This is a genomic window from Mumia zhuanghuii (assembly GCF_042681565.1).
In the GTDB taxonomy this organism is placed as follows: domain Bacteria; phylum Actinomycetota; class Actinomycetes; order Propionibacteriales; family Nocardioidaceae; genus Mumia.
In genome coordinates this window covers 559,584-616,321 of the sequence record NZ_JBHUFT010000001.1, presented here as the reverse complement: position 1 = coordinate 616,321, position 56,738 = coordinate 559,584, and the positions used below count along the sequence as shown (strand labels likewise).

The window sequence follows — 56,738 nt, the reverse complement described above, 5'->3', positions numbered from 1 at the left end:
GCGCGCTCACGCCCGAACATCCACGACGTCGCCGCCCCGGTCCTCGACGCGCTCGCGACCGAGCTTGACGCCACCGCGAGCCTGATCGAGGCGATCGGCGACGCTGCGGTGACGACCGTGGTCGCGGAGCCGCCGACGGACGGGCCGCGCTTCTCGTACCGGCTGGGCAACCGCGACCCCCTCGACCGCGGCGCCGGAGGGCTGGCGGTGCTCGCCTCCGGCCCGGCGACACCGGACGAGCCCGCACGCGTCGCCTCCGTACGCACGGACGGCGTCATCACGACGTTCGCCGAGCTCAACCCCGGCGCGTACGGCATCGCCGCGCCGGTCCACGGACTGCGGGGCACCCGTGCGGCGGTCGCCGTGATCACGAGCCGCGAGGACGTCGCCGATCGCGCTGCCCCGCGCGTCGCTGCCGCCGCCGCCGAGATCGCCGCGCGCCTGGGGCGGCCCGTCAGCGAAGACTGAGGGGCGACGGAGACGGGTTCGATGTCCTCGCGGAAGGCGGGTCCACCTCGCGACCGCAGCTACGGTCGGCGGGCCACAGCCGCGGTTTGCCGCTCGACGGGCCGGGTACCGCTCGCCCATGTCGATTCCCACCACAGACCCCGAGGACCCTGACACGATCGAGCCGGACGTCGTCCCGAGCCTCGATCCCGAACCCGGCGACGTCCCCCCGCACGACGAGCCGCCGGAGACCGAACCTCGCATCCCCGAGTAAGGACGACCCCTCCGGGGTTACGGTCGGAGTGTCCCCCGACGGTCTCGGATCAGCGAGGGAGACACGTATGTTCATCCAGGTCATCCAGGGTCCGTGCAGCCGCCAGGACGAGATGCGCGCGGCCATGGAGCAGTGGCGTACGGAGCGTGCCGACGAGGTCGTCGGCTGGCTCGGCGGCACATACGGGTTCACCGACGACGGCACGTTCGTGGCGGTCGTTCGGTTCGACTCCGAGGAGTCCGCGCGATCCAACTCCGGCAGCCGCGAGCAGAGCGCGTGGTGGGAGCGGACGCGGATGCTGTTCGACGGCGAGCCGATGTTCCACGACTGCACCGATGTGACGGTCGCGCTCGATGGCGGGTCGGACGAGGCCGGGTTCGTGCAGGTCATCCAGGGTCGCGTCTCCGACGCCGACCGGCTCAAGGCGATGATGACCGACACCGACCAGCTCCACGAGGCCCGCCCGGACATCATCGGCGCCTCGCTCGCGATCTCCGACGACGGCACGTTCACCGAGACCGTCGCGTTCACCGACGAGGAGTCGGCGCGGCGTGGGGAGCAGCAGGACATGCCGGCCGAGATCCGTGCCGACATGGAGTCCGCGATGGCCGACGCGTCCTACCTCGACCTCCACGAGCCGTGGTTCGCCTCGCGCCGGGGATGACGCCCACCGGGCGGGACCGGCGGTGACCCTAGTCCTACGCAACCCCGTCGCGTAGGACCGTACTCACCGCCAGCGCCCGGCCGGACGGCTCACTCGTACGTGTGGAAGCCGCGCCCCGTCTTGCGGCCGAGCAGACCCGCGTCGACCATGCGGTTGAGCAGCGGCGGCGACGCATAGAGGGGCTCCTTGAACTCCTCGTACAGCGACTCGGCGACCGCCTTGGTCGTGTCGAGACCGATGAGGTCGGCGAGGGCGAGCGGGCCCTGCGGGTGCGCGGCACCGCGGACGAGGCCCTCGTCGATGTCCTCGGCCGTCGCGAAGCCGGACTCGAGCATCCGGATCGCCGACAGGACGAACGGGATGAGCAGCGCGTTGACGACGAACCCGGCGCGGTCCTGACTGACGATCGCGTGCTTGCCGAGCTGGGACTCGACGAACGCCCGCGCCTGCAGGGAGGTCTTCTCGCTGGTCAGCAGGCTCGGCACCAGCTCGACGAGCGAGAGCACCGGGACCGGGTTGAAGAAGTGGATGCCGAGCACCTTGTCGGGCCGGCTGGTCACGACCGCGAGCTTCATGATCGGGATCGACGACGTGTTGGACGCGAGGATGGCGTCCGGCGACTCGACGAGCGCATCGAGCTGCTTGAAGAGCGCGACCTTCGTAGCCTCGTCCTCGACGATCGCCTCGATGACCAGCTCGCGGTCGCGCAGCGCGTTGATGTCCTCGACGATGCTGATGCGCTCGAGGACGGCGGCCGCGCTCTCGATCCGGCCGCGCGACTCAGCACGCTCGAGCGACTTCGTGATCCGGGCCAGCCCCGCCTCCACGCGCTCAGGAGACGACTCCACCGCGATCACATGGGCGCCCGACCTCGCACACACCTCCACGATGCCCGCACCCATCAGGCCGCAGCCGACCACACCGATCTTGTCCATGGCACTCCCTCATGACGAAGGACACGCACCTCGCGCGCCCCACCCTCGACCGTACGGAATACCTGCGAGTAACCCCAAGTCCGTTCCGAAGTACGGAATGCCGGACCGTCTACAGAAATCCGGCACACCGCCCGGGCGAGGCGACACCTCGAGGTCATCCCCGACGCGTCACACCACGGCCTGGCCTGTCCACCCCGCCGGCGAGCTCACCGCCGTCCTGACAGAGGCCCTCGTCCCCAGGACGTGAGTGACGCCGAGTCCCCGCTCAGCACTTCCGCCACGGCTGCATGCCCACTAATGTCAGGCGTCAGCCGAGGATTTGTTAATGGGGGTTCACATCATGACCGTGACACCGCACGCTGTTCGAGACCGGTGGGACGCACTGCGCGCCCACGACGGCCCGGTCGACACCGAGGCGCTCGACGCACTCTGGGCCGCCCTCGCGACCGTCGACGCCGGCGAGATCCTGGGGAGCTGGACGGGCTTCGCCTTCTCCACCGGCCACCCGATCGAGCGCAGGCTCACCAAGACCCGTTGGCACGGCAAGCGCTTCGCCTCGGTGCACGAGGCCCAACCGCTGATCTGCGCCGACGACGACGGCAACCTGTTCTCCGACGTCACGTCCGGCAACGGCGAGGCGAGTCTGTGGAACGTCGAGTTCCGCGGCGAGGTCACCGCGACCATGGTGTACGACGGGATGCCGGTCTTCGACCACTTCAAGCGTGTCGACGACAGCACGCTGATGGGCATCATGAACGGCAAGCCGGCGCTCGTGCTAGCCGACGGCGCACACTTCTACTTCGGCCTGGAGCGGGAGTGAGGACGAGCGTCCTGCTGCACCGAGGCGACGACGCGGCCTCGCTCGTCGCCGCCGAGCTCGACGACCCGGGCGCCGACGAGGTGCTCGTACGGATCGAGGCGACCGGGCTGTGCCACACCGACCTCGTGACGCTGGCCGGGCTCCGGGGTGCCCCCGCCGTGCTCGGCCACGAGGGGTGCGGGACCGTCGAACGCGTCGGCGACAGCGTGACCACCCTCGCGCCCGGCGACCGCGTCGTGATCTCCTTCCGGTTCTGCGGCCAGTGCCCGCAGTGCGTCGCCGGCCACCCCGCGTACTGCCTGCAGGCGCCTCACCTCAACAGCTCTGGCCGCCGTCCGGATGGCTCGGCGACCCTCACTGTCGGCGGCCGACCGGTCTTCGCCTCGTTCTTCGGACAGTCGTCCTTCGCGTCCCACGCGATCGCCCCGGCGCAGTCGTGCGTCCGGATCGACCCCGACGTGCCCGCGCACCTCGCTGCGCCCTTGGGGTGCGGCTTCCTCACCGGCGCCGGCGCGGTCCTCAACACCCTGGCCCCGCAGACCGGCGACCGCCTCCTGGTCGTCGGCGCGGGCGGCGTGGGCGCTGCGGCGGCGGCGACCGCGACCGCCGTCGGCGTAGAGACCGTCGTCGTGGACCCGCTGGAGCCCCGGCGTGCCCTCGCGCGGTCCCTGGGCGCCACGGCGTACGCGAGCCTCGACGATCTCCCGCCCGTCACCCACGCCCTCGACACGACGGGCCGGGCCGACGTGATCGCCCAGATGCTCACGACGTTGTCGCCGCGCGGCATCGCGGCCCTGGTCGGTCTGGGCAAGGCGCTCGGCGAGATCGACCTGCGCGACGTGATGCTGCGCGGCCTTCAGATACGAGGCTGCGTCGAGGGAGACGCGGTGCCCGGCGAGCTCATCCCGAGGCTGCTCGCGCTCTACCGGGACGGGCTGCTCCCCCTGGAGCGGCTCGTCACCACCTTCGGGCTCGAAGAGTTCGACGCGGCGGTCAAGGCGCAGCGGGACGGGGTGGCGGCCAAGGTCGTGCTCCTGCCGCCCGCCACCCCGCACCGTCACGCATAAACGACATCGTGGTCTGCGCCCGCTGCGTAGACCGTCGGCCGGTACGGGGGCGCGCTCCTCGACGTGCCCGTCCAGACCCTCGGCGCGACGGTCGTCCAATCGCTGCTCGAGACCACCGGGCTCGGGCGTTTGGTCGCACTCGACGCCGGGCTGCCGGTCACCGTCCCCGGGATGTAGATCGACCGTCGGTGCGGCTCAGGCTCCAGGCGGTCGTGCTGACGTCCGCACTCGTCACCGCCGGGCTCGCGAGGCCGGTGTGCTTGCCAGCCACCGGTCGAGACTACTACGGTGCGAGTCACCAGTCGGTCTGACCAAACCGCTAGATGGATCGTCGTACCGGCCGGGCGCTCGCAGCTCGCGGGCGGACGGGGAGGGACCCGTCGGACCGACAAGGAGAAACTAGGATGCGCAAACCTCTGATGAAGAGGCGGACTGCGGCGGTGCTCGGGACGGTGCTCACGGTGACGCTGGCTGCCTCCCCGGCCGCCGGCCTCGTGATCGCTTCCGAACGCAGCTCACCACCCGGCCTGACCGGCGTCGAACCAGCCGGGGCGGACATGCCCACCGTCGGCGGGAACCTGGGCAACCAGCACTACTCGAGCTTGACGCAGATCAACAAGCACAATCTCGACACGCTCGGCCCCGCATGGCGTACGAACGTCTCCGCGGTCGCGCCGGCCTCCGACGACGTCGGGCAGCAGACGACGCCCATCGTGGTCGATGGCGTGATCTACACCGACACTCCCAGCGGCGGTGTGATCGCGATCGACGGCAAGTCGGGTGACTCTCGGTGGAAGTGGGAGCCGACCGGCTTCCCGGCAGCCGGCACACGCCGTGGCGTCTCGGCCGGCGACGGCAAGATCTTCACGCTCGGCAGCGAGCGGGTCGTCGCCCTCGACCAGAAGACCGGCGAGCAGGCCTGGGTCGTCGAGCCCAAGGGGCCGAACGGCGAGGATCTCGGCAACATCGACCGCGTCGCGACCGTCTACCACGACGGCATCGTCTATGCGCACGCAGCCAACGGCGATCGCGCCGCCGTTGTCGCGCTCGACGCCAGCGACGGCACCTACCTGTGGCACTTCTTCGGCGGTCCGGACCGCGGCGCCGTCTTCACCGACGTCAACGGGAACTCCGTCGTCGCTGGAGACACATGGGGTCCGGGGCTGCCCGACGGCACCGACTGTTCACTCGAGGGCGGTTCGACGCCCTGGATGCATGGAGCCGTCGACCCCGAGCTCGGCATGTACTACATGACCTTCGGCAACGCGCGGAGCTGCAACAGCTCACAGGACGGTTCGAACCGGCCGGGCGACAACCTGTTCTCCAGCACGATGGTGGCCGTCGACATGACGACCGGGGCGTACAAGTGGCACTACCAGTCGATCCGTCACGACGTCTGGGACATGGACAACGTCCATCCGCCGACGCTCGCCGACATCAAGGTCGCCGGGAAGAAGCGGAAGGTCGTCTTCTACGGCAGCAAGTCCGGACACCAGTTCGTCCTGGACCGCACCAACGGCAAGCCGGTGCTCCCCGTCGTCGAGAAGCCGATGATCACCGACTCCCGCCAGAACCACGCGGCGACGCAACCCTTCCCCAAGGAGAACCTGCTGCCCGAGTGCGTCGTATGGCAGAAGCTCGAACCGAAGAACATCCCCGGCGACCCGTGGCGAGGCGTGCCGAACTACAACGGCTACCAGCCCAACGAGGATGGTCGCCTCGTCTTCAACCCGGACAGCTACGTCAAGGCAGACGAGCCGTTCCTGACGTACCCGAAGGGGCAGGATCACCGCGAAGGCTGCATGTATGACCCCCAGTGGGACCTGCCGATCCTGTCGACCACCAGCCCGAACGGCGGCGGCGACTGGTCGAACCACTCGTACAGCCACCGGACGAACCTCGTGTACTTCCCGTACGGGACCAACCCGGTCGCGCACTGGAACGGGGCCAGCTCTAACGGCCAGAGGGCGATCGGCCAGTACCAGACCGGCGGCATACTGGCGTACGACGCGTCGAGCGGCAAGGTGAGGTGGAAGAACCACCTCGGCACGGACATGGCCCACGGCCAGGGTCCGCTGACCACGGCGAGCAACCTCCTGTTCGTCGGACAGGCCAGCGGCAACCTCCTTGCGATGGACGCCACCAACGGGAAGGCGCTCTGGGACTTCCAGACCGGCTCGGGCATCGCAGCCGCCCCGATCACCTACGAGATCGACGGTGAGCAGTATGTCGCCGTGCTCGCCGCAGGCTCGACCAACCCGTACGGAGGCTCGGTCACCCAGGGCGACTCCCTCTGGGCGTTCAAGCTCGGCGGCAAGTACACGACCGAGTCCGGCAGCCAGGAGGGCCCCGACACCGCTCCGCTGACGATCCGCCGGCCCGTGCAGGGCAACCCGGTCGAGGGCGACACGGTGGACAACACCGTGCTGCTCGGTCGTGTGGACCGCACCACGGACACCGCCGCTGCGCAGGACAGCACCTCTCAGCGCGGGATGGCGCCGACGCACCTGCGCGTCCCTGTCGGGACGACCGTCACGTTCCGCAACCCGGGCGCGGAGACCTTCCCGAACTTCCCGAACAAGCTGGAGCACTGCGCAACGCAGTACTTCGAGGGAGAGTTCAACCCGCGGCTCAAGCCGGGCGAGACGTACAAGCACACCTTCGACCGGGCGGGCGAGTACTTCTTCAACGACTGCACCGATCCGCGCCCAGCGGGCAAGATCGAGGTCTACCTCGAGCCCCAGGACCGACCGGGTGCACTGACGTTCGTGCCGAGCTCGCTGCGCCTCGGGTCGGCGACGGGGGTCTTCACCGGCGTGCGCGGCACGGTCACCGCCGTGCTCGACGTGCCGCGCGGCTACGTCTACGACGGTGACGCCGTTCTGCTGACGCCTCTCTCGAAGACCCCGGTCAAGGCGACGAAGGTGCGCACGGTCGCGAGCGCCTGGCCGTGGAAGGGCACGTCAGGAGGGACGAGGCTGGTCGTCCAGTTCGACAAGGCCGATCTCGACAACAACGTGCCGGAAGGTCGCGACGTGCCGCTGACGCTGGTGGCGAACTTCCTCAGTAAGGGGGTACAGAAGCAGCTGGCCTCCACGACGGCCGCACTGGTCGTCAAGTAGCGAACCGCAATGGGTTGCCGGTCATGCCTAGCGCATGTCCGGCAACCCATTGCCGTCTAGTGGATCTACCGATCCACTTCGTGAATTAGGTCACGGCAAACCCTTGCGGGGAGTCAAAGCTCGCCGCTAACCTCAGGTCCATGCAGTGGACCTTTTAAACCATCTAATGGAACGGAGTCCCTCATCATGAGAGGCAAACTCACCGCCGCCCTGTCGGCCGTCACGAGCGCGGCGGCCACCGTCGCAGCCGTCGCGGCCTTCAGCCCGGCCGGTCACGGTCACGGAGGCGGCTCGACAAACGCCGAGGCGATATACACCGACGCGATCACCGACTACGGCGTCTGCCGCGGGGTCGACCCGGAGTGCTACAACGACTGGGGCAACGGCTACACCGAGGGCGAGACGAAGCGGATCCTCATCTACAGTCGGACCGCAGGCCCCCGCCACGCCCACCTCGGGACACCTCTCGCCCCCGGACTCAATCCGCCCCTGGGCGAAGACAACGTTGCGCAGCGCGGCCTCAAGGCGTGGGCCGAGGAGCAGGGCATCACGGTCGACTGGACCGAGGACGTCAGCCGCTTCTCGGGCCTCAGCAAGTACCAGGCCGTCGTGTTCTTGAGCTCCAACCGTGACACGCTCGACGACACTGCCCAGACGAACCTGCGTCAGTACGTCCGCGGCGGCGGCGGGTTCGTCGGCATCCACAACGCGTTCGGCGCCGAGTACAACTGGCCCTGGTACGAGGGCCTCCTCGGCGGGACGAACTTCTACGATCACAGACCGAACCGGCCGGGCACGGTACAGACCCTGGACAGGAAGGACGTCTCCACCAAGAACCTCCCACGCACGTGGGCGTTCACCGACGAGTGGTACAACCTCGAGCCGGTCCCCAGCTTCGTACGCGAGCTCGCCAAGGTCGACGCCAAGACGAGCTCGACACCCGAGCGCGCGTCCGGCCACCCCGGCCACGGCGACAAGCACCTCGTGAGCTGGTGCCAGTACTACGACGGCGGAAAATCCTGGCTCACCACGCTCGGTCACGACGTCGCCGCCTGGACCGACGCGCCGCTGGAGGGCGACGCGTACTTCAAGGACCACGTCGTCCACGGTCTGCTGAGCGCGATGGGGGTGGAGCCCTTCTGCAAGTAAGGGCGGTCGGTCATCCGGTGAAGGCCGGGCGCCTTGTCCAGGCGCCCGGCCTTCGACGTGTCGACATCACGAGCCGACCCGCTCTACCGACGTTCGTCGAGGGTGAGCCCCGCGCAGGGGCAACGACCGCGGCTGCACGACTCCCATGCCGAAGCCGAGTCTGAACGCGGAACGGAACATGAGGTCGGTGTCGTGCCGCACCGAAGAGCCGCCAGGCCACGATGAGCAACCCGGGCCGAGGGCCCGCCCGAGCGAGGCCCTGAACGTGTACCACCCCAAACGGGAGTCCAGCGCCGACGCACCGGTTGGCGACGAGCGTCTGTTGACTCCGACAGCATGAAGACGCCGGTCGATCCCGCCACCACAGCCGCCCCGACGAGGGGCGCGAGCGCGAACGTCCCACCGACCACACTCGAGCCCGTACGCCGAGACCGTCAGAGGCCGAGGTAGATCCGACGCACGGACGGGTCGTGCCTCAGCTCGTCCGCGCGCCCTTCCATCTGCACGGCACCGTTCTCCATGACGAGGCAGCGCGAGGTCGCCTCGAAGGTGAGCCAGGCGTTCTGCTCGATCAGAAGGAGACTGATGCCGCTCTCGCGCAGACGTTGCAGCACCGCGAGCACTTCGCCCACCAGCTTCGGCGACAACCCCATCGACGGCTCGTCGAGCAGCAGGATGCTCGGCGACGACATCATCGCGCGCCCGATCGCCAGCATCTGCTGCTGGCCACCGGAGAGCGAGCCTGCAAGCCGCGTCCTCATGTCCGCGAGGACGGGGAAGAGGTCGTAGACCTGCCGCAGCACGTCCGCGGTCCCGCTGTCGCCCCGCTTACGCGAGAACGCGCCGAGCTCGAGGTTCGCCTCCACGCTGAGCCCACCGAAGACGTGCCTGCCTTCGGGGACGTAGCCGACACCGTGCCGTACGACGTTGCGCGCCTTGACCTTGGCGAGGTCGACGTCCCCGAGACGCAGACTGCGTGCCGAGCGTGGCGCGAGCCCCATGAGCGCACGCAGCGTCGAGGTCTTGCCGGCACCGTTCGCGCCGATGATGCCGACGCACTCGCCGGGAGCGACGGCGAACGACAGGTCGTCGACCGCGACGACCCCGCCGTACCTGACGGTGAGGCCGTCGACGACCAGCTCGGCGGGACTCAGCGCGTCGGCACGCGAGCGGAAATCCAAGTCCGTCATCGTGACAGCTCCTCGTGCTCCTCGGGCGCGTGCTCTGCGCTCTCGATGTCGGCTTTGTCGGGCACCAGATCGGCGAGCTGCGAGACATCGCCCAGGTACGCCTCGATCACTTCGGGGTTGGTGACGACCTCGGAGGGAGGGCCGTCCGCGATCACCTTGCCGCTCGCCAGGACCGTCACCTCGTCGCAGAGCGACATCACCAGGCCCATGTTGTGCTCGACCAGGATCACGGTCACGCCGCCGTCACGGATGGCGTGGACGATCTCACGCAGTTGCCCGACCTCCTGCCCGTTGAGACCGGCCGCCGGCTCGTCGAGGAGGACGACCCGCGGATCGGTCGCCATCGCCCGTGCCAGCTCCACGCGCCGCTGGATCCCGTACGGCAACGACGTCGGCGTCTCGTCCGCATACTCGGAGATGCCGAACTCCTCGAGGAGCTGATCGGCCCTCTGTCGCAGCCGCTTGTCGGTGCGTGCGACGCCCAACGGCCAGAAGACGTAGCCCACCATCGAGGCCAGCGTGCTGCGGTCTGCCGCGACCATGACGTTCTCCCGCACGGTCAGCGCGCTGAACAGGCGAAGGTTCTGGAACGTCCGTGCGATCCCCCGACGGGACAGGGTTGCGGCCCCCAATGACGTGACGTCGTCACTGTCGACGAAGAACTGCCCCGCGGTAGGCGTGTAGAGCCCGCTGATGACGTTGAGGAGCGTGGTCTTGCCCGAGCCGTTGGGGCCGACGATGCCCCGGATCTGACCCGCGTCGGCGGTCAGGGACACATCCTGCAGCGCCTTCACGCCCTTGAAGTGCTTGCTGACTCCATCGATCCGCACGACGGCAGGCGGGCGCTCCCGCGCCGCAGCCTGCGCCTCGGGGTCGACCCGGAACGGCTTGATCGTCGCGCGGTCGGCAGGCTTGCCTCGCCGCAGCGCCCTCACTCGGTCGGGGATGCCGGCAAGCCCGGTGGGAGCGAAGACAACCGCCAGGACGACCACGGTCCCGTACCCGAGCTGGGCGTAGGTGGAGAAGTCGATGAGCCACTCACGGGCGAACGAGAGGACGACCGCACCGATAACACAGCCGATGATGCTCTGACGGCCACCGATGATGACCATGGCGAGGAGGAGGAACATCGTCGCGAGGTTGAACGACTCGGGGGCCACGTAGCGGATGAGCCCGGCATACAGCACCCCGGCGACGCCGCCGTACACGCTGGCGATGCCGAACGCGACGATCCGTAGCAGCGGCACGTTCGCACCGAGCGCACTCGCGGCGATGGAGTCGTCCCTCATCGCCTTCATGCGGCGGCCGAGGCGGGTGTGCGAGACGAAGAGGGCGAACGCCAGCGCGAGGACGAAGACGACGACCTCGAGGTAGTAGTACAGGTACTCGCTGCTGAGGTCGATCCCGAGCATCGGCGGCACCGGGATCCCTGAGATCCCGTTCGCGCCCTGTGTGACCGACGCGTTCGTCACCCAGCTGGTGAAGGCGAGGGCCAGGCCGAGGGTGACGATGCCGAGGTAGTGGGACTGGACGCGGAGCGCGGGGATGCCGACGACGAGTCCGGCGAGCAGGCTCGCCAGCACGCCGAGGACCGCGGCCGTCCAGAACCCCCAGCCCTGAACCGTCGTGAGGATGGCGACCGTATAGGCACCCACGCCGAAGAAGGCCACCTGCGCCAGGTTGATCTGGCCACCGAGCCCGAGGGCAACGCCGAGCCCGATCGCGAGGAGAGCGAAGATGATCGTGACGTCGACCACGTGAATCTGGTATGGCCCGACGGTGTAGGGCAGCAGGTACAGCAGCACGGCCACGACCGCCAGGGCCGGGATCTTGATCTTGATACTCATGCTCGGTTCACCGTCCGCTCTCCGAAGATGCCCGTGGGCCGGATCATGATCAGCATCGTGAACACGACGAACACGACGAGCTCGGAGTAGCCCTCGAACTCGCCGGCGGCGAAGGCGTCGAGGATCCCGATCAGCAGGCCACCGACGATGGCGCCCTGGATGTTGCCGAACCCGCCGAGGATCGCGGCCGCGAAGCCCTTGATGCCGAGCGTGCCGCCGAGCGACGCGTTCACGTACAGGAGGGGTCCCGCGAGGCTGCCCGCGATCGCGGCGAGACCTGCACCGATCGCGAACGCGATCGCGTTGCTGCGACCGACGTGGATGCCGACAGACGTCGCGGCGTCAGGGTCCATCGCCACCGCCTGCATGGCGGTGCCCATCTTCGTGCGGTGGAGGAATGTGACGAGCGCCAGCGTCGCCAGCGCGGCCACGACCAGGACGACGATGCTGTAGGTACGGATCTTGATCCCCGCGACGTCGAGCGGGGCCGCGTCGATCGGAGTCGGCACAGCGCGCCCCGTGGCACCCCAGATGATGACGGCGAGCGCCTCGAGCACGATGCCGAAGCCGATCGTCCCGATCAGCATCAGGTCGAAGTCCCTACCCTCGAGGGGGCGCAGAACCCTCTCGATCACGAGACCGAGCAACGCCGTGATGACGACGGCGATCGCAACGGCGAGCGGGAAGGGGAGGTTGGCGGTCATGTAGAAGGTCGACGCGGTGAAGGCACCCACCATGACCACCTGCCCGTGCGCGAAGTTGACGAGCCCCATCGTGCGGTAGACCAGCGAGAAGCCGAGCGCCACGAGCGCGTAGAGCGCTCCCAGCGTCAGTCCACCCATCAGGGTCTGGAGTGCGACTTGCATGCCGATCCTTTCGGGGTACAGCCGTTCGGCGTCGGGCTTGGGCGGTGACGTGCCGTGCTGCGGGTCGGTCGTGAGACCGCCCCGCAGCGCCGGGCTCTTGTCACTGCACTGCCGTCAGCGTTCCTCCGTGGATGGTGCCGACCTTCGTCTCGTGGATCCCCACGCCCGACTCGTCGAACTCGAAGGTGCCGAGCAGGCCGTCGTACGAGATCGAGCGGATCTCGTCAGCGAGCTCCTTGCCGCCCTTCCCCCCGGTCGCCTCGAGCGCCGTGAAGAAGATGTTCGCACCGTCGTACGCCTTGGCTCCGTGCATCTCGGCTGCCTCGCCGTACTCCTCCTCGTACGCCGCAGCAAACTTCTTCGACGCGTCGTTCTCGTCGTTGCTCAGGTACGGGGTGCTGACGATCGTGCCCTCGGCGTTGTCCTTGCCAGCCGTCTCGACGTACACGTTCGTCGCGAGCGGCGCCGCGCCCGCGAACACCGCCTCGATACCGAGCTCGCGGGCCTGCTTCGCGACCAGGCCGGCCTGAACCTCTTCGGCACCGATGAAGAGGACGTCGGGCTTCTTCGACCGGATGTCGGTGAGGATCGAGCTGAAGTCCTTCTGCTCCGCGGTGACCACCTTGTCGTGGGTCGGCTCGATGTCCCGCGACGCGAGCGCAGCCTTGAAGGCGTCGTGCTCGCCGGTGCCGTAGCCGCCGTTGTTGGTGACCATGGCGAAGGATTTGTATCCCTTGTCCTCGACGAGGTACCGAACCAGTGTCTCGTCGTACGTCACGCTGGTCGGGCCGTTGAGGAACTGGAATGGGCTCCCCAGCTCCGAGATGGCCGGAGACTGGCCCGAGGTGATGCTCGGGATCTCCGCCTGGCGCAGGATCGGGTTCATCGCCTGCGTCACGGCGCTCTCCGCCGTGCCGAACATGACGACGTAGTCACCGCTCGTGATCTTGCGCGCGATCGACGTACCGGTGGTCGGGTCGCCCTGGGAGTCGTACACGGTCAGCTTGAGCTTGCGCCCGTCGATTCCGCCGTTCTTGTTCCACTCGTCGACGGCGAGCTCCACCCCTTTCAGCTCCCAGGCGCCGAGCGCGCTGAGCTGGCCGCTCTGCGCATCGGCGAGGGCAATCTTGATGTCGCCGGTCGTCGAGGCGTTCGAGTCGTCCTCGCCTGGGGTGCCGCAGGCAGCCGTCGTGGTCAGCAGGATGCCGGCCGCGGCGGCCACCATCAGCATTCGGGTTGGGGTCATGGGTGTCCTCACTTCTTCGTGTAGGCAGCCGGATCAGGCGAAACGGCCGTGGTAGACGTCCTTGATGTTCCAGTGGCCCGGCGTCGGCACCGGCTCGTTGACCATCGCGATATCGATGACGGCGGGCCTGCGGTTCGTGACCGCCTGAGCAAGCGCCTCGGAGAAGGCACCCGCCGACTCCGGGCGGTAGCCGTCGGCGCCGCACGCCTGCGCGATCACCGAGAAGTCTGGGCTGTAGGGGTTGCCGTCCGGGTCTTGAAACTCACAACCGAACGATGCGCCGAAGTTCGACGCCTGCAGGTCGGCGATCGTGCCGTGCGCACGGTTGTTCATCACGACGAAGACCACCGGTAGCCCCTGCTCCACTGCCATCGGGAGTGCCGGGAGCTGCGCGCTCATCCCCCCGTCGCCGATCAGGGCGACGACGACCTTGTCGGGTGCGGCAACCTGGACGCCCACGGCGGCCGCCGGACCGAATCCCATCGTCGAGAGTCCTCCGGGGGTGATGAAGCGGCCCCGTGGCGGCAGGTCGTAGCACTGGGCGACACCATTCTTGTTCCACCCCACGTCGGTGACGAGGATGGCGTCGTCCGGCAGACCGTCACGCAGGTCGCGAAGGATCCGCTCGGGGCGGAGCGGGAACGCGTCGGAGGCACCACGGTCGCGGCTGTCCTCGAACAGCCGGGTCCGTGTCGACTCGATCGCCTCGCGCAGCCCTGCACGGGGACGCCGCTCGGGACAGGACTGCCTCAACTGCGCCAGAACGGCCTCGACGGTCTGGGACGCGTCGGCCACGATACCGACCTCGACCGGGTAGTTGCGCCCGATCTCGGCAGGATCGAGATCGACCTGGACGAGCTTTCCGGGCGGGAGCCCCCACGTGTAGCGGTCGTCCCACGAGCTCGAGTCGGTCTCGGCGAACCGGGTCCCGAAGGCCAGCACCACGTCGGCCTCACGGGTGTAGTCGTTGGTGAGCTCCAACCCCCAGAAGCCCGTCATACCCATAAGGAGCGGGTGCCTGTCCGGCACCGTCCCCTTGGCCATCAACGAGTGTGCGATCGGGATGTCGAGGTGTTCAGCAAGGGCGATCAGTGCCTCTCGCCCACGCTCGGTCCGTAGCCCTCCGCCGACGTAGACGAGCGGCCGCTCCGCCGAGACGAGAAGGTCCGCGACCCGCTTCGCCTCCGCCTCGCCGACTCCGGGCGTCGTCGACACCGCCACGACCGGGTACGCGTCGGCCGTCTCGAGGGCGAGGGGCCGGGAGAACATGTCCATCGGCACGTTCAGGAGGACGGCACCGGGCCGTCCTGAGGTGGCAGTCCAGAACGCCCGCTCAGTGAACCTAGGGAGGTCCTCGACCCGCGTGACATTCCAGACCCGCTTGGTGAACGGCCGGTAGATCGCCCCCTGGTCGCCGTCCTGGTGCAGGTTGACCTCCTGGTGCGGGTGACGACCGAGGTAGTACGACGGCACGTCGCCGCTGATCGCGATCAGCGGGACGGAGTCGAACGCGGCCGTGGCGACGCCGGTGACGCCGTTCATCATCCCCGGGCCCACGTGCATGAGCACCACGCCGGGCTTGCCACTGATGCGGGCGTAGCCGTCGGCGGCGTGGGCGGCGGCCTGCTCGTGACGGGCGATCACGAACGTGATCGAGCTGCGGCCGATCGCGTCGAGCAGGGCGATGTTGCTGTGACCGCACGTGCCGAAGATGTACTCGACGCCGTAGCCCTCGAGCTGTCGGACAAGGACGTCCGACGCTGTCACGACCGGCCCACCCGCGTCGTCCTGGGCGGTGCCGGCTGATGTCGTCGTGGTGGTCATCGATGCCTTTCGGAGGGGTCGCGTGTGGGGATCGAGATGGTCATCGCTCTTCTCCCCAGATCGTGTGGTCGCGGATGATGAGGGTCTTGACCGACGTGTAGTCGTCGATCATGTGAGCGGGAGACTCGCGTCCGAAGCCGGAGTCCTTGACGCCGCCGAAGGGAATGTGGTCGAGGCGGAAGTTCGAGGAACCGTTGACGATCAGGCCACCGACCTGCAGCTCGCGCCACGTGAGGAGGATGCGGTCCATCCGCTCGGTGAAGAGCCCCGCCTGGAGGCCGTACCGGCTGTCGTTGCACTGGTCGATGACCTCCTCGAGGTCGTCGAACGCCATGACGGCGATGACCGCTCCGAAGGCCTCGCTGGTGACGAGAGTCGCGTCGGCGGCCGGCCTGGCGACGACGGTCGGCGCGAGGGTGGCACCGTCGCGAGTGCCACCGCACACCAGCTCGGCACCCCCGTCGACTGCGTCAGCGACCCAGCGCTCAACCCGCGCAGCGGCTGCGTCGTCGACCATCGACCCCACGTCGGTGCGCGGATCGGCCGGATCGCCCACGACCAGCTGCGCGACCTCTTTCCGCAGCCCGTGGAGGAACGCGTCGAGGACCGACGAGTGAACGTAGATCCGCTGGACCGAGATGCAGCTCTGGCCGGAGTTGGAGAATCCCGTACGGGCGCAGATCCGTGCCGCCCGATCGACGTCCGCGTCGTCACAGACGATGGTGGCCGCGTTACCGCCGAGCTCGAGGACGAGCGGCTTCGCCCCGGCAGCGCGGGCGACGGCGTTGCCGGTCGCGACACTGCCTGTGAAGCTGATGACGGCGACCTCCGGCGCGGCGCACAGGGTCGCGCCGAGCATGCCGTCGCCATGGAGGAGCTGCACGGCCTCGGGCGGCATGCCTGCCTCGAGGAGCAGCGCGACAACGCAGGCCGTGGTCGCCGGCGCCTGCGGCGGGGACTTCACGATGGTCGTGTTGCCCGCGGCGTACGAGGCACCGAGCTTGTGCGCGAGGAGGTTGGCCGGCGCGTTGAACGGGGTGATCGCCAGCGCGACACCCAGGGGCGCACGGAAGGTCATCGCCGTATTGCCGACTCCGTTGTCGTAACCAGCGACAGGAAGGACCTCTCCTCCTATGCGTCGCGTCTCGTCCGCGCACACGGCTAGCGTGTCGGCGACCCGGTCCAGCTCGCGTCCGCCGTCGGAGACAGGCTTGCCGAGCTCACGGGCTATCACCGTGGCGATCGCGTCGCGGTGCACTCGTGCGAGCTCGCTCGCACGGTGCAAGACACGGGCCCGGTGCGCCGGTGAGTAACGAGCCGCCGCGCGCGCACCGGCTGGGCCATTCGCCAGCGCCCGCTCGACGATCTCCGGCGTCGGCTTCCACGCGACCGTCACCGTCTCCCGCAACCACGGCCCGGATCGTTCACATGCCTCCCCGTCCTTCGTCCAGGCTCCGCCCACGTACGACGGCGCATCCATGACACGTCCCTCTGCCGCGGCGCTGAGAATCTGATCGAGCACGCCATCCCCTTCATGGACCACTAGTCGGACCTTCTGGACCGCTGTGCGGTCTTGGGGTAACGTAAGCCGTGAGGCAGGCCACTGGCAAGCGATCGACCACAATTGGATTCGATCGACCCCGTCGGATGAGACTGTGAGCGAAAAATCAGCGGCACAAGCCCACGTCTCCCGACACGAGAGGACGAATGACGATGCCTGAGGCGGCAAGCGGTAAGAGTTCTGGCGACCACGGAGGGGTGCGAAGCGTTCAGCGTGCAGTCGAGATCTTGGCACTGCTCAGCGAGGACCGTCCCGTGGTCACGGTCGGGGAGATCGTCAAGGAGACCGGTCTCGCCAAGACCACAGTCGTCCGCATGCTCGCCACGCTGGGAAAGAACGGACTCGTGTGGACCACGAGCGCCGGCGTCACGGCCGGACCCGGGCTGTGGCGCTGGGCCTACCTCGCCCGTCGGAGCTGGGAGCTCCCCGCGGAGATCCGTCACCTGATGCGCGAGACCGGCCAGAAGACGCGCGAGACCATCAACCTCTATGTCACTCGGGACCTGCAGCGTGTGTGCATCGCGCAGCAGCAGGGCACTCAGACGCTTCGCCACGTCGTCCAGGTGGGCGACCAGCTGCCGCTCTGGGCAGGCGCCTCCTCGAAGGTGCTGCTCTCCGACGCACCAACATCCACCCTCGAGCGGGTGGCCGCCATGTCCCCCCAAGGGGCCGAGCGCCTTCCGGACCTCCGCGAGGCAGTGGGGCGAGCCCGCGAGGACGGATTCGCCGTGAGCCACGGCGAGCGTGAGATCGGGGTGTCGGCCGTCGCCGTACCGGTCATCGCGCCGTCCGGCCGCGTCGGTGCGGCGTTGTCCCTCAGCGGTCCGACCGCGCGGTTCACCGACGAACGTGTGGCTGTCTTCGTCGACGAGCTCATCTCCGCCTCGGCACAGATGACCGCCCGAGGGTTCACGCACCCCTTCGAGGCGTAGCGACAGACCCGACCCAACAAGACACGTGGCCGAGCGGCCACAGGAAGAGGCACGAGTGGAAGACCTACCGTTGAGCGGCATCCGCGTACTCGATCTCACGAACGTGCTGGCGGGTCCCTACTGCAGCTTTCAACTGAGCCTCATGGGTGCTGAGGTCGTCAAGGTGGAGAAGCCCGGCTCCGGCGACCTGGCCCGCCACCTCGGTCCCGACCCGGCACTCAACGACGTCGGCCTGGGTGCCTCCTTCCTCGCGCAGAATGCCGGCAAGAAGTCGGTCGAGCTCGACCTCAAGGATGCCGAGGGCAAGGCGGCATTCGAGGACCTCGTACGTGGCGCAGACGTACTTCTCGAGAACTACCGGGCCGGCGTGCTCACCCGCCTGGGCTATGACTGGGACACGCTCGAGGCGCTGAACCCGGCACTGGTCTACTGCGCGATCAGCGGGTTTGGCCAGACCGGACCGGACAGCCAGGCGCCGGCGTACGACCAAATCGTGCAAGGGCTCTCCGGAATGATGAGCATCACCGGGAGTGCCGACACCGCGCCCCTGCGGATCGGCTTTCCGGTTTCCGACAGCGTCGGCGGACTCATGGCGGCCTTCGCGATCAGCAGTGCGCTCGCGGGGCGCGCACGCACGGGTCGTGGAGCCCATCTCGACCTGTCGATGCTCGAGGCGTCGGTGTCCGCGATGGGATGGGCGGTCTCCAACTACCTGATCAGCGGGATCGAGACCGTCCCCATGGGCGATCAGAACGCGACCGCCGCACCCTCCGGGACCTTCCACGCTGACGACGGCCCCCTCAATATCGCTGCGAACCGTCAGGCCCAGTTCGTCACGCTCTGCACGGTTATCGGCCGCGTCGACCTCCTCGACGACCCACGCTTCGCCACCCGAGACCTCCGCAAGATCCATCGCGAGAAGCTGAACGACGAGATCGACGCCGCGCTCGCCGACCGGTCGGCTGGCGAGTGGGCGAGCAAGCTGTCCGCCGCCGGAGTTCCCGCAGCCCCCATCCTCACCGTCGCCCAGGCGGTGGAGTCGGAGCAACTGGCGTACCGGGAGTTCTTCCACGATGTGCCGTTCCCCGGCCGCCCGGACCGAGTCGTGAGGACCAGCAGCAACGGCATTCATCTCGACGGCCGCCCGCTGCGCCCCCAGGGTCCGCCGCCCTTGCTCGGAGAGCACAACGGCGAGCTCGACGAGCTTCGCCGGTCCGGACGCGAACACGACTCCATCCGCGCCGGAGCGGGATCGTGACGGTCGACCGCTATCCCGAGCCCACCGTCCAGGCCGTGGCGGACTGGTGGGAGACCGCGATCACCCGCATCGCCCCCGGCGAGGTCGAGCACCGCGGCACCCCCGTCCAGCACATGATCGGGGCCGACGACCTCGTCACCTCTGCATGGTTCCTGGTGCGGGGCGACCGCCCCTCCCCGGCCCAGGCCGCGCTCCTCCAGGCCGCCATGGTCGCGTCCATGGACCACGGCCCCCAGGCGCCGTCGATCGCAGTCGCGCGGATCGCTGCCTCGTGCGGCGTCGGCATCAACAACGCCATGGCCTCGGCGGTGAACACCCTCGGCGACCACCACGGTGGAGCAGGACAACAATGCGTCGAGATGTTCGAGGAGATCGTCACGGCCGTCAACGAAGGGCTGACGATCGAGGCGGCGACCGAGGATGTGGTCGCCCGATGGCGCGAACGGTCCCGATATATCCCCGGCTTCGGTCACCGTTTCCATCCTCGCGACCCTCGCCGTGATCCGCTGCTCGGCATGGTCGAGGACGCCGCCGGCGCCGGCGCCGTCTCCGGCAAGTACCTCGAAGCAGCCCTCGCCGTCGAGACGCTTCTGGCGAGCGGCCGAGAGCGGCCCATCCCGATGAACATCGACGGAGCGACTGCGGTGATCTATGCCGAGCTGGGCTTCCCGCCCGAGCTGGCCCGCGGCTTCTTCGTCCTGAGCCGCAGCGTGGGCATCCTCGCCCACGCCTGGGAGGAACGACAGAGCGGACGGCGCAACAAGGGGCCGATCCCGCCGTCGATCCTGCCGACGTTTCGGGCGGCCGAGTAGACGCCACGGCGTCACACTGGAGCTCATGAGGACACGCGGAGGGGGATTCATGACCCGGTCCTTTCGCGGCTCAGGACATGTACTAACTGGTACGTTCGTGAAGTAGATCACACCGTGTCGCCGCACGGCAAGGAGTCCTCCGCGCTGAGCGATGAGGCCGGCACCGTCGGTGGCAAGACGCCTTCGGGCAAGATCCAACGCCGTCACCTGACAGCGCAGCTCCTCAGCTGAGCGCGCGTGAGAGGTGGTGGGCCTCAGCGAGCAGCAGGTGCCCCAGCTCGGCCTGACGGTCGGGGACGAACCGGCCCTGTACGCCGGTGAGGGTGAGCGCCCAGCGCGGTGACCCGTCACCGTCGAAGACGGCGGCGGCCATGCCCCAGCTTCCCTCGACGACGAGTCCTGGGTTCAGCGACCATCCGCGCTCGCGCGTGAGCCGGATCCGTTCACGGATCGCCGCTTCGCTGTGGCTCTCGCCCCACGCCTGGGTGAGGTCGGCCCTCGCGAGGTAGTCGGCGATCTCGTGCTCGCTCAGGTAGGCGAGGAGGACGATGCCGGCCGAGACCACACCGAGCGGGAACCGTGCTCCCTCGTACAGGACGAACGAGCGGATCGGGAACGAACCGTCCTGCCTCAGGAGCACCACGGTCTCGTCGCCGCGTCGGACGGAGAAGAACGCGCTCTCGCCGGTCGCCTCGGCGAGCCGGCGCACCGCGCTCGCCGCGTCCTCGGTCACCGCGAAGCGCGAGGCCGCGCGCGCCCCGAGGACGTACAGCTCAGGGCCGAGGAACCAGCGACCTGTCCGCCCGTCGCGATCGACCATGCCCTCCTCGGCGAGGGACTCGAGCAGCCGGTGGACGGTGGGGCGTGGGAGCCCGGTCGCCCTTGCGACCTCGGTCGTCGTCAGGCCGTCGCTCTCGGTGGCGGCGAGCGCGCGCAGCAGCGCACTGACACGACCGACCATCTGCGTCGACTCCGGCATCTGCCGAGCCTATCTGCGCGTTCATTGAGTGGACGCAGGTGTCTGCTCAGCGTCCGCGCAGCGGGAAGATTCTCCGCGACATCTGCCGGGTGGTTGACGCCGTACGGTGTGACGACGTTCACTCAGTGCGACCGACCAGTGAACACAGGAGTTCCGCGGACCTATGCGCAAGCTCAGAGAAGACGCGACCGAATCGCTCGACGGAGTGCTCAAGGACGGCATCACGATCGCCGTCGGTGGCTTCGGGTTGAGCGGCAACCCGTTCGACCTCATCGAGGTCGTACGCGACTCGGGGGTGACCGGGCTGACGATCGTCTCCAACAACATGGGCGTCGACGGCGCCGGTCTCGGGATCTTGCTGGAGAACAACCAGGTCGCGAAGGTGATCGCGTCGTACGTCGGCGAGAACAAGCTCTTCGCCAAGCAGTTCCTCGACGGGGTGCTGGACGTCGAGTTCGCGCCCCAAGGGACGCTGGCCGAGCGCATGCGCGCAGGAGGCGCCGGCATCGCCGCCTTCTACACCCGTACGGGCGTCGGGACTCAGGTCGCCGAGGGCAAGCCGACGGCCGAGTTCGACGGTGAGACGTACGTGCAGGAGCGGGGCATCGTCGCCGATCTCGCCCTGGTGCACGCGCACACCGCCGACCAGGCGGGCAACCTCCGCTACCGGCTCACGTCGCGCAACTTCAACCCCGTCGTCGCGACCTGCGGCAAGGTCACGGTCGCCGAGGCCGAGCATGTCCTCGACGGCTACCTCGACCCCGACGAGGTCGCGACCCCCGGCATCTACGTCAACCGCCTGGTGGAGGCACGCCCGCGCGTGAAGCCCATCGAGCAGCGGACGACCCGACCGAACCCCGCGAAGCAGGAGGCCTGACATGGCGTGGACGCGAGACGAGATGGCCGCGCTGGCCGCCCAGGAGCTGCACGACGGCGACTACGTCAACCTCGGCATCGGCATCCCGACGCTGGTCGCCAACCATCTCCCTGACGGGGTCTCGGTGGTGCTCCAGAGCGAGAACGGCATCCTCGGTATGGGCCCGTTCCCGTACGAGGGTGAGGAGGACGCCGACCTCATCAATGCCGGCAAGCAGACCGTCACGACCATCGACGGTGCGAGCATCTTCGACTCGGCGACCTCGTTCGCGATGATCCGCGGTGGCCACGTCGATATCGCCATCCTCGGAGCGCTGCAGGTCGCGGCCAACGGCGACCTCGCGAACTGGACCATCCCGGGCAAGCTCGTCAAGGGGATGGGCGGGGCGATGGACCTCGTCGCAGGGACGCGGCGCATCGTCGTCCTCACCGAGCACGTCGCCCGCGACGGCGCCCCGAAGATCGTCGAGACCTGCGAGCTCCCGCTCACTGGCGTCGGTGTGGTCGACCGGATCGTCACCGACCTCGCGGTCATGGACGTGACCGAGGACGGGCTCGAGGTCCTTCAGCTCGCGCCCGGCGTCACGTTCGAGGAGCTGACGTCGAAGACCGCCGCGCCGCTGCGGCAGGCCAGCGCCGTCGCGTGAGCCAAGGGGTGCCAGACGAGCGGGTCCTAGCGACGAGCCTCTGAACCGCCTGGGTCGGTGTCGCCGATCTCATCGACCCAGGCGGCGTGCTCGGCCCGCGCCCAGCGGCTCGAGACCCGTCCCGCGCGCATCCCCCGACGGGCTTCGGGGTCCTTGAGCGCGTACACGATGTGGCCGATCACGAGGATTCCGAGACCAAGCGCGAACCAGACGCGGACGAACGTCGCATCCGACCGCCACGACAGCCGGACCAGTGTCGGGCCAGCCGGATCAGGAAAGACCAACCGCCATGCGCGCCCTCGCCGACATTCGAACGACCACCAACGCCCAAACGCGACCCCGTCGATACCCTCCGCGACGTGATCACACGCGCCGCCGCAGCAACATGCGCGATTCACACACGACGCAAGGTTCACCACCGCGACCGGGCACCACAGTCAATATTCCGGCGCCCCGCTCAGCTGCGGTGACACCCAGCTGTGGCGCAGAAGGGATCCGTTGACGGTGTTCACCCCGTAAAGACGGCGCTCTCGTGATCAGAGGTCGGCGTGACCTCAACGGTCAGCGACTTGGCCGAGGTCAGCCCGTACCCGATCCAGAACGAGATGCGCTTTGCCGGCAGCACCACCCTTGTCGGGCTCCCGCCCATGTTGGAGTCGTAGATCTCGCTTCCCTCGGCGCCGTCAGACGACGCCGAGCTGGAGAACATCGTGATCGTGAAGGCCGCAGATGTGCCGGTGATGGACCGCGGCGGTGCCGTGGTGGCCACCCCACTGGTGACCACGGCAGTCGCCGGAGGCGAGAACCACATCACCACCGCCATGAGCGTCTATCCCATCGGGTCCGGTGCTCCGATGCACTCGCACAACTGCGACGAGCACGTGACGATCCTCGACGGAGAGGCCGAGGTGTGGTCGATGGTGAGGCGACGCGCCTGAAGCAGTACGACACGACGTATGTGCCCGCTCCTATCCCTCACTTTTTCTGCAACGTCGGGGATGTTCCCGCTGCGGATCTTGTGGGTATACACGTCCGGTCACGTCACACGGACGTTCACCGAGACCGGACTGACCGTCGAGCATCTGTCCGCCGAGGAGCAGATGGGCAAGGACTGAGACAGGCAGAAGCTGGCCGACGCGTGCGTGCGACCATCCCGCGCGTCGTGAGGAATGAGTCCGGCGGCGTCTACACGCTCGCCGCACGGTCGATCTCCATCGCCCGGACTAGCGCGCCAAGGGCCTCCGCCCGCTCGCCGAGGGGGCAGATCGAGATCTCGCTGAACGAGGCGATCCGCGGCATGACGGCGCTCTCGAACGCACGCTGAACAGGGGCAAGCAGCGCGTCGCCCGCGCGAGCAAGCGGTCCCCCGATGACGATGCGGCGAGGGTTGACAGTCATCGCAAGGAGCCCGAGACCTCGGCCGAGAGCGTCCGCAGCATCCCGCAGCGCGGCGAGCGCGACGGGATCCCTCGCCTCGATCAGCTTGATCGCCTCGTCCACCGTCACCGCTCGATCCGTGGCTGCGGCGATCGCATGGCGAACTGCCTCCGTCGAGCCAATCGTCTCGAGGCAGCCGCGTCGGCCGCACCGGCAGACCAGCGCGAGGCGCGGATCGACCGTCAGGTGCCCGATCTCCCCCGTCGTGCCGGCGCCCCCTCGCCACAACCGCCCATCGAGCACGATCCCAGCGCCCACCCCGGTACCGATCTTGATGAAAGCCAGTCCGTCACTCGTGTCATACACCCGCTGCAGCGCGACCGCGCCAAGGTTCGCGTCGTTCTCGATGACCGCGGGACAGCCGAGACCTTCCGACACGATGTCCCGAAGCGGTACATGTCCCCAGCCAGGCAGGATGGAGCCTCCGGTCACGGCGCCGGTCCGGACGTCGACGGGTCCAGGGACACCCATCGCGAGTCCGGTGATCCGTCCTCGGTCCAGCCCGGTCCGTTCACATCCCTCGTCCACGAGTCGTGCAATGAGCTCGATGGTCTCCGCGACGCCGTGCCGATCCTTCAAGGTGACAACGTTCTCGTCGACGACACGGTCGAGCGACGAGCCGATGAGGACTCGGACGTGCGTCCTACCGAGGTCGACGCCGATGCCGTACTCCTGGCGGTCGGGCGCCTGGGCCACGAGGTTGCTGCGTCGTCCGTTGGCCATACCTGAGGTGACGACGAGGTCGCCGGCCGAGGTGAGCTCCTGCACGAGACCGGACACCAGGCCCGGGGAGAGTCCGGTCGTCCGTGCGAGGTCGGCCTGGCTCCTCGGCGTGCCGTCCCTGAGCAGGTCGAGCAGTCGCTCGCGGTTCGCCCTGCGCAGGCCGGTGAGGGAGCCGGGGCCGGCATCGTCCCGTGTTGTCACGTCCCTCTCCTCTCCGTGCGGGCACGCGCCGCTGCACGCGGCCGTCACGCACGATAGCGCGCACGTCGCATCTTCTCGGGTCTTTCACAGGACCTCTGGTGTGAAGGCTGCTGGGTCGGCGGCCGCCCTGGTCGGGGGCGGCCGCCTCCCCGGTCAGGTCGGGACGAAGACCCACGCGAGGGCTTCCCCGGTCCCCGCCCGGTACGCCTCGTAGCCCGGCCGTGGCGAGGTCACCGGCTCGCTGGCGACTGCGGTCTGAATCGAATCGACGTAGGCCGGTCGCGTGTGCCACTGGTGGTTGTGGGACGTGTAGAGCGTGTCGTACGCACCGCTCGTCTCGGATCGCCACTCTGTCAGCGCTGTCCCGAACTCCTCGAGCGAGCCCGACAGCGTCAGGCCAGCAGCACCTTGTGTTCCGAGGGCATCGCCGGCGAAGAGGACGCGCGACACCGGGTCGAGCAGGGTGACGGCGTCGTCCCTGACACCGGGAAGCGCATCCACGGCGAGACGGACACGCCGCCCATCCGTGTCGCGTCCGAGATCGATCGAGTCTCCTGGTCGCAGGGTCCTGACGTGTCGATGCTGACGTCCGACCTCGGCGCCCTTCGGCACCCAGACGTCATGGCCGGCGAAATTCCGGATTCCCGCGATCCCTGCGGGGTCACCGGAGGTGAGGACGACGTCGAGCCGGCGACTTCGCACCAGGCGCTGCGCGTACCGCGCGAGCCCTGGCGCTGCGCGACCTGACGTGATGAGGACCGCCTTGTTGGTCCCACGCACCAGGAAGGATGACTCCTCGGCCGAGTCACGGATCATCACCAACCCGGTCTTGATGTTGTTCAGGAAGGCGTACGGGTCGTCGAGGAACGGATCCTGCGGATAGCGGCTGGGGATGTTGATGCCGTGGAACTCGCGCAGGTCACCGTTGCCACCGGCCGGGCCACCCGGATAGAGGTTGGTGAGGCTGTAGACCATGCGTGCCGTGCCGCCGCTGATCCAGACGGCCTCTCGCCCGATCTCGTGGTAAGGATCCCCCAGGATGCCGCCGTCGAGTGCTCCACCAGCTGCCCTCGCCATGTCATCGAGGTACGAGAGGTCGAGAGGACGCCCATTGATCGGCGGCCTGCCTCGTCCGAACTGCTTGATCTGGTAGAAGTGCGCAGGCAGAAGGGCGAGCCCCTTCAGCGGCCTCAGATCACGACGCAGCTCATTGAGCATGTCGTGATACAGGGTCGTCGTGGCCGACGCGAAGTGTGCCCAGACGTACGCCGAGCCGATCGCGTCCCCGGTGGCGAGCATGAGGTTCGCGGCGTCGAGGTACCCGGTCGAGCCTGGCGTGTGGCCGTACATCGCGACGGCGTCGATCCGGCGACCGCCGAGGTCGACGTGTCCGACGGCCTGGCCCGAGCCGTTCGTGGTCGACCCGCCACCCTGCCGGATCGGCACCCACGTCGGCCCGGCCGTCGTCGTAGGCGTCCAGTCGAGATCCGGGTAGTAGAGCGTCCGGTCGGTCATCTGGAACGCCTTGCCCGTGTGGTCCCCGTGGCGATGGGTGATCGCCACGTCGAAGTCGACGGGATCCGGACGCACGGTTTTGCCGTCGTCCTCGTGCGAGAGCAGCCAGTGGCAGACCGCCTTGAGGTCGTTGACACCGATCGTCTCCGGGGTGTTCTGGGCGGTGTCGACGAGGAGTGCGCGTTCGGAGCCCTCGAACAGCCACATCGTGGAGCCCTGGGCGTACTGGCTGCCGTCCTGTCGCGGCGTCGTGAGCGCCATGTTCTCGACCCGCCAGGTGCGGTGGCCCCGCTTGCTGACGTGGATCAGGTAAGCCGTGTAGGCACCCCACGGGTTCGGCCCCGCGAACCCCGTCCCCAGGGGGCGGCCCCACGGGTCTTGGACGACCTCGACGAACCCGGGGACCAGGCGGTACCAGGAGATCGCCGACGCATGGCCGCCCTTCGATGGATTCGTACGTGCGGTGTTCGCGGCTGCGGTCGACGTCCCGCCGGCGACGCCTGCCGCGAGAGCGAACACTCCGGCGGCCCGCAGGACGTTGCGCCTGTTGATGGTCGACGACACCTCGTGCGTGCAGACGTCATGGTCGTGCTCTGTCATGTTCGATCTCCTTGGGCCTCAGGACAGCCAGAAGTCGCAGTGGTGATCGGCGCGAAGGGTGGTGACGGCCTTGCTCGCGCCACCGGCACGCAGGCTCATCACGCGCCGCTCTTCGCCGTAGGTCGGCCAGGCGGGCGCGCCCCGGACGTTCGGATTGCCGGTGCGGGCGAAAGCACCCCAAGAGCGCATCATCTGGTCGGAGAGCCGCTCCTGCGTCCGCGTCAACGGCCGCTCGCCGAGGGTGAAGTCGAACAGGTACGCGAGCTCCGCGCTGTGAGCGTTGGACATGTCCTCGCCCGGGATCGCGAATCCGTACAGAGTCGGCGAGGTCGGGTCGTCGAACTCGTATCGGTACGTCGGGGTCTCGGAGTCCATCGTCTCCGCGACTCGCTCGATCGTGCACGCCCGACCGGCGTCCGTCTGGACCTGGGTGATCGCGTCGTACGGGGTCTTGAACTCGCTCAGCGGGTAGCGCGCAAGGACCTGGTCCGCCCGATCTCCGTACGTGTCGCGGATCCGCTGCTCGTAGCCCTCGGCCGTGATGCCGGCCAGCGCTGTCGAGAGCAGGCGGTTCTCCGACTTCGTGGATCCTGTCATCAGGGGCACCTTGTTCCAAGTGCCGGCGGCGACCGCACCGGCGAACGTCACGGGCATCAGACCGCTCGCGGACTTGGAGGAGCCGGTGTAAGCACCCTGGTTCGCGACCAGCTTGCCGGGAAACGCCTTCCGCAGGCACGCGACCGCGGTCGCCGGGTCCGGGCAACCCACTGCCGTGGCGTAGGTCAGTCCTGTCTGCTCGGCGGAGGCGAGCGTCGGTCGGTTCGCGAGGCAGTCCTGGCTCTGTGCGATCGCGCGATGGAAAAGGCCCTTCGCCGACGGGATGGCCATCAGGTCACAGACGGCCTGACCCCCGGCGGACTGACCGTAGATCGTGACGTTGCGCGGATCTCCACCGAACTTCGCGACGTTGTCGCGCACCCACTCGAGCGATGCGATCTGGTCCATGCGGCCGTAGTTTCCCGAGCCTCCGGGCGTTGCCGAGCTCAGCGACGGATGGGCGAGGAACCCCAGAGCGCCGAGCCGGTAGTTGACAGACACCACGATGGTGTCGGTCTTCGAGGCCATCGTGCTGCCGCCGTAGATGACGCCGGTGCCCTGCGTGTGACCTCCGCCGTGGAACCAGACCATGACCGGCAGCTTTGAGCGCTTCCCTGGGTTCTTCGGCCGGTAGAGATCGAGGTACAGGCAGTCCTCACTTGTCGCCTGTTCCTCACGGACTCCCGTCGGCTCGAACTGCACGCAAGCCGGCGACTGCCGGTCGGCATCGCGGACCCCCTTCCACGAGGCAGGCTCCGCGGGAGCGGCGAACCGCAGGTCCCGCACGGGAGGCGCCGCGTACGGGACACCGAGGAACTGATCGGCGCTCGATGCGGAGACGCCGCGGATCGCACCGGCCTCGGTCGCGATGACCGGGCGCGACGCCCCGTCGCCGTGAGACCGACCCGCCGAGAACGTCGGCTGGGCGGCGCCGAGCGCGAGAGTCGTCGCAGTGCCCAACGCGACGAGGATATGGCGGACAGAAGGCTTCATGACGGTCCCCCTACAGGCCGAAATGGTGAGCGTGATGCGCCTCACACTGACCCAGCGCGAAGCCCCCTGTCAATCGGTCAGCCGACATCTTCCCTTCAGGGTATGAACCTACTGTCGACAATCTGGTCGCTGATCTGGCCGACAGAACTGTGAATATTTTGCCTCCGATTTGCGAAGGCAAGCGACTGCCTGCGCACGCGTGGTCGCCTGACATGACAGGTCAAATCGGCTCTGCGTTCAGATTATGAAGACTTGCAGTTACATACCGCTCTGCAGACTTCACGGTTTGACGGCCACATCAGAGCCGCCTAACTTCCCGTTTACGTGGCGTACATCACGTACGCGTCCATCGGCACACCACCGAGAGGCAGAACGATGTCGACCAGCTCCTTCTGGCGCAACGGACTTCGCGCCGCGGCGGCCATCCTCGGCGCCAGCGCGCTGACCGTCGTCGTCGCGGGACATGCAGCGACCCCTGCGGACCGCGGCGGCCACGACCGACGCCTTGGCACCAGCCCCGTCCTCAAGCACACCGGCAAGGCGCCCACCGGCTACTCGGTGACCTTCCGCTACTACGCCCCGACAGCATCACGGGTGCAGATCAAGGGCGAGTGGTCCTTCGTCCGACCGAGCGCCCTCCCGCAGGTCGCGAGCACGCCAGACCACACGGTGGAGTCGCAAGGCATCCTGCCCCTCGACTGGCGGCCTGGCGACGCCCCGATGCCCTACCCGAACTCGACCGACCCGAACTTCCCGGTCAACGACATGGCGAAGGAACGCAACGGCGTCTGGACCTTCACGACTCCTCTGCCGTCCGGCGTCTTCACCTACGCCTTCTTCGTCGACTGCCCGACGGACAACGGTGCTGGGTGCACCCCGGTCTCTGACCCGAGCAACGCACCGTGGAACGAGAAGAACGACACCGTGACGGGATCCGCCGTCCCCAACAGCCAGGTCTATGTGCCCTCCGACAGCCGCTTCGGCACCGTCGACTACTCATGGCAGGCGCCGGCGAAGAAGCAGGGCAAGCTGCGCATCGCCACGTACAGCTCGCCCGGACACGTCACGCCGGTCGACGAGAACCGGCTCGTGGTCTACACCCCGCCGTCCTACGACCCGCGCCGCTCCGAGCCGTATCCGACGCTCTACCTCAATCACGGCGGAGGGGAGAACGAGATGGGGTGGAGCACACAGGGTGACGTCAAGAACATCATGGACAACCTCATCGCCACCGGCGAGGTCGTCCCGATGGTAGTCGTCATGCCGAACGCCAACGGCTACCCGGCATCGACCGACAACGCCGCCTTCCGATCAGACCTCATCGACCGCATCATCCCGTGGGTCGAAGATCGCTATCACGTTTCAACAACCGCCGCCGACCGCGCCTTCTCGGGACTCTCGGCAGGTGGCCGCATCACCAACCACCTGATGCTGAACGACACCGAGCAGTTCGGCTACTACGGCATGATGAGCGCCGGCCTGGCTCCCGGGCAGACGCTCTCGGACGAGCAAGTCACCGCGCTGAAGAAGGTCTCGGTCTTCATCGGCGCCGGATGGCAGGACGTCATCTTCGCCAAGGGCTTCAACAACTTCCACACGGGGCCCGCGATGGAAGTCTCGACCTTCGTCGACGCGGGCGTCCCGGTGACGCCCGACTTCGTCCACGGCGGCCACAACTGGAACGTGTGGCGGCTCCTGCTCAAGGACTTCGTCACCCGCGTCGCCTTCCTGCCGCAGCCCTTCGCGTCATGGGAGGGCTGACGCGACTCCACGATCTCGTGCCGATGGCGGCACGGCTCTCGGGACCAAGACCACCAGTAGAGAGGAAGCATCCATGAGAAGACTCCACTCAACACTGCTCGCAGCGGTCTCCGGCGCGGCGCTCGTCGCCGTCGGTATTCCAGCCGCATCAGGGGTCGTCACCACGATCCGCCACGACGACGGCGGCGAGTACGCGGGCCAGTATCCGGTGGTTCGCACCGACAAGGGACAGGTCCGGGGTGAGGCCAAGTCCATGGTCACCTCGTTCAAAGGCATCCCGTACGCCGAGCCACCCGTCGGCAACCTGCGGTGGAAGGCGCCACAGAGCGCCGAGTCGTGGCGCGGCGTCAGGGACGCCACCGAGTTCGGCGGCTCCTGCGTCCAGGGCAGCGGCTGGGATCCGGGGTACGAAGAAGTGACGTTGACCGAGGACTGCCTCTACCTCAACGTCTACCGCCCCACGAACAGCTCGAAGAAGAAGCTCCCCGTCTTCGTCTGGAACCACGGCGGCGGCAACACCGGCGGCGCGGGACGCGACACGAACCCCGACAAGTTCGTCACGAAGCAAGACGTCGTCTTCGTGACCATCAACTACCGCCTCGGGGCGATGGGCTGGCTCTACACCAACGGCATCAACCAGGACAACCGCGACGGTGCCGCCGGCAACTTCGGGATCCTCGACCAGCAGGCAGCGCTCAAGTGGGTTCAGAAGAACATCCGCTCCTTCGGCGGTGACCCCGACAACGTCACGCTCGCCGGTCAGTCCGCAGGCGCACGCAACACCTGCACCCAGCTCGCCTCACCCGGTGCGAAGGGTCTGTTCGACCGGGTCATTCTCCAGAGCGGCGGCTGCAACTCACCCGCGCGCACCCAGGAGGCCGCTGCGACCAGCGGCGACAGGTTCGCGGCCGAGCTCGGCTGCGCCACGGGTGCGGGCCAGACCGCGTGTCTGCGCTCGAAGAGCCCGGCCGAGGTGCTTGCGGCACAGCAGAAGGTCGGACAAAGCGCCTCGGTGTACGGCACCCGCGTGCTGCCCGAGGACCCGTTCGAGCTGTTGAAGGCCGGCAGGCTCACGAACCTGCCTGTCATCATCGGGGGTACCTCCGACGAGCGCCAGCAGTCCGTGTTCGGGCAGTACGACTATCGCGGAAACCCGCTCACCGAGGAGCAGGTGTCGGACCTGATCGACTCGACCTACGAGGACGGAGCCGATGCGGTCAAGGCCGCGTACGACGTCGGGGACTACCACTCGCCGACCGTCGCGTGGGGCGCGATCCAGAGCGACGAACGCGCCTGCACCGATCAGACGCAACGCAACCGGTTCGCCGCGGACACCCGCACGTACGCGTACGAGTTCGCCGAGAAGGACGGGCCTCCGTTCACCTCGATCTGGCGCCTGAACACCGACTATCCGTTCGGTGCCACCCACGTGAACGATCTCGGGTATCTGTGGGACTACCTCGGCACCGCGCTGCCGTTCAGCACCGATCAGGTCGACCTGTCGAACCAGATGATCAGCTACTGGGCGAGCTTTGCCGAGGACGGGGATCCCGACGTCCGGCATGCACCTGACTGGCCGCGTTACCGCGTCGAAGGGAACCAGCTCCAGTTCGTCGCTCCGAGCGCCGCTGAGGTCTCGAGCACCGATATCGAGGCTTCGCACAAGTGCGAGCTCTGGGACGAGGTGAGCCCGGCAGCCTGACCGTACGACCTCGCGACCGCCGTCCGGATGCCGTAGGGGCTGTCCGGGCGGCGGTTCGCCGCGGCGTCACACCGCTGCAGCTTCTTGCGCCGCCGATTGACGCATCGCGTCGATGACACTTTCAAGGTGCCGTCGCACGGCAGCCGAAGCGGCGTCGGGATCACGTGCGCAGACCGCCTCGATGATCTCCAGGTGCTCCACGATGGAGACCTGCGGGCGGCCGGGCTTGGTGGCGAGCTTGAACTGGTGACGGACCAGCTGGCCGTGCAGGCGGTCGAGGACGTCGGCTGCTGTGTGCTGCCCGCTGAGGTCGCGCAGCGCCTGGTGGAGCCGCTGGTTGAGAGCCGAGTATCCGAACACGTCACCAGAGGCCACCGCCGTACGCATGTCCGTGCCGATCTGCCGGAGCATCACGATCGCCTCGTCGTCGACCCGCTCGGCGGCCTTCGCCGCACAGAGCGCCTCGACCACCATCCGTACCTCGTAGATCTCAGTCGCTTCGTCGAGCGAGATGACCCTCACCCGTGCGCCACGGTTTGCGATCCGCTCGACGAGCCCCTCGGTCGCAAGGCTGAAGAGCGCCGCACGGACGGCCGCGCGGCTCGCGTGGAACTGCTCGGAGAGGTCTGCTTCGACGAGCCGCTGGCCGGGAACGAAGTCCGCCCCAAGGATCGCGTCGCGGATCGCCGCCGTCACGACCTGGGGATCACTCGTCGGACGCTGGTTGCCTGCCGCCATGAGCGACCTCCCTCTATCCCTGCGCCGGTCCCGGATTGCCGACAATATTGACACAGATCATAGGTTAGGCGAGGGGTGGCGCGGCCCTGCCTCGAGCATGTCGACGTCATGCTTCTGGCAGCGGCGGTGTGCCGTGGGTGTGGAAGCTCTGGATCGTCTTCAGGCCCCACGCTTGCCCCTTCGCGCGCTCCTTCTCCGTCCAGGTGATCAAGGACCAGTCCGGCGCGAGCACCAGCCGCGTCAGCGGGTTGCAGAGCTCGATGCGGTTACCGCCGGGTTCGTAGACGTACAGGAAGAACGTCTGCTGGATCGCGTGCTTGTGCGGCCCGGTCTCGATGAACACGCCGTTGTCGAGGCACAGGTCGGCGGCGCGCAAGATGTCTTCACGTGTATCGGTGGCGAAGGCGATGTGGTGCAACCGGCCTGACGAGCCGGACCAGTCCTCGGTGTAGACGAGGTCGTACGACTTGTTGTTGAAAGTGAGCCACCGGGCGGCGATCTTGCCGGTGTCGAGCTGGATCTGCTCGGTGGGACGGGCACCCAGGACGTCGCCGATGAACTCGGCGTTGGGGAGGACCGATGCGGCCAGGAAGTTCACGTGGTCGAGCCGACGAACACCAACTCCTTGGCGAGGCTTCGCTTGCGGCTGGTTCTTGAGGCCCGGCGCAAGCTCGGGCGGGGCCTCGTACCACCTGGTCTCGTAGTACAGCCCGATCTCGTGGCCGTCGGGGTCGGTCGTCACGTACGTCCGTCCGGTGCCCGCACGGCCTTCCTCCCAACGGCCCACACCGCCCGACGCCTCGATCGCGCGGACGCGCCGCTGAAGCGCTTCCTCGCTCGAAGCGCGCAGGGCTGTACGGCCGAGGCCGGGCGTCTTGTTCGAGGTGACCACGATGCTCGTCTCCTCGTAGTCGTCGAAGGTCCGCAGGTACGCCGAGCCCGCATCACGGGAGGACTCGGTCAGGCCGAGGATCTCGGTGAAGAACCAGACAGTTCCGTCGAGGTCGGGCGTGAGCAGCTCGACATGGCCGAGGTGGGCGATGTCGCCCATCGGTGCCGGCATGGTGGTCTCCTTGTGGTCTCGATGGTTCGTTGTCACAGGGCGCGGGCGGGCCCGGCGTAGACGGTGCCGTCCATCAGCATCCGCGCAGTGCGGACGATCGTCGTCCGGGCGACTGACGGCGTGAGGTCTTCGGTGTCGTTGCCGGACGCGACCGCGACGTCGAGGAAGCCGGTGGGGTGCTCGATCCGGAGTGGACGGCCGGGGGCCGGGCCAGCAGCGAGCTCGTGGGCGACCGTCCCGGGAAGAGCGGCGGCCGCAGCGACGGTGGCGGCGCCGAGGACCCCGATCGCCTGGTGCACGCGGTGCGGGATGAAGCTCCGGGTCTGCAGAGTGCCACCGCCCTCGGGCGGAGAAACCAGCACGACCTTCGGCACGGTGGACGTGGCCAGGTCGGACGGAAGTCCCATCGCGGCGCTGGCCTCGGCGCGGATCCGACCGATTCGCGCGACGAGCGCTACGTCGGACTCGAGAGCGTCCGGGGACTCCGCGCCGGTACACCCGAGGTCGCCGGCGCGGACGATGACCGACGGCATCCCGTTGTCGATGCAGGTCACCGTCACGCCGGCAAGCTCATCAGTCAGGTGGCCGGTCGGCAGCAGCGGCACCGTCAGCGCCTGAAGGTCGATCTCCACCGGTGCCGCAGTGCCCGGCACGCCGGCGAGCTCCGTGTCTCCGTCGTACGTGACGACACCGCCAGGGGTACGGACATGGAGGGTCGCGCGACCGTCGTTGTTCACCATCCGCACCCGCACCTCCGTCACGCCGTCTCGCGCGAGGACGAGGCCACGCTCGACCGCGAACGGACCGACGGCGGCAAGGATGTTGCCACAGGTCTGGGAGGTGGACACGACCGGCGCATCGACGACAACCTGCAGGAATAGGTAGTCGACGTCGATGCCGGGTTCGTCAGAACGTGACACCACGCCAACCTTGCTGGTCAACGGGTGCGCCCCCCCGAGCCCATCGATCTGGCGCGGGTCAGGGCTGCCCATGACGCGCAGAAGAAGGGCATCACGTGCAGCGACGTCCGCCGGAAGGTCTTCAGCGAGAAATAGGCCGCCCTTCGAGGTGCCGCCTCGCATGAGTGCACACCGGACTCCGCTCGTCACGGTGCGCCCTCGGTGCTAGGCGCGGTCTGCTCCTCATGCGTGCGGTAGACGACTCCGAGCCGGTTCAGAAGCTCGCGCAGGTCGTACCGGTCCAGGCCGAGCTCACCCCGACCGAACGCTGCGCGCGAGGCTGCCTCCTTCGCGAGCCGCGCCTCGCAGGCCTCGATCGTCGTGCGAACGTCGGCCAGCGGGACGCGCACGACACCGTCGTCGTCGGCCACGACCACGTCACCGGGCGCGACGACCTGGCCCGCCAGGACCACCGGGACGTTCACCGATCCACCTGTCGCCTTGACCGTGCCTTCGGCGCTTACGTGCCGCGACCACGCACCGAAACCCATGGCACGCAGCTCAAAGGTGTCACGCACGCCGGCGTCGATGACGATTCCGACGACGCCACGGTGGGCTAGCGCGGTCGCAAAGAGCTCGCCGAACATGCCATGGGTGCTCGGGGCAGCGGTTGCCACCACCAGCAGGTCGCCGGGTCCGCACTGCTCGACTGCGGCATGGATCATCAAGTTGTCACCCGACCAGCACAGCGCAGTCACCGCGCCGCCGGCGATGGTGAGACCTTGCTGGACCGGACGCAGGTCCGGGCCGAGGCTGCCGGTGCGCCCCATCGCCTCGTGGATCGTGGCGACGCCGTAGTCGCGCAGACGCGCGACATCCTCGGGGTCAGGCCGAGGGCAGTCGGTCACGATGACGCCGCTCATGCGAGCACGTCCGTCACCTGCGGGAAAGGCCGCATGTAGGCCTCGCCGAACGTGGTGCTCGCCAGGCCGAGGTTCGGTCCGGCGTTGCGCTTGAGCTGCACGCCGCGTCGCTTTGCGAGGTCGGTGTAGTAGTCCCAGAGGTGATGCTGCGCGGCCAGACACTCCATCGCGGCACGCTTGGTGTCGAAAACCTCCGTGATGTCGAGGAGGACCTCGGGCACGAACCCGCACATCTCAGGCTGGTGTGGCTCGAAGTAGAAGACGGGCGGCGCGCCGAGCGGCTCACCATCGGCGGGATAGCCGACGGCCTGCGCGAGAACGCGAGCGTCGAGCGCCATCCGTGCGGCCGCCGGGTGGTCGGCGTTGTACGGATCATCGAGCGGGTGGGTCAGGACGACGTCGGGAGCGAGTTCGCGGTAGAGCCGGACCAACTGGTCGGTGAGCTCGGCGGTCGCGATGAGTGGGTAGTCTCCCGCATCGAAGAAGCGGACCTCGGCGCCAAGAGTCGCTGCGGCCTTCTCGGCCTCGTCACGACGGATCGCCTTGATCTCGTCCAGCGCGCGTCCTTCGCGCCAGGCGCGAGCAGACTCGCCCCGCTCGCCGAAGGTCAGGCAGGCGATGGTCACCGACTCGCCGCGGGAAGCCGCGAGTGCGATCGCGCCGCCGGCACGCCAGACGAAGTCGCCGGCGTGGGCGGTGATGACGAGGGTGGAGCGGGGTGAGCGGTCGGTGTCAACAGACACGGTGTTCCTTTCCCGGAGATTCAACGGTCTTGAGTGCACGTGCTGGGTCATGGTGGTGATCTGAGATCGTTCAGCCAGTCGCGGCTCGCTGCACTGACCCGCCCCGGAACACCGAGTGTGTCGAGCATCTGAACGGCCGCATCCATCTCGTGCGCCCGGCGGACGGCGTGGGCCCGGCTGCCCTTCTCGAACCGGTCAAGAGAGCCGGCGCTGAGCTGGTCTAGCTCGCGGGCGATCTCGGCGCGGATCCAGTCCTCGAGTCCAGCGGCGCGGCCGGCGGCGACGGCCTCGATGACCGCCGCCGCCATTCCTTTGTAGAAGACGCTGCGCATGAGCTTGCGTTGCGCAGCGACTCCTGGCGGACCGGCGAGCACGTCGATTTGCGTGCCGAGCGGTCGCACGAACGCGGCGTACGCCTCCGCGCCGGGGCCGCTCACGAGCATCGGCGTACGAATTCCATGCCCGGGGACGATCGACATCAGCGCGACGTCGGCGAACCGGACCTCGGGTGGGAGGACGTCTGCGACTTCGGACTTGCGCTGCGGCGAGGCGGTGTTGAGGTCGGCCCACACGGTGCCCGGCGCGCATGCCGGCCCTCCGACCCGAGCCGCGTCGAGGGCGTCGGCGGCACTGTTCACGCTGATCACGAGCGCAGCACCCGCGACGGCGTCGGCGTCGTCACGGCAACCGGTCGCGCCCGCTGGGGTTGCGACCACCGGGTCGTGGACACGGACGGTGACCCCGGCGCCGAGCAGGTCGGCTACCAGCGCCGTACCTGCCTCTCCGACCCCGAGAACCGCGACGGTCGCCACGCTCATACCTCCGCGGTCGACCGGACGCCCTTCTTCGCCGCCTGGATGAGCTCGTACACGCGGGCACGGAGCTCGGCGAAGCGAGGCGACGAGCGGGTCTCCAGCTGGAAGCGCTCGTCGGGCAGGTCGACGTTGACGTCCTCGAGGACGACGGTGGGGCGGTTGGAGAGCACGAGCACCCGTTGACCGAGGAACACGGCCTCGTCGATGTCGTGGGTGACGAAGAGGACCGTCACACCGAGACGTCGCCAGAGTTCGCGGACAAGGTCCTCGAGATCGGCACGGGTCTGGGCGTCGACCGCCGCGAACGGCTCGTCCATCAACAGGACGCTCGGCTCGTACGCGACGGCGCGGGCGATCGCGACTCGCTGCTGCATGCCTCCTGAAAGCTGCCACGGGTGAGCAGTCGACACGTCGGCAAGCCCCACGGCCTCGAGGGCGGCGTCGACCTTCTCTCGGCGCTCGGCGCGACGCGAGCCCTTTTCCTTCAGAGGCATCTCCACGTTCTGCCGCACGGTCATCCACGGGAAGAGGCTGCGTCCGTACTCCTGGAACACCACTGCCATGCCTTCGGGCGGCCCGTCGACGGACTGGCCGTCGAGGGTCACGCTGCCCTCAGTGAGGTCCAAGAGGCCCGCGATGCAGCGCAGCAGCGTCGTCTTTCCTGCGCCGGACGGTCCGACGATGCACACCAGCTCACCGCGCGACACCGAGAAGGTGAGGTCACGCACGGCTTCGACGTCGCCGTTGTCGCTGCGGTAGATCTTGCGCAGGCCGTCGACGTCGAGCGCGACGGGCGGCTGGGACGATGGGGGCACGGTGGTTCCCGTCTCTACGGTCTCGGGCGACGTCGGGCCGCCGCGTGTGGAGAAGGTCATGGGGTCACGCTCCTCGGTCGGCGCGTCGCAAGCCGTAGTACCAGGCGAGCGCGCGGTTCTCGACGATGCGGAAGATGGCCGAGAGAACGACGCCGATAAGCCCGAGCATGATGATGCCGGTCCACATCTGCGGGATCGCGAAGCTGCGCTGGAACTGCACGATGTCGGCACCCAGCCCGCTGTTGGCCCCGAAGAGCTCGCTCACGACCATGAGAATCACGCCGATCGAGAGAGCCTGGCGTGCTCCGGTGGAGATCTGTGGGCTCGCACCGCGCAGCACGACATGGATCAGCCGAGAGCGTGTGCGGAACCGGTAGCATCGCGCGGTGTCTAGCTGAACCTCGTCCAGGCCCCGTACGCCCTCGACAGTGTTGAGCAGGACTGGCCACAGGCAGCCCAGCGCGATCGTGACGATCTTCGCGGTGGCGCCGGTGTAGCCGGTGAACAGGGCGATGATGGGCACCAGGACGGGCGGCGGGATCGCACGGAAGAACTCCATCGACGGTTCGCAGATGGCGCGGACGTTGCGCGAGAGTCCGATCGCTGTGCCGGCGGCAACGCCGACGACAACCGCGATCGTGTATCCGGTGAGCAGTCGTACGACGCTCGGGACGACAGAGTTGACGATCCGGTCCCACGTCCAGGTCTCGGGAAATGCCTCGACGATCTCCGAGAGCGGCGGCCAGAAGATGCTGGTGCTGTTGGCCGAGACGACCCACCACAGGGCGATCATCGCGACCGGCAGGCCGAGGGTCAGGGCGGCCTGGCGCGCGAGCGAGCGGACGGTCATGCGATCTCCCTCCGGACCGAGCTGTGCCATCGCAGGGCGCGGCGCTCGACGACACGGGCGAACAGATTGACGGTGATCCCCACGAGCCCGACGACGATGACCAGCGCGTACGTCAAAGAGACGGCGCCGGAGCTCTGTGCGACGCCGATGCGCTGTCCTAGGCCGGGGACGCCGATGATGAGCTCGGCGGTGATCTCGAGGATCAGAGCGACCGCAGCCGCGAGGCGGAAGCCGGTGACGACGTACGGGAGCGCGGTCGGCCAGATCACGGTGCGGACGATCGCGCGACGCGAGAAGCGATACGAGTGCGCGGTGTCGCGGACGACAGGGTCGACGTCGGCCACGCCGTATAGAACCTGGACGAGCACCTGCCAGAACGAGGCGTACACGACGAGGATCAGCGCCGACTGCGGCTGGCTGCCGTAGATCAGGACGACCAGCGGGATCAGAGCGACGGACGGGATCGGGCGCAGGAACTCCACGGTCGAGGCCGTGATCGCACGGAGCAGGGGGATGCTGCCGACCACGATGCCGACAGCGACTCCGGCCACCATCGCGATCGCGAGCCCGATGGCCCAGCCGCGCAGGGTGTCGCCGAGCGCGGTCCAGAAGGAGGGCTCTCCGAGCTGGTCCCACAGGGTGGCCAGCATCTCGCTCGCCGGCGGCAAGAAGCGGCTGTCGACCACGCCGACACGGGGAAGGAGCTCGATCACCAGGACGACGACCGCCAGCCCGAGGATGCCGAGCACGGTGTCACGGAGCCGGCCTGCCCGCCGTGTCCTGATCGGGCGGGTCACCGTCTGCGACGGGGCGGTGAGCGTGGCGCCCATGGTGTCACCTCCGGTGGTCGGCGCTCGTCGTCCTGGTGAAGGGTGGTCACGGCAGCAGAGCCTCGAGGTCCGGCTGCTTCGTGATCAGCTCGTCCTGCTCGGCGAGGTCGGCGAGCTTCTCGATGGACTCCGTCTCGAGCGTCGACGACCACCGCGGCAGGGCGACGGCCTCGGCGACCTTCGGGTCGATCTCGGTGTAGGTGCCGAGGATGTCGCGCACCTCGTCGGGGTGCTCCTGGGCGTAGTCGAGCGACTTGTTCATCGCAGCGGTGAAGCTCTCAACGACCTCGGGGTTCTTCTCGGCGTACGTCGAGGTCGTGAAGTACATCGCGACCTCGAGGTCGGGATCCGTTGCGACGTAGTTGGAGCTCACCTGGCGGTCGCCGCCCTGGGTCGCGATCGTGAGGAACGGCTCCACGACCTGACCTGCGTCGACGTCCCCCTTGGCGACCGCGGAGACGATGTCGGGGAAGGCAAGCTCGACGTACTCGATCGACGACGGGTCCCCACCGTCCTGCCGGACGGCCTCGTTGATGGTGGTGGTGTTGATGTTCTTCAGCGTGTTGACCGCGACCTTCTTGCCGGCGAGGTCGGCGGCGGACGTGATGTCGCTGTCGCTCTTGACGATGACACCACCGAAGTCCTTGCCCACCTCGCCGGTGGAGGTGACACCGGCGCTGACGACCTTGAGCGGCAGCCCCTGCGTGTTGGCGACCATCAGCGAGATCGAGTTGCTGAAGCCGAACTGGAACTGGTCGCTCACGACACCGGGAACGATCGCCGCACCGCCCTGGGCCGTCTCGAGCGTGAGATCAAGACCCTCGTCCTCGAAGAAGCCCTGCTCGATCCCGAGGTAGATCGGGGCGACGTCGATGATCGGGATCACCCCGACCGTCACCGACGTCGTCCCGTCCGCGTCGGCGGACGAGTCGTCGTCGCCGCCTCCGCACGCCGAGAGAGCGAGCGAGAGGGTGAGCGCGACGCCGGCGAGCAGGCGCAGAGATCGGCGGGACGAGCCGCGAGAGGACAACCGGTGCATGAGCACTCCTCGGGGAGCGGGCAACTGTGCCCGACGGACGTGATGCCTCGGGGCGAGGCGTGAGGCACGGTACCTCAGATTGTGAACAATTGTGAAGACGATATTCACAACAACTCTGATTCGAAGCCCCGCGGCGATGCTCTTTCGACAAAATTGGTGACGATCTCTTCTCCAATATCATCTATCGATGTAGCGTGCGTCACACCGGGTCGGGGCCCCCACCGGCCCTCCTCAGACAGGAGTGGTTCATGTCCTTGATGAAGCAAGCGCTCGTAGCGGGCGTCGTGATCTGCGGGATGTTGTCTCCGGCGATCCCCGCGGCGGCATCGGCTGGCCACGGGCCGCCGGGCAGCCCGAAGTCAGATGCCGAGGATGGTGCTCTCGCCTTCGACCCGGCTGCCTACACCGAGCTCACCGTCACGGTGGACGGTCAGCCGATGGCGGTCCGCTGGTACCGGGAGATCTGCTACGTCGCCGATCCGATCCTCATGGCCAAGACCCAGAACGGCCGAGAGATCGCGAATCCCGAGTGCGGCTACCAGAGCATGAACGTCTTCGTGCCCGAGTCGTCAGCCGAGAACCCCCGCACGGCGATCTACTTCGCCGTCAACAACAGCGGCTGGATGGCCAGCTACATCAGAGCCAGCGTCACTGACGGCGCAGCGTACGACTCGACCGCGAGCAACGTTGGCGCGGCGCTCAAAGCCGGGTACGTGTTCGTCGACGTCGCCAGCCGCAGTCGCGGGATCGTGGCCGCGGACGGCACCTACCCGGGCAAGTCGCCGGCGGCGGTCGTCGACGCCAAGGCCGCGGTGCGGTACCTGCGTCTCAACGATTCGGCCATGCCGGGCAGCGCCGAGCGGATCGTCGTCAACGGCACCAGCGGCGGCGGCGCTCTCACCGCAGCACTCGCCGCATCAGGAAACAGCCGCGACTACGACACGTACCTCGCGGACGTCGGCGCGGCGGGGATCTCGTCGAAGAGACGCAGCACGATCCGCGACGACGTGTTCGCGGCCAACGCGTACTGCCCGATCACGGACCTCGGAAACGCCGATATCGCCTACGAGTGGCTCTTCACGACACTCGGGACCCGGGCTACCACCAGACAGGATCCCGCTCCGGCCACGAGTGCCGCGATCGCGGCCGACTACCCCGCGTACCTCAAGAGCCTGGGGCTGCGGGACGCCGCCGGTCGCAAGCTGACGGCGGACACGATGCTGAAGACGATCCGCGACGAGGTGGCCCGGTCCGCCGAGACCTTCATGAAGGCCGCCCCGACCAACGTGGTCCCCGACCTGGGCGAGACCGTGCCCTCGGTCGGGCTGGTCAACGACTGGATCGACGTCGACAACGATCGGGACAAGGTCGTCTCGATCGACATGACCAAGTATCTGGCGTTCGTCGTCAAGCAGCGGGCGCTCAAGCCGGCCCCAGCGTTCGACCAGGTCGGCGTCAATGGGCTGACCGGCGGGGAGACCAACCTCTTCGGCACCGACGAACAGGTGTACTCCAACTTCACCGCGTACGCATGGAACAACAACTCGATCGCCGGCGACGTCACGGGAGTGGACGACACCGGTCTGACGTGGGCCCGCTTCCTCCGGCAGCGAGGAACGGTCGTCGACGAGCAGGTCGATCTGATCGACCCGATGCACTACATCGGGACGAACGCCGACACGGCACCGTACTGGTACGTCCGGCACGGAACGCGTGATCGGGACACGGCGTTCACGGTGTCGATCAACCTGGACAGCGCGCTCGAGTCCGACCGATCGGTCAAGGAGGTGGACTACCAGCTGGCCTGGGACAAGCCGCACGCCGGGAACTACGACGTACCCGAGGCGATGGCCTGGATCGCTGGCGCCCTCAGGGAGGCGGGCCCGGTCAAGGCGCCGACGACGCACGGCCACTGAACGGATCCGTTCGGCGCGCGCACGGCCCGTCTCGCGACGGGCGTGCGCGTGCACTCCATGGCGTCGGCGGCAGGATCCAAGGACTCGATGACGCTGGCGAGGTGCTGCCGCACGGCTGCCCCCGCGGCCCGCGGGTTGCCAGCCCAAACTGGTGGCGGACGAGCCGCCCGTGGAGGCGGTCGAGCACGTCGGACGCGGCTCGTTGCCAGCCAGGTCCCGCAGTGCCCGGTGGTCGTTGGTTGAGCTCGGAGTATCCGAACACGTCACCAGCAGCGACCGCCATGCGCATCTCCGCCGCAATCTGCTGAAGGAGCGCTCTCGCGGCATCGTCGACGCGATCGGCAGCTTTCGCCGCGCACAGCGCCTCGACGACCATGCGGACCTCGCAGATCTCGGTCGCCTCCCCCAACGAGACCACCCGGACGCGGGCTCCCCTGTTGGCGATCCGCACGAGGAGTCCTTCGGTCACGAGATTGCGGAGTGCGGAGCGCCTGGACGAGTCGTTGGCCCGGGGCGAACTCGGCGCCGAGGACGGCCGTTCGAATCACGTCGGGGACTGCCCCAGGATCGCTCGATGGACGCCGCCTCTTCCCTTCCCTCACACTCCTCGTGCTCAGGGTGCCCGGCGCCGAGGATCACCTGCGCCGGCCTTGACGGTGCTTCACAACTTTGGTCCCTTTCACGCGGTGAAGGAAGTTCGAATCGGCAAGCATCACATTCGAATTCCGAACCGCCCGATAAGCAACACGCTTGTGAACTGCTGATTCAATTCACGACCGATGGCAGCCGGTAGCAGCTGGGCTCGCGACTACCGCGCGTTCCAGCTGCTCCTGAAGCGGGCCGGCCTCCGGAGGATCCGCCTACACGATCTCAGGCACACCGCGGCCAGCCTGATGCTCGAGCACGGCGTCCCGGCCCGCGTGGTCATGGAGCTGCTCGGGCACCTGCTCGGGAGCGACAATGATGAGTAAGGCCACTCGAATGGCCACTCCGGCCGGATTTTTTGCCTGGAACCAACAGGCCAGAGGCTGCAGAAGCAGCCTCTGACCTGGACTTACTAGTTGAGCCGCTTGTCGGAATCGAACCGACGACCTTCTCATTACGAGTGAGACGCTCTGCCGACTGAGCTAAAGCGGCGACGGCCTCGCGAGGATCGCCCGCTGGCCGATGACGAGTGTATCCGAGACGGTTCGGGCGGCCCAAAACGGGGGCCGTAGACTCCTGTCGCGTGAGCGAACCCCTCGATCCGACGCCCGAGTCGACGCCCCAGATCACGCCCGACCCGGCGGTGATCACCGAGCTCGAGGAGATGCGGGCGAGCATCGACAACATCGACGCGGCGCTGGTCCACATCCTCGCCGAGCGGTTCCGGTGCACCAAGCGGGTGGGCCGTCTGAAGGCCGAGCACAACCTCCCGCCGGCCGATCCCGAGCGCGAGGCCCGTCAGATCGCTCGCCTGCGCGCCCTGGCGGTCGACGCCGATCTCGACCCGGCGTTCGCGGAGAAGTTCCTCAACTTCATCATCTCCGAGGTCATCCGCCACCACGAGGCGTTCCGAGGCTGATGCCGCGCCTCGCGTACGACGACCCGGCGCTGGTCACCTTCATGGGCGACCGCCATCTCGCCACGCTCACGACGCCCCGCAGGGACGGCACCCCGCACGTCGTCCCGGTCGGGGTCACGTACGATCCCGCGACGCGGACGGCACGCGTGATCACACGCGACGGCTCCACGAAGGTCCGCAACATCGAGGCTGCCGGCGAGGGCGGGGCACGCGTGGCGCTGTGCCACATCGACCGCGGCTACTGGGTCACCCTCGAGGGCGTGGCCCGCGTGAGCCGCGACCCGGACGAGATCGCCGAGTCCGTCCGCCGGTACGCCGAGCGCTATCAGCAGCCCCGCGAGAACCCGGACCGCGTCACGATCCTCGTCGACGTCGACCGCATCCTCGGCCGCTTGCCGTAGCCCGTACGGCACGGCAGCACCCTCGGGAAACATGTTCGGTGCTTCACCATGTCCGGACGACATGTTAAGTTTTCCTCGTTCTTTTAACGTATCCGGAGAACCAGTCGAAGGAGTTAACACATGTCGTGGGACCCGGAGATCCCGTACAACGACCTGCCGCCGTTGCCTCCCCTCGACATCGACCTCGAACCCAAGCGCGTGCTCAAGGCAGCGATCGAGGCACGTGCCGCCTTGGCGACACTCGCTCAGGCCGGTCGGCTGCTGCCCAACCCGAACGTCCTGATCCATGCCGTTCCTCTCCTCGAGGCGCAAGCCAGCTCCGAGATCGAGAACATCGTCACCACGGCGGACGAGCTCTTCAAGCATGCCGACTCCGAGGGCGGAGATCACGCGACAAAAGAAGCCCTACGCTACCGGGGCGCGCTCTTCGCCGGAGTCGACGCCATCAGGAAGCGGCCACTCTCCACGCGGACCACAGCGATGATCTGCACCCGTCTCCAAGGTCGCGAGATGGACGTGCGCGCAGTGCCGGGTACGAGGATTGCGAATCCCGTGTCCCGAGAGATCATCTACGCTCCACCCGAAGGCGCCTCGTTGATCCGCGAGAAGCTGGCAGCCTGGGAGCGCTTCGTCCACGCCGAGGACGACCTCGACCCGCTCGTACGGATGGCGGTCGCCCACTACCAGTTCGAGGCGATCCACCCCTTTCACGACGGCAACGGGCGTACGGGGCGTGTGATCAACATCCTCATGCTCATCGAAGCCGGGCTCCTCGACGAGCCGATTCTTTATCTCTCCCGGTCGATCATCGCCCGTAAGAACGACTATTACCGGCTTCTGCGTGCCGTCACCGTCGACGGTGACTGGATCGAATGGATCCTCTACATGCTCTCGGTCGTCAGTGAGTCCGCGCTCTCCACCACACGCAAGATCAGCGCGATCCGCTCGTGCCAGGACGAGATCGCCGAACGAGCGCGGACGGCAACGCCGGGCGGCCGCCACGCGCAGTTCCTTGCCGTGCTGTGCGAGCAGCCGTACTGCCGGATCGGCACGGTGGTCGACCGATGCGACGTCTCACGACAAACGGCCTCGACATGGCTACGCGCTCTCGTGGACGTCGGTCTGCTGCACGACATCAAGGTGGGTCGCGAACGGCTCTTCGTCAACCACGAGTTCCTCGACGTGCTCACCCGTCCGGAGTGACTTCCTGAGACCCGACAAGACGATGAGGCGTTTGGGCCAGCATGTGGGCGAAACGCCTCGTCGTTCGTACGGCGAACGTGGAAGCCGGGCCGGGTGCGGACGGGGGAATCGCACACCCGACCCGGCGATCGGGGGTCGGTCTCCACGAGGCGGGGGCCACACGCGGCTTGCGCCCTGCCCCTACTCGATCAACGCCGGGGTCAGCACGTCAAGCCTTCGCGGGGTGGAGTGCCGGTGACGAGGTAGTCGTCGATCGCGTCGTCGACGCACTCGTTGCCCATCGCGTAGCCGGTGTGGCCGTCGCCGTCGCGCGTCACAAGGACACCGGACGCGAGCTGCTCGGCCATCGCCTCGGACCACTGGTAGGGGGTCGCTGGGTCTCGCGTCGTGCCGACGACCACGATCGGCGGCGCGCCCTCGGCCCGGATCTCGGGTGCCTCCTGGGCCGGCTTGATCGGCCACGCGGTGCACGTCACCGGCGACCAGGCGAAGTTGTCACCGAACACGGGCGACACCGAGTCGAACTCGGGCACCGACTCGCGCGCCTGCTCGAGCGTCATCGTCGACGGGTCGTCCAGGCAGTTGACCGCAACGAGCGCGATGACCGAGTTGTCCTCGTAGCCGTTCTCGCCACGCGAGAGATAGGTGTCTGCGAGGAAGAGCAGCTGCGTGCCGTTGCCGCGAAGCCCCTGGCGCAGCGCGCGGGTGAGCAGCTCCCAGTAGTCGGCGTTGTAGAGGGTCACGGCGATGCCGTAGAAGCCCATCGCCTCGGTCAGCGGCCGACCCTCGGTCGAGGTCTTCAGCGGCGTGGCGTCGAGACCCGAGAGGAAGTCGGACAGGCGCTGCTGCGCCGTGTCGACGTCGTTGCCGAGCGGGCAGTCGGCCTGCTTGGTGCACGACTCGAGGTAGGCCCGCAGCGCGGTCTGGAAGCCCTCGGCCTGGCCCTTGTTGAGCCCCTCGGAGTCGAGCGACGGGTCGATGGCGCCGTCGAGCACGAGCCGACCCGAACGCTTGGGGAACAGCTGGGCGTAGGTCGCGCCGATCATCGTGCCGTACGAGGCACCGAAATAGCTCAGCGTCGGATCGCCCACGACGGCGCGCAGGATGTCGAGGTCCTTGGCGACCTCGACCGTCGAGACGTGCCCGGCGAGCTCACCGCCCTCGGACTCGCACCGCTCCCCGAGCGTGAGCGCCGCGTCGTAGAACGCCTGCTCCTCGGACGCGTCGTCGGGAGTCGGGTCGGTGTTGACGTAGGCGTCGAGCTGCGCGGTCGTCGCGCACTCCAGCGGTGTGCTCGCACCGACCCCCCGCGGGTCGAAGCCGACGACGTCGTAGGCGTCGAGGAGGTCGTCGCCGGCGACCGCGGTGAACTGCGCGACGTAGTCGACACCGGAGCCGCCGGGACCACCCGGGTTGATGAACAGCGACCCCCGACGCGCCCGCTGGTCACCTGCAGGCAGCCGCCTCATCTTGAGGGTGAGTCGCTCACCGATCGGATCGGCATAGTCGACGGGTACCTCGGCGCTCGCGCACTCATAGCGGCCGCACGCGGTCCACGCGACGTCCTGCTCGTAGAACGTGGCGAGCTCCGGAGCGACGTCGCCGCCGGTCGCCGAGGTCGGAGCGTCGGATGGCGCTGTCGCGGACAGCGCCGAGTCACGCGTGTCCTCGGCACTGCCGCAGGCGGCGACGAGGACCAGACCTGCGAGAAGACCCGCGGCACTCTTGCGACCACGCACTCCGTGCTCCCTCCGTGAAGGCGAACTCGATCGTGCATGCCACCGTACGGGAGTTCGCCGACGACGGTCGGCGGGCGTCCACAGGGGGCAGACTCAGCGGCGCAGCGTGAGAAGAAGGTTCTCGAGGGCGAGCTGCGGAGCCGCGTTGGCCTCGAGTGCCCTACGGCACGCAAGGATGGCCTCGATCCGCTGGAGGGTCTGCTCGGGCGGACCTGAACCCGCAAGGTCGGCGACGCTCGCCGCGACGTCGGCATTGACGAGCTCGGCGCCTGGCGCCGTCTGCAACGCGAGCACGTCGCGATAGAACGACAGCAGGTCGATGAGGACGCCGTCGATCGAGTCACGGGCGATGCGCGTACGGCGGCGCTTCTGGTCCTTCTCCAAGGACCCGAGCCGACCCGCGTAGCCAGCCGGCCGGCGCCCGCGGTCCTCGACGCCGAACTCCATCTTGAGCGCGTCGCGCTCCGCGCCCTCGAGCCGCTCGGCCACCTCGTCGGCCTGTGCCTGGGCGGTCTGGGTGATCGTCGCCGCGGCGTCCAGGCAGGCGCCGAGCGAGGTCAGCGATCCGGGGATCGCGAGGACGGTCCGCCGGCGCTCGCGCACCGCCTCCTTCGTGGCAAGGGCCCGCGCGCGACCCACGTGGCCCTGCGAGGCCTGTGCGGCCTGCAGTGCGAGCTCGGGCGACACCTGCTCGCGCTCGGCGAGCATCTTGGCGACGGCTGCGATCGGAGGCGTGCGCAGCACGACCTGGCGCGAGCGCGACCTGATCGTCACGATCACGTCCTCGGCGGTGGGTGCGCACAGCATCCAGACCGTACGGGGCGGAGGCTCCTCGAGGCTCTTGAGCAGCGCGTCGGCCGCCTTCTCGGTCAGCCGGTCGGCGTCTTCGACGACGACGACCTGCCAGCGTCCTTGCACGGGTCGCATCGCGGCCATGCGTACCTGCTCACGCACCTCGCCGACGTCGATGCTCAGCCCGTCCGTGCTGACCAGCGCCACGTCGGCGTGCGCGCCCGTCAGCGCGGTACGGCACGCCCGGCACTCGCCACAGCCCCCGGACTCGCACTGGAGCGCGGCGGCGAACGCGCGCGCGGCGTTGGACCGGCCTGAGCCCGGCGGGCCGGTGAACAGCCACGCGTGGGTCATCGCGGGGCCGGGACCGCCTGCGAGGCGCTCCTGCGCCGAGGCCACCGCCGACCGGAGGGTCGCCACGACCGCGTCCTGACCGACAAGGTCGTCCCAGACGGTCACCGGTCGCCTCCACGCCCGTACGCACCGTCCGTACGCCCGGCGTCGGAATCGCGGTCGGGGCCCGCCTCCTCCGTGTCGGCCTGGGCAGGATCGCCGCCCTCGGCCACCGTGTCGTACCCGACGAACGCCTCCTCGAACGACTCGACGCGCTCCTCGAGCGCGCTCGGGTCGATCCGGGTGTCGTCGTCGGGGCCGCCCTCGTCCGGCTGCTCGTGCTCCTCGAACGGCGATCCCGGCGGCGGCGGTCGCAGCGGCGCGATCACGCGCTCCACGTGACCGAGCAGGGGCTGCACACGGTCGAGGACGGCGTCGGCGATGTCGACGACGTCGCGGTCGGCGCGCACCACCGTGTAGTGGTCGCGGTCCTTCGAGGCGAGCTCGAGGAACGTCTCGCGCACGCGCTGGTGGAACTCCTCCGGCTCCGCCTCGAGACGGTCGGCCTCGCCGAAGCGCGAGCGACCCAGCGTGGGGTCGACGTCGAGCAGCACCGTGAGGTGCGGCCGCAGCCGCGAGGTCGCCCACCGTGCCACGGCCTCGACCTCGTCGAGATCGAGCGCGCGCCCGCCCGACTGGTAGGCGAGGGCGGAGTCGACGTAGCGGTCGGTGATCACGATCTCGCCTCGCGCAAGCGCCGGGTTGACCTCCTTCTCAAGGTGGTCGGCCTTGTCCGCGGCGTAGAGCAGCGCCTCGGCGCGGGGCGCGAGCTCGCCCGTCGCAGGGTCGAGCAGGATGGCGCGAATCTTCTCGCCGACCGGCGTGGCTCCCGGCTCGCGGGTGAGGAGCACGCGGTAGCCGTCGGCGCGCAGGGCCTCGGCGAGCATCCACGCCTGCGTGGACTTGCCTGCACCCTCACCACCCTCGAACGCGATGAACAGCCCGCTCGTGGAGTACGAAGGAGCCGTCGCCGCGTCCTGCTTGAGCTCGGCGAGCAGCGTGAGGCCGTGCCGGTCGTTCATCTGGCGGAACGAGACCAGGCCGAAGACGGTCGCGATCAGCGCCGCGATGAGGATCGCGATCTGCGAGCCGGTGTAGGTGAAGTCGCCGAGGTCGCGCAGCTCGATCGTGTGGCTGCCGATGAGTCCGGCGACGAGCGGCGCGATCGCGAGGACGCCGGACAGCACGAGCCGGACGAGGGACTGCACGAACGCGAACGTGCGTCCGCGCATCTCCTCTTCGACCTCGAGCCCGAGCAGGGTGTAGCCGGTGATCCAGGCGACGCCGGCGCAGAACCCGACGAGCGTCACAAAGATCGTCACGAGCGCCATGTTGTGCACAAGCGCGACGACAAGGAGACCGAGGCCCGCTCCGACCAGCGCGACGCCGAACATCCGTGGGCGGCTCACCTGGACGAGGACCTTGGGGCCGCGCCACATGCCGAGGCCGAGGCCGAGGAACACCGCACCGAACAAGGTGCCGTAGCCGGGGTCGCCTGCACCGAGGTCTCCGACGAAGACACGCCCGAGCCCGATGACGACGCCGCCGCACCCGAACGCGCCGACGATGCCGAGGACCAGCCCGCGCACCAGCGGCGTACGGAAGACGTACGCCCAGCCGTCGGCGATCGTGCGCCACACGCCGACCTGCTCGTCGGCACCAGCGCCTGCGGGGATCTCGCGCGCACCGAGGATCACCAGGCCGCCGAGCGCGAAGAGGATCGCCACCATGTACATCGTCGGGTCGACGTCGGGGATCGAGACCGGGAAGAGCCCGTCGACCGCCTTCGTGAGCCACGTCGCGACGATGAAGAGCGCCGCGGCCGGCAGCGCCGACCCGTACGTGGTGGCGAGGTTGAGGCGGTTGGCGTCCTCGAGGTTCTCGCGGGGCACCAGTGTCGGGACGGTCGCGTCCTTGGTCGGCATCCAGACGGCGTTGACGGCCTCGATGAGCACGGTCGCGACCACCAGCCACCACAGCGTGCCGACCAGCGGGATACTCGCAAAGATCACCGCCCGCAGGAAGAGCCCCGCCGTCAGCGTGACGCGGCGGTCCATGCGGTCGGCGACGTAGCCGCCGAACGGGCCGATCACCAGCGCCGGCGCCAGCCGCGCGAAAAGGACGGCGGCGATCGCGAAGTTCTTGCCGGCGTAGCCCTCGGCGAGCGAGTTGGCGAACGCCGTCAGCGCGAGCAGGCCGATCCAGTCGGCGAGCGACGCCAGCCCGAGCGCAGCCCAGAACCGACGGAACACCTTGATCCGCATGACCGTGCGGATCCCGTTGACGTCAGTGTCTGCAGCCGTGCCTGCGGGGTCGTATGCCACCCGTTCAGAGTATCCATCCGAACTGTCAGCTCGCCTCCGGCGCGTCCCTGACCCGACCTTGAGGTGACGCGGCGTACAGCTCGGCGGCCAACAGGAGGGCGCAGGTCAGAGCGACCCAGAGCTCCGGAGACGGTACGGCGGCGAGCGCCAGCACCACGACGACCGCGACCGCCCATCGCGTCCCGGTCGTCACCGAGCGGTCCTCCGGGAGCACCGTCAGCGCCCAGCATGCCGCCAGCAGCACGGCCACCGCCAGGCACAGCAGCAGCCCGCTCGCACCCGCCGCACTCCCGTGGTGGGTCACGACGTCGACGCGTGCCGCCAGCGCCGCACCGACCGCCGCCGCGGACGCGAAGACCAGGTAGTGGCCGAAACCCCAGAGGTACTCCATCCCCGTGCCTCGTGCCCGCTCCACCGCGGCCGCCGAGTCGCGGGCGAAGTAGAGCCACCACACCGCGAAGACGATCACGACGCCGGAGGTCGCCACCGGGAGCAGGCTCCCTTCGAGCGCCTCGTCGTCCACCGCCTGCTGGATCGCCAGCGTCACGGACAGCACGGTCTCGCCGAGCACGATGATGAAGAACAGTCCGTACCGCTCGGCGATGTGGCGGGCGTGCCACGGGGTCTGCCCCGCTCGCTCCGCCCACACCGGGACCGCGAGCTCGCACGCCGCGAACAGCACGAACTCGGGGACCTGCAGCCCCCGGGGACCGAGGAGCAGGACGAACCACAGGCACTGGACCGCAGCGATCCCGCCCGCGTACCGCAGACACGTCGCCCTGTGCCCCGGGTCACCGACCGCCGCGCGCAGCCACTGGGCCACGAGCCCGACGCGCATGATGACGTACCCGATGACCACGAGCAGGAAGTCGCCGTCGAACATCTGCGGGATCCCCGCCGCGATGACCAGCGAGCCGACGATCTGCAGGAGCGTGAGGAGCCGGTACGCGACACCGTCGTCGTCGTACGCCGAGGCGAACCACGCGAAGTTCAGCCACGTCCACCAGATCGCGAAGAAGACGAGCGCGTAGTGCAGCAGCCCGGTCGCGAGGTGGCCCTCGCTCGTCGCGTGGTGCAGCTGCGTCGATGCCTGCGCGACCGCGACCACGAAGCACAGGTCGGTGAGCAGCTCCAGCGGCGTCGCGGACCTGTGCTGCTCTCCCGGGTCGCGCGCGGGCAGCCCGCCGAGGCTGAGCATTCCGATCGTCGGCACCCGCTCAGCGTAGGTCCGCCCGTACGGGATCGGCTGCCGGAGCAGGTGACTACAGGAACGACGTGCCGACTCGGCGGACGTGCTGGGTGATCGCGTCCGCCATCTCGGCGGCTTGTGCGCGCAGCGTGTCGGGGACGTCAGTCGTCGCGGCGCGCTCGAAGGCCTCGGGCAGCACGCGAGTCAGGCGTGAAAGCCGCTCCTCGACGGCATCATCGCGGAGCCCGAGCTGACGACCCACCTTCGCCCAGTCGGAGACTCCGATCTTCGACGTCTCCCAGGCGTCCCCGATCTTCATCGCCGACATGACGGGGTCACCCGGGTAATAGGGCACGATGCTGGCCACGTCGTAGAGCGGTGCCAGGCTGACGGCACCGCGTCGTCCGAGCATGACGGAGTAGTTCTTCGCATGTGCATCCGGCGCACCGATCAGGACGTTGAAGGCGAGGGCGTCGAAGAAGTCCCTCGTGAGCGAGGCACGAGCCGACCCCCGCAGCCGCGAGAAGAGGGCACCGACTTCGGCGATCCCCGGTCCCCCGTCGGCCTGATACTTCTTCTCGGGAGGCTGCCCCAGCGCCTGACAGAGGTCCTCCTGGTGAAGACGCCGCCACCGCGCGCCGCGCTTCTCCCGGTCGTATCTCTCAGAGACGACGATGTCCCACTCGTCGTGGACGAGAAGGGTCGTTCGGGCGGCGCGGAGTCCGGCCTCGGCAGCCGCTCGCAGACACAGGTGCTCGTTCAGGTGGTGGCCCTCGTATCCCGAGATCGCCGGCTTCAGGATGTGCGTCGTCGGGGTCGCATCTCGCGGCGTCCCCCATCGCCCGGCTTCACCGAAGAGCGCGACCTTCGACTGGGCACCCGCCAGACTCCAGCGGCCGCTGCGCTGCATCCCTCCCCAGTCGTCCGGGTGACGCGCTATCGCTTCGAGCAGGTCATGGAGTCGGGATTCGTCGAGCCAGTCGATGTCTCCCTGGCTCTCGGCCGCATCCGAAACATCATCTCCTGGCGGGATCACTTGGATCGCTCCCGCTGCATCCCGTCCGACGTGTCGGAGCAGCGCGAACGGGTTGCGCGCGGAGACGCCGTACTCCTCGGCCCACCGACGACGCACCTGGTCGTTGTCGGGAAGGAGGCCGTCCAGGTACGCCCGTACGACGCGGTTCTGGTGGGTGGTGGCGGTGGTCGGCATCGAGAGTGAGAGCGGGACGTCGGTGGGAGTGCGACCGGAGTCGTACGAGAACTTGAGCGCGCCACCGGCAGCCTCGACGAGGCGCCCGATGTGCTCTCCGTCCAGGTAGATCTCGAGCGCCTTCTCAGGCATCGTCACCCTCGCCCGGCTCGAGTGCGACCTGCAGACCCACCGCATCGAGCAGATCGAGCACGAGCTGGAGCTCAGCCCGTGCTCGACCTCGCTCGAAGCGACTCACCCATTCGCGAGACACCCCGACGCGATCGGCGAGCTGGGCCTGGCTGAGGTTCTTTTCGCGGCGCGTGGCACGGACAGCGGCGCCGACGTCCGTCGCGGTGAACACCTGCATCCCGTCGCCTCTCGTGATCGCTCGGCCACTTTCATAGAAGTGCGCGTTCGATCACAATAGCAAAAGTGCGCGTTCGATCACCTAGTGAAGAGCCCGAACGCGCACACGCTAGGCGGGCGGGACGTTGTGCGTACGCCGGAACAGGTTGTCCGGGTCGTACGCCCGCTTGACCGCGGCCAACCGGGCGTACGACGCCGGAGGATAGACGCTCACGACCGTCTCAGCCCCCGCGTCGTCGAGGAAGCCGACGTACGAGCCGGTCCCGTGACGTGCCACCGCTGCCCAGTCGTCCTCCGGCCCGTCCAGGGACGGCGCCGGCGCCCCGGGAGGTGCCATGCGCGCCGCCAGCACCATCGCCTCGGCGTCGCGGTGGGCGAACGCCATCGCGTCGTCCGGCACCCAGCCCATCGCGCCTCCGAGCCCGCGGAGCACCAGCACCGTGGGCGTCTGCGCGGCGAAGGCGAGCGCGTCGTCGATGCAGGCGTCGGAGAGGGTCGGCACCAGCGTGTTGCGCATCGCGACCTGCATCCCCTCGGGCATCTCGTGCTCCTCGAGGACGTCGGCGTACGGGACCACGGCGGCGGCATCGCCGACGACCGTGCCGATCTGTCGCAGACCGGCGAGCGCCTTCGAGGCCGCCGCCTCGTCCGGCTCGGCGAAGCACCATTGGACGACGGCCTCGGCGGGGCCCATGGGCGTCGCCGGTGTCAGCGCCAGGATCGTCGTGAGCCGGTCGTCGCTGGTCTGCAGGTGGTCGCGCCACCCGCGGACGAGGCGGTCGAGGTCGCGGACCTCGTACGAGAGCGCGCCGAAGACGACCCGCGAGACCGGCGCGGCCTCGAGGTCGAGGCTCGTCACGACACCGACGTTGCCCCCACCGCCGCGCAATGCCCAGAAGAGTTCGGGCTCGTGGTCGGCGTCGACGCGGCGAATACGCCCGTCGGCGGTCACGATCTCCGCGGCGACGACGGCATCGACCGCCAGACCGTACCGGCGGACCATCCAGCCGATGCCGCCTCCGAGCGTCAGGCCGCCGACGCCGACGCTCGCCGTGTCGCCGGCGGTGATCGCCAGCCCGTACGGGGCGAGCCGCGCCGCGACCATCCCCCAGGTGGCACCGGTCCCGATCCGGACCAGGCCCCGCGAGCGGTCGAGCACGGTCATGCGGTTCAGACCGCGAACGTCGAGCAGGAGCCCGCTGTCGGCGGTGCTGAGCCCCGCGATGCTGTGCCCGCCGCTGCGGACAGTCAGCGTGATGCCCGTGTCGCGTGCGTGGTGGATCGCGCCGGCGACGTCGCGTGCGGTGCGGGCGTGGACCACGGTGTCAGGTGTGCCGTACGTGCTCATGCTGTCTTCCTTCGATAGAGGTGGAGGGTGAGTGGGGCGAAGACCCCGACGACGGCCGCGGAGGGCAACAGCACCCACGCGACGTCGCCGACGGTGGCCGTCCCCGCGAACAGGGCGCGCTCGGCAGTGACGAGGAGGCTGACCGGGTTCACCTCGACCCATCCCTGCAACCAGCTGGGCATGGTCTCGGGGTCGACGAACGCGTTGCTGACGAACGTCAACGGGAACTGGATGACGAAGCTCAGCATCGAGACGGCCTGCGGTGACCGGGCGAGCAGGCCCACGGTCGCCCACAGCCACGAGAGCGCGTAGGCGAAGACGAGAGCAAGCCCGATTCCGACCACGACTCCGGGCAGCCCACCGTCGGGGCGCCAGCCCAGGACAAGCCCGAGCAGCACCACGAGGGTCGCCGCGACCACGTAGCGGCCGACGTCGCCGAGGAGGGTGCCGACCACGTGGGCAGGCTGCCAGATCGGGAGCGCCCGGAACCGGTCGAGGACGCCGCGGCTGACGTCGGTGTTGAGGGACAGGCCTCCGTACACCGTCATGATCAGGATCCCCATGACGAGCGTGCCCGGCAGGAGGTACTCGAGGTAGGTCCCCGGCGAGCCGGAGAGCGCTCCTCCGAAGACGTAGGTGAACAGCACCGTGAAGATGAACGGAATCAGGATCGCGTCGGCTGCCTGCTCCGGTGTGTGACGCAACTTGAGCAGCGAGCGCCAGGCGAAGACACGGACGGCGGACAGCGCGCTCGCCGGTTCGACGCTCGGCTCGGCGGGGTCCGCAAGCACGGACACGCGGACGGCGGGGAACGTGGCGGTCATGCCGGCACCGCCTCGTCGGTCAGGGCGAGGAACACCTCGTCGAGCGTCGGACGGCGTACGTCGAACCCGGCGACTGCGATCCCGGCGCTGTCGAGCGCGTCGAGGATCTGGCGCACCGGCCTCGTGAGCGGCACCGACAGCACGGCCGTCCCGTCGTCCGCGGGCGACGAGAGCGACGGCTCGACACCGTCGACGAGCCCGGCGAGCGCCTGGGCCGCGCGTACGGCTTGCGTCGAGCCGGTCACCCTGACCTCGAGGACGTCACCGCCGACCGAGCGCTTGAGCGTGTCCGGCGATCCCGTCGCGACCATGCGGCCGCCGGCCACGACGCCGATGAGGTCGGCGAGCTGGTCCGCCTCGTCCAGGTACTGCGTGGTCAGGAGCACCGTCGTCCCTCGGGCGACCAGCTCGCGGACGACGTCCCACACCTGCCGGCGGCTTCGCGGGTCGAGACCGGTCGTGGGCTCGTCGAGGAAGAGCAGCCGGGGCGTCCGTACGAGGCTCGAGGCCACGTCGAGCCGCCGCTGCATGCCTCCGGAGTACGTCCCGACGAGCCGGCCGGCGGCGTCCTCGAGCCCGAACGCGGCGAGCAGCTCGTCGGCCCGGGCGCGTGCCGACCGCCGTGAGTGCCCGAGCAGCCGAGCCTGGAGGACCAGGTTCTCCGTCCCTGTGAGGTCGGCGTCGACCGCCGCGAACTGCCCGGTCAGCGCGAGCTCGGACCGTACGG

General features: G+C 68.6%; 53 protein-coding genes and 1 tRNA gene (2 of these 54 cut by a window edge). 20 read left to right on the top strand and 34 right to left on the bottom strand.

From position 1 onward, the window contains the following. The 3 genes from ACFSDF_RS02990 to ACFSDF_RS02980 form a co-directional block, all read left to right on the top strand. Positions 1 to 468: the 3' portion of an IclR family transcriptional regulator gene (locus ACFSDF_RS02990; RefSeq protein WP_167249249.1), read on the top strand. The gene continues 258 nt to the left of window position 1, outside the view; 468 of the gene's 726 nt are visible here — the last part of the coding sequence; its start codon lies off the left edge, out of view; its stop codon occupies positions 466 to 468. A gap of 118 nt (positions 469 to 586) precedes the next feature. Next, a complete protein-coding gene (locus tag ACFSDF_RS02985; protein WP_255490688.1) occupies positions 587 to 721 on the top strand; it encodes a hypothetical protein in 135 nt (44 codons plus the stop codon). A gap of 67 nt (positions 722 to 788) precedes the next feature. Continuing rightward, positions 789 to 1,385 (top strand): hypothetical protein, encoded by a 597-nt coding sequence (locus ACFSDF_RS02980; RefSeq protein WP_167001312.1) that lies wholly within the window; start codon positions 789 to 791, stop codon positions 1,383 to 1,385. A gap of 89 nt (positions 1,386 to 1,474) precedes the next feature. Here ACFSDF_RS02980 and ACFSDF_RS02975 read toward each other — a convergent pair whose 3' ends face one another. Continuing rightward, complete coding sequence (locus ACFSDF_RS02975; protein WP_167001311.1) at positions 1,475 to 2,320, bottom strand: 3-hydroxybutyryl-CoA dehydrogenase; 846 nt, start codon at positions 2,318 to 2,320, stop codon at positions 1,475 to 1,477. Between the two features lie 340 nt (positions 2,321 to 2,660). On the opposite strand from ACFSDF_RS02975, the gene ACFSDF_RS02970 reads away from it, so the two are divergent. From ACFSDF_RS02970 to ACFSDF_RS02955, 4 genes are all read left to right on the top strand, one after another. Beyond that, entirely contained in the window at positions 2,661 to 3,140 is a 480-nt protein-coding gene (locus tag ACFSDF_RS02970) for a DUF4334 domain-containing protein (RefSeq protein WP_167002273.1), read from the top strand. Then, the gene (locus ACFSDF_RS02965) at positions 3,137 to 4,207 is read left to right on the top strand and encodes an alcohol dehydrogenase catalytic domain-containing protein (protein ID WP_167249251.1); all 1,071 of its coding nucleotides are present in this window, start codon (positions 3,137 to 3,139) and stop codon (positions 4,205 to 4,207) included. Before ACFSDF_RS02970 ends, ACFSDF_RS02965 begins: the two co-directional genes overlap by 4 nt. Before the next feature lie 404 nt (positions 4,208 to 4,611). Continuing rightward, a complete protein-coding gene (locus ACFSDF_RS02960; RefSeq protein WP_167001308.1) occupies positions 4,612 to 7,329 on the top strand; it encodes an outer membrane protein assembly factor BamB family protein in 2,718 nt (905 codons plus the stop codon). Positions 7,330 to 7,515: 186 nt separating this feature from the next. Continuing rightward, positions 7,516 to 8,478 carry a ThuA domain-containing protein gene (locus tag ACFSDF_RS02955; RefSeq protein WP_167001307.1) on the top strand — a complete coding sequence of 321 codons (963 nt, stop codon included), beginning with the start codon at positions 7,516 to 7,518 and terminating at the stop codon, positions 8,476 to 8,478. Between the two features lie 434 nt (positions 8,479 to 8,912). Here the strand turns inward: ACFSDF_RS02955 and ACFSDF_RS02950 are convergent, their stop codons facing one another. From ACFSDF_RS02950 to ACFSDF_RS02925, 6 genes are all read right to left on the bottom strand, one after another. Continuing rightward, positions 8,913 to 9,668 (bottom strand): ABC transporter ATP-binding protein, encoded by a 756-nt coding sequence (locus tag ACFSDF_RS02950; protein WP_167001306.1) that lies wholly within the window; start codon positions 9,666 to 9,668, stop codon positions 8,913 to 8,915. After that, positions 9,665 to 11,515 (bottom strand): branched-chain amino acid ABC transporter ATP-binding protein/permease, encoded by a 1,851-nt coding sequence (locus ACFSDF_RS02945; protein ID WP_167249253.1) that lies wholly within the window; start codon positions 11,513 to 11,515, stop codon positions 9,665 to 9,667. The genes ACFSDF_RS02950 and ACFSDF_RS02945 overlap by 4 nt, the downstream gene beginning before the upstream one ends. Beyond that, positions 11,512 to 12,381: a branched-chain amino acid ABC transporter permease gene (locus tag ACFSDF_RS02940; protein WP_167001304.1), complete on the bottom strand. Its 870-nt coding sequence runs from the start codon at positions 12,379 to 12,381 to the stop codon at positions 11,512 to 11,514. Before ACFSDF_RS02940 ends, ACFSDF_RS02945 begins: the two co-directional genes overlap by 4 nt. Before the next feature lie 100 nt (positions 12,382 to 12,481). Next, on the bottom strand, positions 12,482 to 13,627 hold the full coding sequence (locus ACFSDF_RS02935) for an ABC transporter substrate-binding protein (protein WP_167001303.1): 1,146 nt from the start codon (positions 13,625 to 13,627) through the stop codon (positions 12,482 to 12,484). Positions 13,628 to 13,660: 33 nt separating this feature from the next. Further along, a complete protein-coding gene (locus tag ACFSDF_RS02930; RefSeq protein WP_377156077.1) occupies positions 13,661 to 15,451 on the bottom strand; it encodes a thiamine pyrophosphate-binding protein in 1,791 nt (596 codons plus the stop codon). 40 nt (positions 15,452 to 15,491) lie between these two features. Beyond that, the gene (locus ACFSDF_RS02925; protein WP_167001301.1) at positions 15,492 to 16,973 is read right to left on the bottom strand and encodes an aldehyde dehydrogenase family protein; all 1,482 of its coding nucleotides are present in this window, start codon (positions 16,971 to 16,973) and stop codon (positions 15,492 to 15,494) included. A gap of 236 nt (positions 16,974 to 17,209) precedes the next feature. On the opposite strand from ACFSDF_RS02925, the gene ACFSDF_RS02920 reads away from it, so the two are divergent. The 3 genes from ACFSDF_RS02920 to ACFSDF_RS02910 are packed head-to-tail and all read left to right on the top strand — an operon-like array spanning position 17,210 to position 20,014. Next, the gene (locus ACFSDF_RS02920) at positions 17,210 to 17,944 is read left to right on the top strand and encodes an IclR family transcriptional regulator (RefSeq protein WP_208322237.1); all 735 of its coding nucleotides are present in this window, start codon (positions 17,210 to 17,212) and stop codon (positions 17,942 to 17,944) included. A gap of 25 nt (positions 17,945 to 17,969) precedes the next feature. Further along, entirely contained in the window at positions 17,970 to 19,202 is a 1,233-nt protein-coding gene (locus ACFSDF_RS02915; RefSeq protein WP_377156075.1) for a CaiB/BaiF CoA transferase family protein, read from the top strand. Then, on the top strand, positions 19,199 to 20,014 hold the full coding sequence (locus tag ACFSDF_RS02910; RefSeq protein WP_167001298.1) for a citryl-CoA lyase: 816 nt from the start codon (positions 19,199 to 19,201) through the stop codon (positions 20,012 to 20,014). The genes ACFSDF_RS02915 and ACFSDF_RS02910 overlap by 4 nt, the downstream gene beginning before the upstream one ends. Before the next feature lie 223 nt (positions 20,015 to 20,237). On the opposite strand, the gene ACFSDF_RS02905 is transcribed toward ACFSDF_RS02910, so the two are convergent. Beyond that, positions 20,238 to 20,993 carry an IclR family transcriptional regulator gene (locus ACFSDF_RS02905; RefSeq protein WP_377156072.1) on the bottom strand — a complete coding sequence of 252 codons (756 nt, stop codon included), beginning with the start codon at positions 20,991 to 20,993 and terminating at the stop codon, positions 20,238 to 20,240. A gap of 163 nt (positions 20,994 to 21,156) precedes the next feature. Between ACFSDF_RS02905 and ACFSDF_RS02900 the strand changes: the two genes are divergently transcribed. Both ACFSDF_RS02900 and ACFSDF_RS02895 read left to right on the top strand, forming a co-directional pair. Continuing rightward, positions 21,157 to 21,870: a CoA transferase subunit A gene (locus tag ACFSDF_RS02900; RefSeq protein WP_377156070.1), complete on the top strand. Its 714-nt coding sequence runs from the start codon at positions 21,157 to 21,159 to the stop codon at positions 21,868 to 21,870. A gap of 1 nt (position 21,871) precedes the next feature. Further along, positions 21,872 to 22,516 (top strand): CoA transferase subunit B, encoded by a 645-nt coding sequence (locus ACFSDF_RS02895; protein WP_167249259.1) that lies wholly within the window; start codon positions 21,872 to 21,874, stop codon positions 22,514 to 22,516. 26 nt (positions 22,517 to 22,542) lie between these two features. Here ACFSDF_RS02895 and ACFSDF_RS02890 read toward each other — a convergent pair whose 3' ends face one another. Next, complete coding sequence (locus ACFSDF_RS02890) at positions 22,543 to 22,800, bottom strand: hypothetical protein (RefSeq protein ID WP_377156068.1); 258 nt, start codon at positions 22,798 to 22,800, stop codon at positions 22,543 to 22,545. 224 nt (positions 22,801 to 23,024) lie between these two features. Then, positions 23,025 to 23,225: a hypothetical protein gene (locus tag ACFSDF_RS02885; protein WP_167249261.1), complete on the bottom strand. Its 201-nt coding sequence runs from the start codon at positions 23,223 to 23,225 to the stop codon at positions 23,025 to 23,027. A gap of 7 nt (positions 23,226 to 23,232) precedes the next feature. Between ACFSDF_RS02885 and ACFSDF_RS02880 the strand changes: the two genes are divergently transcribed. Continuing rightward, complete coding sequence (locus ACFSDF_RS02880) at positions 23,233 to 23,454, top strand: hypothetical protein (protein ID WP_208322838.1); 222 nt, start codon at positions 23,233 to 23,235, stop codon at positions 23,452 to 23,454. 247 nt (positions 23,455 to 23,701) lie between these two features. Here the strand turns inward: ACFSDF_RS02880 and ACFSDF_RS02875 are convergent, their stop codons facing one another. From ACFSDF_RS02875 to ACFSDF_RS02865, 3 genes are all read right to left on the bottom strand, one after another. Then, positions 23,702 to 24,877: an ROK family transcriptional regulator gene (locus ACFSDF_RS02875; RefSeq protein ID WP_377156066.1), complete on the bottom strand. Its 1,176-nt coding sequence runs from the start codon at positions 24,875 to 24,877 to the stop codon at positions 23,702 to 23,704. A 153-nt stretch (positions 24,878 to 25,030) separates the two neighbouring features. Continuing rightward, positions 25,031 to 26,992: an MBL fold metallo-hydrolase gene (locus ACFSDF_RS02870; RefSeq protein WP_377156064.1), complete on the bottom strand. Its 1,962-nt coding sequence runs from the start codon at positions 26,990 to 26,992 to the stop codon at positions 25,031 to 25,033. Positions 26,993 to 27,010: 18 nt separating this feature from the next. Next, positions 27,011 to 28,582 carry a carboxylesterase/lipase family protein gene (locus tag ACFSDF_RS02865; RefSeq protein WP_167249267.1) on the bottom strand — a complete coding sequence of 524 codons (1,572 nt, stop codon included), beginning with the start codon at positions 28,580 to 28,582 and terminating at the stop codon, positions 27,011 to 27,013. Positions 28,583 to 28,957: 375 nt separating this feature from the next. On the opposite strand from ACFSDF_RS02865, the gene ACFSDF_RS02860 reads away from it, so the two are divergent. Further along, positions 28,958 to 30,343 (top strand): alpha/beta hydrolase-fold protein, encoded by a 1,386-nt coding sequence (locus tag ACFSDF_RS02860; RefSeq protein WP_167249269.1) that lies wholly within the window; start codon positions 28,958 to 28,960, stop codon positions 30,341 to 30,343. Positions 30,344 to 30,416: 73 nt separating this feature from the next. Continuing rightward, on the top strand, positions 30,417 to 32,045 hold the full coding sequence (locus ACFSDF_RS02855) for a carboxylesterase/lipase family protein (protein ID WP_377156062.1): 1,629 nt from the start codon (positions 30,417 to 30,419) through the stop codon (positions 32,043 to 32,045). Between the two features lie 66 nt (positions 32,046 to 32,111). On the opposite strand, the gene ACFSDF_RS02850 is transcribed toward ACFSDF_RS02855, so the two are convergent. From ACFSDF_RS02850 to ACFSDF_RS02805, 10 genes are all read right to left on the bottom strand, one after another. After that, the gene (locus ACFSDF_RS02850; protein ID WP_167249273.1) at positions 32,112 to 32,783 is read right to left on the bottom strand and encodes a GntR family transcriptional regulator; all 672 of its coding nucleotides are present in this window, start codon (positions 32,781 to 32,783) and stop codon (positions 32,112 to 32,114) included. Between the two features lie 106 nt (positions 32,784 to 32,889). Beyond that, a complete protein-coding gene (locus tag ACFSDF_RS02845) occupies positions 32,890 to 33,846 on the bottom strand; it encodes a VOC family protein (protein ID WP_167249275.1) in 957 nt (318 codons plus the stop codon). A 32-nt stretch (positions 33,847 to 33,878) separates the two neighbouring features. Further along, positions 33,879 to 34,955 (bottom strand): 4-oxalomesaconate tautomerase, encoded by a 1,077-nt coding sequence (locus ACFSDF_RS02840; protein WP_255490686.1) that lies wholly within the window; start codon positions 34,953 to 34,955, stop codon positions 33,879 to 33,881. Beyond that, positions 34,952 to 35,668, bottom strand: coding sequence for a 4-carboxy-4-hydroxy-2-oxoadipate aldolase/oxaloacetate decarboxylase (locus tag ACFSDF_RS02835; RefSeq protein WP_167249277.1), 717 nt, complete (start codon positions 35,666 to 35,668; stop codon positions 34,952 to 34,954). The genes ACFSDF_RS02840 and ACFSDF_RS02835 overlap by 4 nt, the downstream gene beginning before the upstream one ends. Next, positions 35,665 to 36,411, bottom strand: coding sequence for a PIG-L deacetylase family protein (locus ACFSDF_RS02830; protein ID WP_243845035.1), 747 nt, complete (start codon positions 36,409 to 36,411; stop codon positions 35,665 to 35,667). Before ACFSDF_RS02830 ends, ACFSDF_RS02835 begins: the two co-directional genes overlap by 4 nt. 47 nt (positions 36,412 to 36,458) lie before the next feature. Further along, positions 36,459 to 37,223: an NAD(P)-dependent oxidoreductase gene (locus ACFSDF_RS02825; RefSeq protein ID WP_377156058.1), complete on the bottom strand. Its 765-nt coding sequence runs from the start codon at positions 37,221 to 37,223 to the stop codon at positions 36,459 to 36,461. A gap of 2 nt (positions 37,224 to 37,225) precedes the next feature. Further along, positions 37,226 to 38,101 (bottom strand): ABC transporter ATP-binding protein, encoded by an 876-nt coding sequence (locus ACFSDF_RS02820; RefSeq protein ID WP_377156056.1) that lies wholly within the window; start codon positions 38,099 to 38,101, stop codon positions 37,226 to 37,228. A gap of 4 nt (positions 38,102 to 38,105) precedes the next feature. Next, positions 38,106 to 38,891, bottom strand: a complete 786-nt coding sequence (locus tag ACFSDF_RS02815; RefSeq protein WP_377156054.1) for an ABC transporter permease — start codon at positions 38,889 to 38,891, stop codon at positions 38,106 to 38,108. After that, on the bottom strand, positions 38,888 to 39,721 hold the full coding sequence (locus ACFSDF_RS02810; RefSeq protein ID WP_182397130.1) for an ABC transporter permease: 834 nt from the start codon (positions 39,719 to 39,721) through the stop codon (positions 38,888 to 38,890). The genes ACFSDF_RS02815 and ACFSDF_RS02810 overlap by 4 nt, the downstream gene beginning before the upstream one ends. Before the next feature lie 46 nt (positions 39,722 to 39,767). Continuing rightward, complete coding sequence (locus ACFSDF_RS02805) at positions 39,768 to 40,760, bottom strand: ABC transporter substrate-binding protein (protein WP_167249287.1); 993 nt, start codon at positions 40,758 to 40,760, stop codon at positions 39,768 to 39,770. 248 nt (positions 40,761 to 41,008) lie between these two features. On the opposite strand from ACFSDF_RS02805, the gene ACFSDF_RS02800 reads away from it, so the two are divergent. Further along, entirely contained in the window at positions 41,009 to 42,676 is a 1,668-nt protein-coding gene (locus ACFSDF_RS02800; protein ID WP_377156051.1) for a subtype B tannase, read from the top strand. On the opposite strand, the gene ACFSDF_RS02795 is transcribed toward ACFSDF_RS02800, so the two are convergent. Beyond that, on the bottom strand, positions 42,648 to 43,094 hold the full coding sequence (locus ACFSDF_RS02795; protein ID WP_377156121.1) for an FCD domain-containing protein: 447 nt from the start codon (positions 43,092 to 43,094) through the stop codon (positions 42,648 to 42,650). The genes ACFSDF_RS02800 and ACFSDF_RS02795 overlap by 29 nt on opposite strands. A 361-nt stretch (positions 43,095 to 43,455) precedes the next feature. Between ACFSDF_RS02795 and ACFSDF_RS02790 the strand changes: the two genes are divergently transcribed. After that, positions 43,456 to 43,647 carry a tyrosine-type recombinase/integrase gene (locus ACFSDF_RS02790; RefSeq protein ID WP_167249291.1) on the top strand — a complete coding sequence of 64 codons (192 nt, stop codon included), beginning with the start codon at positions 43,456 to 43,458 and terminating at the stop codon, positions 43,645 to 43,647. A gap of 93 nt (positions 43,648 to 43,740) precedes the next feature. Here ACFSDF_RS02790 and ACFSDF_RS02785 read toward each other — a convergent pair. Beyond that, a tRNA-Thr gene (locus ACFSDF_RS02785) sits at positions 43,741 to 43,813 on the bottom strand. A 151-nt stretch (positions 43,814 to 43,964) separates the two neighbouring features. On the opposite strand from ACFSDF_RS02785, the gene ACFSDF_RS02780 reads away from it, so the two are divergent. The 3 genes from ACFSDF_RS02780 (at position 43,965) to ACFSDF_RS02770 (ending at position 45,844) form a co-directional block, all read left to right on the top strand. Beyond that, positions 43,965 to 44,240: a chorismate mutase gene (locus ACFSDF_RS02780; RefSeq protein WP_208322299.1), complete on the top strand. Its 276-nt coding sequence runs from the start codon at positions 43,965 to 43,967 to the stop codon at positions 44,238 to 44,240. Continuing rightward, on the top strand, positions 44,240 to 44,641 hold the full coding sequence (locus ACFSDF_RS02775) for a pyridoxamine 5'-phosphate oxidase family protein (protein WP_377156049.1): 402 nt from the start codon (positions 44,240 to 44,242) through the stop codon (positions 44,639 to 44,641). Before ACFSDF_RS02780 ends, ACFSDF_RS02775 begins: the two co-directional genes overlap by 1 nt. Before the next feature lie 120 nt (positions 44,642 to 44,761). Then, positions 44,762 to 45,844 (top strand): Fic family protein, encoded by a 1,083-nt coding sequence (locus ACFSDF_RS02770; protein ID WP_377156047.1) that lies wholly within the window; start codon positions 44,762 to 44,764, stop codon positions 45,842 to 45,844. A gap of 200 nt (positions 45,845 to 46,044) precedes the next feature. Here ACFSDF_RS02770 and ACFSDF_RS02765 read toward each other — a convergent pair whose 3' ends face one another. From ACFSDF_RS02765 to ACFSDF_RS02725, 9 genes are all read right to left on the bottom strand, one after another. Beyond that, positions 46,045 to 47,583 (bottom strand): alpha/beta hydrolase, encoded by a 1,539-nt coding sequence (locus tag ACFSDF_RS02765; protein ID WP_377156045.1) that lies wholly within the window; start codon positions 47,581 to 47,583, stop codon positions 46,045 to 46,047. Between the two features lie 93 nt (positions 47,584 to 47,676). Continuing rightward, entirely contained in the window at positions 47,677 to 48,834 is a 1,158-nt protein-coding gene (locus ACFSDF_RS02760; RefSeq protein ID WP_167001287.1) for a DNA polymerase III subunit delta', read from the bottom strand. Continuing rightward, positions 48,831 to 51,092, bottom strand: a complete 2,262-nt coding sequence (gene tmk / locus ACFSDF_RS02755) for a dTMP kinase (RefSeq protein ID WP_243842858.1) — start codon at positions 51,090 to 51,092, stop codon at positions 48,831 to 48,833. Before tmk ends, ACFSDF_RS02760 begins: the two co-directional genes overlap by 4 nt. A 25-nt stretch (positions 51,093 to 51,117) precedes the next feature. Beyond that, positions 51,118 to 52,305, bottom strand: coding sequence for a low temperature requirement protein A (locus ACFSDF_RS02750; protein ID WP_208322236.1), 1,188 nt, complete (start codon positions 52,303 to 52,305; stop codon positions 51,118 to 51,120). Between the two features lie 49 nt (positions 52,306 to 52,354). After that, positions 52,355 to 53,623 carry a HipA domain-containing protein gene (locus ACFSDF_RS02745; protein ID WP_377156042.1) on the bottom strand — a complete coding sequence of 423 codons (1,269 nt, stop codon included), beginning with the start codon at positions 53,621 to 53,623 and terminating at the stop codon, positions 52,355 to 52,357. Further along, on the bottom strand, positions 53,616 to 53,840 hold the full coding sequence (locus ACFSDF_RS02740; protein ID WP_167001283.1) for a helix-turn-helix transcriptional regulator: 225 nt from the start codon (positions 53,838 to 53,840) through the stop codon (positions 53,616 to 53,618). Before ACFSDF_RS02740 ends, ACFSDF_RS02745 begins: the two co-directional genes overlap by 8 nt. A 108-nt stretch (positions 53,841 to 53,948) precedes the next feature. Beyond that, positions 53,949 to 55,187, bottom strand: coding sequence for an FAD-binding oxidoreductase (locus tag ACFSDF_RS02735; protein WP_377156040.1), 1,239 nt, complete (start codon positions 55,185 to 55,187; stop codon positions 53,949 to 53,951). Then, the gene (locus ACFSDF_RS02730) at positions 55,184 to 56,011 is read right to left on the bottom strand and encodes an ABC transporter permease (RefSeq protein ID WP_377156038.1); all 828 of its coding nucleotides are present in this window, start codon (positions 56,009 to 56,011) and stop codon (positions 55,184 to 55,186) included. The genes ACFSDF_RS02735 and ACFSDF_RS02730 overlap by 4 nt, the downstream gene beginning before the upstream one ends. After that, positions 56,008 to 56,738, bottom strand: partial view of an ATP-binding cassette domain-containing protein gene (locus ACFSDF_RS02725; RefSeq protein ID WP_167001279.1) — the 3' portion only. Its footprint extends 232 nt past the window's final position; only the last 731 of its 963 coding nucleotides appear in the window; its start codon lies off the right edge, out of view; the stop codon is at positions 56,008 to 56,010. Before ACFSDF_RS02725 ends, ACFSDF_RS02730 begins: the two co-directional genes overlap by 4 nt.

Coding starts and splice junctions, on each gene's coding strand:
- ACFSDF_RS02885 (WP_167249261.1), bottom strand. CDS start 23,225: ATGTTCTCCAGCTCGGCGTCGTCTGACGGCGCCGAGGGAAGCGAGATC.
- ACFSDF_RS02895 (WP_167249259.1), top strand. CDS start 21,872: ATGGCGTGGACGCGAGACGAGATGGCCGCGCTGGCCGCCCAGGAGCTG.
- ACFSDF_RS02800 (WP_377156051.1), top strand. CDS start 41,009: ATGTCCTTGATGAAGCAAGCGCTCGTAGCGGGCGTCGTGATCTGCGGG.
- ACFSDF_RS02740 (WP_167001283.1), bottom strand. CDS start 53,840: ATGCAGGTGTTCACCGCGACGGACGTCGGCGCCGCTGTCCGTGCCACG.
- ACFSDF_RS02985 (WP_255490688.1), top strand. CDS start 587: ATGTCGATTCCCACCACAGACCCCGAGGACCCTGACACGATCGAGCCG.
- ACFSDF_RS02745 (WP_377156042.1), bottom strand. CDS start 53,623: ATGCCTGAGAAGGCGCTCGAGATCTACCTGGACGGAGAGCACATCGGG.
- ACFSDF_RS02790 (WP_167249291.1), top strand. CDS start 43,456: ATGGCAGCCGGTAGCAGCTGGGCTCGCGACTACCGCGCGTTCCAGCTG.
- ACFSDF_RS02955 (WP_167001307.1), top strand. CDS start 7,516: ATGAGAGGCAAACTCACCGCCGCCCTGTCGGCCGTCACGAGCGCGGCG.
- ACFSDF_RS02770 (WP_377156047.1), top strand. CDS start 44,762: ATGTCGTGGGACCCGGAGATCCCGTACAACGACCTGCCGCCGTTGCCT.
- ACFSDF_RS02845 (WP_167249275.1), bottom strand. CDS start 33,846: ATGCCGGCACCGATGGGCGACATCGCCCACCTCGGCCATGTCGAGCTG.
- ACFSDF_RS02860 (WP_167249269.1), top strand. CDS start 28,958: ATGTCGACCAGCTCCTTCTGGCGCAACGGACTTCGCGCCGCGGCGGCC.
- ACFSDF_RS02900 (WP_377156070.1), top strand. CDS start 21,157: ATGCGCAAGCTCAGAGAAGACGCGACCGAATCGCTCGACGGAGTGCTC.
- ACFSDF_RS02980 (WP_167001312.1), top strand. CDS start 789: ATGTTCATCCAGGTCATCCAGGGTCCGTGCAGCCGCCAGGACGAGATG.
- ACFSDF_RS02775 (WP_377156049.1), top strand. CDS start 44,240: ATGCCGCGCCTCGCGTACGACGACCCGGCGCTGGTCACCTTCATGGGC.
- ACFSDF_RS02870 (WP_377156064.1), bottom strand. CDS start 26,992: ATGACAGAGCACGACCATGACGTCTGCACGCACGAGGTGTCGTCGACC.
- ACFSDF_RS02850 (WP_167249273.1), bottom strand. CDS start 32,783: ATGGCGGCAGGCAACCAGCGTCCGACGAGTGATCCCCAGGTCGTGACG.
- ACFSDF_RS02730 (WP_377156038.1), bottom strand. CDS start 56,011: ATGACCGCCACGTTCCCCGCCGTCCGCGTGTCCGTGCTTGCGGACCCC.
- ACFSDF_RS02905 (WP_377156072.1), bottom strand. CDS start 20,993: ATGCCGGAGTCGACGCAGATGGTCGGTCGTGTCAGTGCGCTGCTGCGC.
- ACFSDF_RS02930 (WP_377156077.1), bottom strand. CDS start 15,451: ATGACCACCACGACGACATCAGCCGGCACCGCCCAGGACGACGCGGGT.
- ACFSDF_RS02960 (WP_167001308.1), top strand. CDS start 4,612: ATGCGCAAACCTCTGATGAAGAGGCGGACTGCGGCGGTGCTCGGGACG.
- ACFSDF_RS02805 (WP_167249287.1), bottom strand. CDS start 40,760: ATGCACCGGTTGTCCTCTCGCGGCTCGTCCCGCCGATCTCTGCGCCTG.
- ACFSDF_RS02970 (WP_167002273.1), top strand. CDS start 2,661: ATGACCGTGACACCGCACGCTGTTCGAGACCGGTGGGACGCACTGCGC.
- ACFSDF_RS02940 (WP_167001304.1), bottom strand. CDS start 12,381: ATGCAAGTCGCACTCCAGACCCTGATGGGTGGACTGACGCTGGGAGCG.
- ACFSDF_RS02950 (WP_167001306.1), bottom strand. CDS start 9,668: ATGACGGACTTGGATTTCCGCTCGCGTGCCGACGCGCTGAGTCCCGCC.
- ACFSDF_RS02975 (WP_167001311.1), bottom strand. CDS start 2,320: ATGGACAAGATCGGTGTGGTCGGCTGCGGCCTGATGGGTGCGGGCATC.
- ACFSDF_RS02865 (WP_167249267.1), bottom strand. CDS start 28,582: ATGAAGCCTTCTGTCCGCCATATCCTCGTCGCGTTGGGCACTGCGACG.
- ACFSDF_RS02820 (WP_377156056.1), bottom strand. CDS start 38,101: ATGACCTTCTCCACACGCGGCGGCCCGACGTCGCCCGAGACCGTAGAG.
- ACFSDF_RS02855 (WP_377156062.1), top strand. CDS start 30,417: ATGAGAAGACTCCACTCAACACTGCTCGCAGCGGTCTCCGGCGCGGCG.
- ACFSDF_RS02935 (WP_167001303.1), bottom strand. CDS start 13,627: ATGACCCCAACCCGAATGCTGATGGTGGCCGCCGCGGCCGGCATCCTG.
- ACFSDF_RS02735 (WP_377156040.1), bottom strand. CDS start 55,187: ATGAGCACGTACGGCACACCTGACACCGTGGTCCACGCCCGCACCGCA.
- ACFSDF_RS02945 (WP_167249253.1), bottom strand. CDS start 11,515: ATGAGTATCAAGATCAAGATCCCGGCCCTGGCGGTCGTGGCCGTGCTG.
- ACFSDF_RS02810 (WP_182397130.1), bottom strand. CDS start 39,721: ATGGGCGCCACGCTCACCGCCCCGTCGCAGACGGTGACCCGCCCGATC.
- ACFSDF_RS02815 (WP_377156054.1), bottom strand. CDS start 38,891: ATGACCGTCCGCTCGCTCGCGCGCCAGGCCGCCCTGACCCTCGGCCTG.
- ACFSDF_RS02835 (WP_167249277.1), bottom strand. CDS start 35,668: ATGAGCGGCGTCATCGTGACCGACTGCCCTCGGCCTGACCCCGAGGAT.